This window comes from Onishia taeanensis, from assembly GCF_003268885.1.
GTDB lineage: Bacteria > Pseudomonadota > Gammaproteobacteria > Pseudomonadales > Halomonadaceae > Onishia > Onishia taeanensis_A.
Genome location: NZ_QLSX01000007.1, coordinates 55,805 through 111,765, shown reverse-complemented (window position 1 = coordinate 111,765; position 55,961 = coordinate 55,805). Strand labels below are relative to the sequence as shown.

Here is a 55,961-nt window from a genome sequence, read left to right as displayed (position 1 = left end):
GACTACCGGTACCGGCTAATATGACAAGCTTGAGTATCGAGAGGTTCCCATTCCGACGACCGGTCCGGGCAAAGTATTGATCAAGGTGCTGACGGCAGGCACCAACAATACCGACATCAACACCCGCCTGGGCTGGAGCAGGATTGAGGCTTAAAGTGCCCGCTCCCGATTGGAACCAGTGCCAGCAGCCGGCAATCAGGGATTGGCACGCCGCCCGATGCCCCGATAGACCAAGCCGCGACCTGCCACGAAGTCAGGATCGAAGATATTGCGTCCGTCGAGGATCAAACGTTCGCCCAAGAGGCTGCCGAGCAGGCGCCAGTCCGGGTTCCAGTAGCATTTCCACTCGGTAACCAGCATCAGCGCGTCGGCCCCCTGGCAGGCCGCATAAGGGTCACCTTCACACAGCGTGAGCAGCGGATGCTCGCCGACACGGTCTCGCAGAGCATGAAGAGCGGCCGGGTCGTGTAAGCGTACCTTGACGCCCTGGGCCCACAGCGCCTCGAGCAAGGGCAACACCGGTGCATGGTCGATGCGTGCCGTGCCTGGCTTGAAGGCTGCCCCCCAGATGGCCACGGTGCGACCCTCAAGTTGGCCCTGGAAGTAGGCCCACAGTTTGCGGAAGAGGGTCTCCTTCTTGTGCTCGTTGATATCGAGCACCTGGCTTAGCAGCGCGGAGCCCCGGCCGCTGGCCGACTGCACGTCTGCCAGACGCATCAGGTCCCGTGAGAAGTTTGGGCCACCGAAGCCGCAGCCCGGATAGAGATACTCATAGCCGATGCGGGTATCCGCGCCCATACCCTGACGGACATGCTCGACATCGACCCCCAGGGTGTCGGCCAGACCGGCAATATCGTTCATGTAGCTGATGCGGGTGGCCAGCATGCCGTTGATGGCTAGTTTGGTCAGCTCGGCGGCACGTCGCGGCATGCACTGGAAGACTTCGCTGCGGCGGTTGAAGGCCCGCAGCAGTTCACGCACCTGATCCGTGGCGCGCGTATCCTCGCTGCCCAGCAGCCAGCGCACCGGGCGGGTAAAGACCTGCCAGGCACGTCCCTCCTCGAGCATGTCCGGCAACGCCACGGCGACCTGGCCGGCATGGCCCATCAGCGCTTCGAGCCGTTCGGTCTCGCCGACCGGGAAAGTCGAGTTGTTGATCACGACAAGCGGCGCCGACTGGCGGGCGGCGAGCTGCTCGACGGCTGCCTGCGCCGCATCGCGCTGATCCGGGGCCAGGGCCAGCCAAAGTATATCGATCTCGGTGAGCTCAGCTGCCGACTCGGCCTTGGTGTCGCCGATCGTGAGGGCCCCGTCGCGACAGGCCGCCTCCAACTGGGCGATCAGCTCCGGCTCACGAGTCAGCCAATCGGCCTGTTCCAGCTCGACCCAGGGCTGGCCGGCGTGAGGTTGCCAGGTGACGCGATGACCCACGCTTGCCAATGCCGCCGCAGCCGTCGCGGCGGCAAGTTCACTTCCCTGTACGACAACGCGCATGGCTTATTCCTCGGCGACGTAGCGTTGCATCAGTTCCTGGAAACCGGCGCCGAACTTGGGATGACGCTTGGCAAAGGCCAGGATGGCCTCGAGATAGCCAAGCTGATGACCGCAGTCGTAGGTGGCTCCCTGCATGCGGAACGCCTGAACGCCCTCACGTGCAATCAGGGTATCGATGGCATCCGTCAGTTGGATTTCGCCACCGGCGCCGGGCTTGGTCTCGGCCAGCAGCGCGAAGATGGAGCCCGGCAGCAGATAGCGGCCGATCACGGCAAGGCTCGACGGCGCATCTTCAACGGCGGGCTTTTCGACCACGCTTGCCATCGGCGCGGAATGACCAGCCTCCGGGGTATCGCCTTCGAGGGCCACGATGCCGTACTTGTAGGTCAGCTCCTTGGGCACGTTCTCGACCATGATCTGTGACTGGCCGCTATGCTCGAAAGCCTGGATCATGCCGGCCAGATCGTTCTGATCAAGGCCCAGGCTGTCGACCAGCACATCGGGCAGCAAGACGGCAAAGGGCTCGTCATCGCCGATCACCGGACGAGCGCAGAGCACCGCGTGGCCTAGACCCAGCGGCTCGGGCTGGCGCACGCTGATGATCTTGACGTCATCGGGGATGATGTGACGCAGCTCATCGAGCAACTCGAGCTTGCCCTTGGCCTCAAGGGTCGTCTCCAGCTCGAAATGCTTGTCGAAATGGTTCTCGATGGCGCCCTTGCTCGAGTGGGTCACCAGCACAATTTCCTTGATGCCAGCGGCCACAGCCTCTTCGACCACGTACTGAATCACCGGTTTGTCGACGATGGTGATCATTTCCTTGGGAATGGCTTTGGAGGCCGGCAAGCAGCGAGTACCTAGACCAGCGACGGGCAACACAGCCTTGCGAATCATGGCAGTCCTTTTAGATATCAACTTTAAATATTAGCTTTTGCTGTAACCATCTGTTCGATGAGCGAATCCCTGCATTATGGCATAGCCAACTGTCAGGCGGAGCCTCCTCGGGAGGCCTCTCCCAACCAGGCCGCCAGGCTGGCCCGATTAGGCGATTCGATGACGCCCTTTTCGCTGACGATGGCATCGATCAGCCCGGCCGGGGTGACATCAAACACCGGATTGTAAATATCGATACCGTCGGGTGCCACGGCACGCTCGCCCTGGTGGGTCAGCTCGCGGGCGTCGCGGGTCTCGATGGGAATGTCTGCGCCGCTTTCCAGGCTCGCATCGAAGGTGCCGGTCGGTGCGACCACCATCACCTTGACGCCGAAATGGCGCGCCTGTACCGCCAGCGCCAAGGTGCCGATCTTGTTGGCCACATCGCCGTTGGCCGTTACCCGATCGGCGCCGACGATCAGCCAGCCAATGTCCCCGCGAGCCATCAGCAGCGAGGCTGCCGAATCCACGGCCAGGGTCACGGGGATGCGTTCCTCGGCAAGCTCCCAGGCTGTCAGGCGAGCGCCCTGCAGCCAGGGGCGCGTCTCATTGGCATGCACGTGGGTAATCAGCCCCCGGGCCCAGCCGCTGCGGATCACGCCGAGCGCCGTGCCATGGCCGCCGGTGGCCAGTGCCCCGGTATTGCAGTGGGTCATGACCGCCTTCGGCGCCTCGCGGGCGAGCAGGTCGGCACCGTATTCCCCCATCGCCAGGCAGTCGGCAAGATCCTGGCGTTGGATATCCCGGGCCGTCTCAAGCAGCGTCTCGACCGGCGGCGCGACAGCATGGCGGTGTGCCGTGACCACCGCCCGCATGCGCTCCAGCGCCCAGAACAGGTTGATCGCCGTGGGACGCGATGCCGCAAGCCTTGCCATTGCGGCGTCCAGCGTCGCCGGCCAGTCGGGTCCCGACGCCTGCCGCGCAGCCAGCACGACGCCATAGGCCGCGGTAATGCCGATCGCCGGCGCACCGCGCACCACCATGGCGGTGATCGCTTCGGCGGCCGCCTCGGCACTGTCGATTCGCAGCGTCTCGCGACGGCTTGGCAGCCAGCGCTGATCGAGCAGTTCGAGGCTGTCGTCATTGCACCAGCGAATCGGCGTCAGGTGGGCAGTCATGGTCTCTCCGGGGCAGGCAAGCATCAGCAGGAGCGGGTAGAATGGGCTCATCATACCGAAGGAGTGATGCGATGCCATCTAACGCACCGCGTGACGTAGAGCTCGTGATCGAGGCGCGCTGGATTCTGCCGATGAGTGATGGCCTGCCGACCCTCGAGGACCATGCCATTGCCATCGATGCCGGTCGCCTGCTCGGCCCTTGGCCGATCGGCGAGGTCGCGCAGTGCGTCCGTCCGGCGCGAACCCTGCGCCTCACGCATCATGCCCTGCTGCCGGGGCTGATCAACGCCCACAATCACGCCGGCATGAGCCTGATGCGCGGCTTCGCCGACGACCTGCCGCTGATGACCTGGCTCAACGAGCACATCTGGCCGGCAGAGGCCGCTCATGTAAATCCCGAGTTCGTGGCGGCGGGCACGCGGCTGGCCTGCGCCGAGATGCTCACCTCAGGCACCACGACCTTCGCCGACATGTACCTGGCGCCGGAGGCCGTTGTACCGGTGGTCGAAGAAGCAGGCATGCGCGCGCAGCTCTGCACGCCGCTGATTGACTTTCCCACGCCCTGGTCAAAAGACTTTGAGAGCGGCGTGCGCCAGACCGAGGCGCTGAAGGCCAGCCTGAGCGACCACTCCCTGATTTCACTGGCCTTCGGCCCCCATGCGCCCTACACGGTCGGCGATGCTAGCCTTGGCAGACTGTGCGAGGCTCGCAAGCAGCTCGGCCTGCCGATCCAGATGCACGTGCATGAGACGCGCGATGAAGTCGAACAGGGACTCGCCAAAGACGGCAAACGCCCGCTGCGCCGGCTGTTCGATTCAGGCCTGCTCGGCCCGCATTTTCAGGCCGTGCACATGACCCAGGTCGACGATGAAGACCTGGCGCTGCTGCGTGAGACCGACACCGCCGTCATCCACTGCCCCCAGTCTAACCTCAAGCTCGCTAGCGGCTTTTGCCCGGTGGCCAGGCTCCAGAAGGTCGGCATCACCGTCGGGCTCGGCACCGACGGCGCCGCCAGCAACAATGACCTGGACATGTTCGATGAGATGAAGACGGCAGCCCTGCTGGCCAAGGGCGTCAGCGGTGACGCCGCTGCCCTGCCGGCGATGGCGGCGCTGGCCATGGCCACCCGCGACAGCGCCAGGGCTCTTGGTATGGAAAAACGCCGGGGGCAGCTCCTCGAAGGCTTCGATGCCGACCTGATCGCCGTAGATCTTGAAGCCCTGAACAGCGTCCCCGTACACCACCCGGCTTCGGCGGCGGTCTATGCCGTACAAAGCCGTCAGGTCAGCCATGTCTGGGTCGCAGGCAGCGCTCGCCTGGATGCTGGGGAACTCGTGGGACTCGACCGAAAGGCACTGCTCCATGAGGCCCGTCAGTATGAGCGGACCATGCGTCCTGTTTAAGCCAGGACCTGAATGAGCCTTTGCCTAGCGTTGACTAACCTTTTTTTGCTGCGGCTAAACCCGGCACCGTCGAGGGAGCCACAGCCATGACACCGACTCTAGCCCACGCTATTGCACAGCGTGGCCAGCGATCATTTTGCGGGAGAAGCATCAGATGAGCAGTGAATCCCAGGCGTCACATCACGCCCCACAGCAAGGTTTAGGTCGAACCCCAGATCAAACCCCAGAGGAAACCTCACAGAAAGACCAAAGCGCCCGCCCCGGCACCGACTATCGAGATAATGTCGATGCCGCCGAAGTGGCCAAGTTCGAGGCCCTGGCCAGCCGCTGGTGGGACAAGGAAAGCGAGTTCAAGCCGCTGCATGAGATCAATCCGTTGCGCCTTGATTTCATCGACGCCCGGTCGGGCCTGGCGGGCAAGCGCGTCATCGACGTCGGCTGTGGCGGCGGGATCCTAGCCGAAGCCATGGCGCACCGTGGCGCTCGGGTAACCGGCATCGACATGGGTGAAGCGCCGCTGGCGGTGGCCCGGCTGCATCGCGAGGAGAGCGGCGTGGAGGTCGACTATCGCCAGGCCAGCGCCGAAGAAATGGCCGCCGAACAGCCTGAGGCCTATGACATTGTCACCTGCCTTGAGATGCTCGAGCACGTCCCGGACCCTGCGGCCGTGGTTCGCGCCTGTGCCACCCTGGTCAAGCCGGGGGGACAGGTGTTCTTTTCGACCATCAACCGCAACCCCAAGGCCTACGCCTTTGCGATCCTCGGCGCCGAGTACGTGCTGCGGCTCCTGCCCCGAGGCACCCATGACTACAAGAAGTTCATTCGTCCTGCCGAGCTCGCTGGCTGGGCGCGTGCCGCAGGTCTGCACCTCGGCGAGCAGACCGGACTGACCTACAACCCGCTGACCCGTCGCTATCGCCTGGATGCCTACGATGTCTCGGTGAACTACATGATCCAGACCCGGCGAGAGACGACATGAGCCTAGCGACGCCCCCTCGTGCCCTGCTCTTTGATCTGGATGGCACCCTGGTGGACACCGCTCCCGACCTGGCGCGGGCCACCAATGCCCTGCGCGCCTACCATGACCTGCCTGCCCTGCCCTACGAAACGATCCGGGCTCAGGTGTCCAATGGCGGCAGCGCGCTGGTCACTCTGGCACTGGGACTCGAGCGCGACCACGCCCAGCATGATGCAGCCCGAAGCTTTCTGCTCGACGCTTACGGACAGGATGTGGCCGCCGAGAGCCGACTATTCGAGGGGCTCGCACCGCTGATCACGGCCTGGGCCGTATCGCCACGGGCCTGGGGCATTGTCACCAACAAGCCCCGCGCCTATGCCGCTCCCCTGATCGAGGCCCTGGCTCTTACCCCGGGAGCTTTCCTCTGCGCCGATGATCTTCCGGTCAAGAAGCCCGATCCAGCGCCGCTGTGGGAAGCCGCGCGCCGGCTGGGCGTCACGGCCGAGGAATGCTGGTATATCGGTGATCATCGCCGAGATATCGAGGCCGCCCGCGCCGCCGGCATGACCGCCGTCGCTGTGGGCTATGGCTATCTGGACGAAGTTGAGGACATCCATGCCTGGTCGGCGGATCATGTCTTCGACACGCCCGCGGCACTGGCCAGAGCCCTCGGATACTGATCGAGGCCGGAAACAGGTGACACGACCCCAAACGACGATGGGCCTGGCTCGTGGAGCCAGGCCCATCGTCGTTTTGCCTTGGGATTGTGCCTTGGGGTTGTGCCTTGAGATGTTGCCTTGAAGAACCTCAGAGGAACCCGAGAAGAGCCCCTCTAAGCCTTACCGCTGAGCGCGTATTTCAACGCGATGGTCACTGATCAGTGTCCTGATATCAGGCCTTCGGCGGTTGAGCGTCGAAGCGCTCGCCGCTATGCCCCTGACTATCAGGGCCGATCAGCCACAGATAGGTCGGCATGATCTCGTCAGGAGTACGCAGCCGCTTAGGGTCCTCGGCGGGATAGGCCGTCTTGCGCATCTGCGTGCGTGTGGCACCCGGATTCAGGGTGTTGACGCGAATGTTGGAGACATTCTCCAGCTCATCGGCCAACAATTCGCTGAAATTCTCGGTCGCCGCCTTGGAAACCGCATAGGCGCCCCAGAACGCCCGCCCCTTGCGTCCCACGCTCGAGGAGGTGAAGACCACCGAGGCATCGTCAGAGGTTTTTAGCAGCGGCAAGAGCGCCTGTGTCATCCAGATCGGACCGTTGATATTGACCTGCATGACCTGCTCCCACAGCGCGGGGTTGTACTGCTCGAAGGGCGTCAACCGCCCCAGCAGACTCGCGTTGTGAAGGATACCGTCGAGGCGGCCGAACTCCTTGTCGAGCGTCTCGGCCATGTCGTGGTAGTCCTTGAGCGTGGCGCCTTCGAAATTCAGCGGAAAAATAGCCGGCTGAGGGCCACCCGCCGCCTCGATGGCATCATAGGTGGCCTCCAGCTTGGCGATCGTCCGACCGAGCAAAATCACCGTAGCGCCATGGCGAGCATAGCTCAGCGCGGCGGCATGGCCGATGCCGTCGCCGGCCCCGGTGACCAGGATCACCCGCCCCGCCAGTAGATCAGGACGCGCCTGATAATCGATCTTGCAGCTCATCGATGCTCCTTGAGGGGCCAATCGCGTCAGCCCGCAGACCGGTTGAGGAAATCGTTGGCCAGCCCCGCCGCACTGCTGTCAGGAAATTCCTTACGTACCCGCTCTAGCAAGGCACGGCTTTCCTCAGGCTTGCCTTGACGCGCTCTCAACAGCCCCTGCTTGTAGAGGGCATCCGGCATCTTGCTGCTCTGCGGGAAGTTCTGAATCACTCGCTCGAAGGCCGCCGATGCCTTGTCGAGTTCCGTCTGAGCCGAGTACAGCTCACCCAGCCAGTAGTGACCGTTGGCGGTCAGCCCGGTGTTGGGGTAATCGGCGACGAAACCTTCGAAGGCAGTGATGGCGGCAGGAAAGTCCCGCGCCTGCACCTTGGCAAAGGCGGCCTGATAGGCGGCTCGCGCTTCATTGCTGGTGGTTGGCTCGCTGCCGGCCGAAGACTCACTCGTCGCCGTCTTGGCGCCCTCTTCTTCACCGGTTGCCGCTGCCTGTTCAGCGGCCGCGGCTCGCTCGCCGGACTGAATGCGCTTCTCGAGCTCCAGATAGCGCTGCTGCGCCATCTGACGCTGCTGATCTAGCTGATAGCGCAGCTCTTCGATCTGGCCACGCAGCCGCTTGATTTCATCCTGGTTCTCCTGCACCTGGTTAAACAACACCAGGCTGCCTCCGGACTCCTCGCGCACTTCGGCGCGCTGATAGAAGCTACCGGAGCCTTGCGAGAGATCCTCGACCACCGGCGCGGCGCTCACCAGCGGCGGCAGCGCCAGGCAGAGCCCGGCGCCAAGGGTCGTCAACGTGAATCTCGACAGACCATCTTTCATGTATCACTCCATCGGCTGCAGGCGATCCGTAGCGACTCAGTAGTCGAAGACCACACGGCGGTTCTGGGCATAGCTGTCTTCGCTGCTGCCCCGCACGGCCGGGCGTTCTTCACCATAGCTGACCACCTCGAGCTGTGACGGAGACACGCCCTGTACCATCAGGAAGCGCTGGACAGCGTTGGCACGACGCTCGCCGAGGGCCAGGTTGTACTCGCGGGTGCCGCGCTCGTCAGTATGCCCCTGCAACACCACAGAGGCGTTGGGGTGAGTGCGCAGATACTCGGCATGAGCAGCCATGACCGACTCGAACTCACTGCGGATGGTGTCACGGTCATAATCGAAATAGATCGTGCGGACCTGAGGAATGCCGTCCTGCTGGCCATCCCGCATGCCCATGCTGCTGGACCCGACCTGCCCAGAGTTCATGCCCTGGCTGGAAGCGCCGCCGCTGGTGGCGCCTTCGCTGCCCGCCATGGACCCGTCCTGAGTGCCGCCGGTGCTGGAGCAACCGGCCATGACGACCAGCGAAAGGGCTGCGGCGAGATGCTTGGCATAGGGGGTAACGTGCATATTCGACTCCTTGAAAGATGCCAGTGACTGGCAGGGTATAAACGAAATGATCGTTTAATTCAGAAACGGTGACCAGGCGGGTTCGCGAACATCACCCTGAGCTGCGGGAAGCCGGAAAGACGCCTTGCCATCCGCCGAGACCGCCGAGAGCACCCCTTTTCCGCCCTGCTGGGTGGCGAAGATTACCATGGTGCCGTTGGGGGCAACACTGGGTGATTCATCGGCACGCGAGTCGGTCAAGGTGATCAAGCGGCCAGTCTCCATGTCCTGTTTAGCCACCTGGAAGCCCTGGCTGCCGCGATGGATCATGAACAGGGTCTCGCCATCAGGTGCAAAGCGCCCACGAGAATTATAGTTGCCGGTGAAGGTCAGGCGCTTGGCTTCGCCGCTGGCCATATCATAGCGATATAGCTGCGGGCCGCCGCTTCGGTCGGATGTGAACACCAGGCTTTGGCCGTCTGGCGCCCAACTAGGCTCGGTATCAATGGCGTCGCTGCGTGTCAGGCGCTGAAAGCTGCCGGCGCCGATGTCCATCACATAGATTTCCGGCTGGCCATCCTTGGAGAGCGACATGGCCAACTTGCGGCCGTCCGGGGACCAGGCCGGTGCCCCGTTGATGCCCTCGAAAGAGCTGGCTCGTACCCGCTGACTGGATGCCAGGTTCTGGATATAGATGGCCGGACGTCCAGTTTCAAACGACACATAGGCGAGCTTCTGACCATCCGGCGACCAGTCCGGTGACAGAATCGGCTCGTCAGAGGACAGGATCTGCTGGCTGTTGTAGCCGTCAGCGTCGGCCACTTGCAGGCCATACTGGATATTCTCGCCCACCCCTTGTGCGGTGACATAGGCGATCTGGGTCGAGAAGGCACCACGAATCCCGGTGATGGCCTCGAATATCTCGTCGCTTATACGGTGCGCCGCTGCTCGCGACTGATCGGGGCCGGCGAGATTGATGACCTTGCCGAGCATGCGCTCCTGGCCGTAGACGTCCATCAGTTCGTACTGAATGCTGCCATCGGTGCCGACCTTGCCCACCACCAGGTAATCGGCATCCACCGCCCGCCAGTCGCGATAGTTGACCTCGCTGCTGGCACTCGGCGTGGCGATAAGATTGTCTCGGGACAGGGGCTTGAACTGACCACTGCGCTCAAGATCGTTGGCGATCACGCTGGCAATATCCGTGGGCAGCTGAGCGCCCTGCTCGGCGAAAGGCACCACGGCAATCGGCGTGGCCCGATCACTGCCCTGGGTAATTTCGATGGTCAGATCAGCATGGGCAAGGCTGGCAATCATCATCAGCAGCATGCCGCACCACAGGCTCGAATAACGTTTCATCAGCGCACATCTCCCGGTTTGAATCTCAGGTTAAAGTCTCGAAAGCGGCGCTGGGCCGCAGGGGGCAGATCTTGCATCTCGCGGAAGGGCGCAGCGCGCTCTACTGCCTGAAGGACCGAGCGATCGAAGGCCGCATCGCCACTGCTCTGGACGAGCTGCGTATTGACCAGCTCGCCGGTAGGCAGCAGCGTCAGGCGCACCAGCGCTTGGACACCTGAACTCAGATTAGGCGGAACAATCCAGGCTTGCTCGACGGCGCTGCGCACCAGGTTCTGGAAGCTATTACTGGCCTGCTCCGCCTGACGAGCATTGGCGATGTCCTCTTCCTCGCCGGCAATGGCGCTGTCCAGGCTATTGCTGGCCGCTTCGGCCGCACGCTTGGCGGCTTCTTCCCGACGCTTGCGCTCAGCTTCGGCTTCGGCCTGCTGGCGAGCCTCTTCCTGGCGTTTGCGTTCGGCCTCGGCTTCAGCCTGCTTTCGCGCCTCTTGCTGACGCTTTGCTTCGGCTTCAGCTTCGGCCTGCTGGCGGGCTTCTTCCTGGCGCTTGGCCTCAGCCTGAGCCTGTGCCTTCTGACGGGCTTCCTCCTGGCGCTTGGCTTCTGCGTCGGCCTCCGCCTGGCGGCGGGCTTCCTCTTGACGCTGTTGCTCGGCTTCGGCCTGTGCCTGACGCTGTGCCTCAGCCTCCTGGCGCGCCTGCTCCTCTTGCTGTCGGCGGGCTTCGGCGGCGGCGGCTTCTTCGGCACGACGCTGGGCATCGGCCTCGGCCTCACTGCGTGCTTGTTCGGCGGCCTTGCGTGCCGCTGCCTGTTCGGCCGCTTGCTGAGCTTGCTGCTCGGCCGCTGCCTGTTCGGCTTCCTGCTGGCGTTGGCGCTCAGCAGCGGCGGCCTCTTCCTCTGCCTGACGCTTAGCGGCACGGGCTCTGGCGGCCTCGGCACGCTGCGCCTGGTCGGTTGCGGTTTCGGTGCTGACCAGCGTCGCCTTGACCACTGACGCCGAGCTCGGCTCCTCTTCAGAGGTCGGAAATTCCAGCACATTGATCACGACGACCCCGACGTGCAGGGCAAGCGCCAGGGCCACCGGCAGGCCGTAGCCCACGCGGGAGTCATGTCTGGCCATGCGTGCTCCTTAATTGTCGGCAGGCGGCGGTTCGGAAATCAGGCCGACATCGCTGACGCCGGCCACTTGCAGTGTGCTCATCAGGGTAATCACCTGACCATAGGGCACATTGCGATCCCCGCGAACCAGTACCGGCGTATTGGGGCGCCGATCAAGAATGGCAATCACCTTGTCGGAGATGGCCTCGAGGCTGGTGGCCGATTTGTCGTCGCCGACTGAGATGAAATAGCTGCCCTCGCGGTCAACGGAGACGATCACCGGCTCCTGATCCTGGATATCGGCAATCGGCTTGGAGGCGGTCTTGGGCAGTTCGACCTGGACGCCCTGCGTCATCATCGGCGCGGTGATCATGAAGATCACCAGCAGCACCAGCATCACGTCGATGAAGGGCACCACGTTGATCTCACCCATCGGCTTGCTGCGGCCACCACGGTGAAACGGACCATGCATCATGGCATTGCTCCCTCAGGCCGCATCCTGATCACCGCGCCCCTGGAGGTTGCGGTGCAGGATGGAATGAAACTCTTCGGCAAAGTCTTCGTACTTACCGAGCAGCTTGCTGGACGAGGCAGACAGGCGGTTATAGAAGATAACCGCCGGAATCGCCGCGAACAGCCCCATGGCGGTGGCGATCAGGGCCTCGGCGATCCAGGGAGCGACGGTGGCAAGCGTGGCCTGCTGCGTCATCGACAGGCTCTGGAAAGAGCCCATGATGCCCCAAACGGTGCCGAACAGACCGATATACGGGCTGGCGGAGGCGACGGTGGCGAGGAAGATCAGGTGCAGATTCAGGCGCTCTTCTTCGCGCGACCAGGCGACCCGCATCGAGCGCTGAACGCCCTCGAGTATCGCCTGGGGGTTACGCGTCTTGGGCAGCAGACGGTTGAACTCGCGAAAGCCGGAGCGGAAGACGTGTTCGGCACCCTGGGTTTCCTGTTCCGCGGGTGTCTCTCGGTACAACTCGTTGAGATCAATGCCTGACCAGAAGCGGTCCTCGAAGGCCTTGTGGGCCCGCTTGGCGCGACGCAGTACGAAGCTGCGCTGAAAGATCACCACCCAGGACAGCACCGAGGCGATGATCAGCAGCAGCATCACGAACTGCACCACGCCACTGGCGTTCAGGATCAGATGTGGTATGGACATGGAGTCGTTCACGGGAGTCCTCTTTTATCAAACGCGTTCGTCATACGAAAACCTCGAGCCGAACCTGCGACGTTAGCGCCCCAGGCCGGCGACTCATTTCTTCAGGCTGACAGCGCCTTGCCCAGGCTGGCTGGCCAGCGCCTGGGCCTCAGGCTGGTCGCATCCAGGCAGGCGATGTCGACCGTGGCATGGCACAGGGGTTCCCCGCGGTGCTGCACGACCTGATGAAAACTCAGCCGACAGGCACTGTGGGCCTTGACCTCGGCGCTGACGCTGAGTTCATCGTCAAGCCTGGCAGGCTTGGCATAGCGGCACTCCAGCCGATGCACCACCAGTTGGATGCCGTCCTCGAGCAGTGCGCGCTGGGTAATGCCCAGCTGCTTCAGCCACTCGCTGCGGGCCCGTTCCATATACTTGAGATAATTGACGTAGTAAACGATGCCACCCGCATCGGTATCTTCGATATAGACGGTGACCGGGTGCTGGAATTCGCTCATGCCCCGCCCTCTTGCGTATGCGTTGAGTCACTCGGTGGCAAGCCTTCATCCCGGCTGAGGCCGAAATGCAGATAGGCCTGACGCGTGACCACGCGGCCGCGAGCCGTGCGCATCATGAAACCTTGCTGAATCAGGTAGGGCTCGATGACATCTTCGATGGTGTCGCGCTCTTCGCTGATCGCCGCCGCCAGGCTATCGACGCCCACTGGTCCGCCTTCGAACTTCTCGATCATCGCCAGGAGTAGGCGTCGGTCCATGTGATCGAGGCCGTGGGAGTCGACGTTCAACAAGTTAAGCGCCTGGTCGGCGATATCGGCCTCCAGCGCACCGCTACCGCGTACCTCGCTGAAGTCCCGCACCCGTCGCAGCAGGCGGTTAGCGATACGCGGCGTGCCACGCGCTCGGCGAGCGATCTCGGCAGCACCTGCCTGGTCTGCCTCGACCCCAAGCAGCCTTGCGGAACGGGAAACGATCTCGGTGAGTTCGGAGAGGCTGTAGAATTCGAGCCGCTGAACGATACCGAAGCGATCACGCAGCGGCGATGTCAAAAGCCCCGCACGGGTGGTGGCACCGACCAGTGTGAAACGTGGCAGATCAAGCTTGATGGAGCGTGCCGCAGGCCCTTCACCGATCACGATATCGAGCTGGAAGTCTTCCATGGCCGGGTATAGGACTTCTTCTACCGCCGGGGACAGGCGGTGAATCTCGTCGATGAACAGCACATCGCCCGGCTGCAGGTTGGTCAGCATGGCGGCCAGATCCCCCGCCCGCTCAAGCACCGGCCCCGACGTGGACTTGATATCGACGTCCATCTCATGGGCGATGATGTTGGCCAGGGTAGTCTTGCCAAGCCCGGGGGGGCCGAAGACCAGCGTATGGTCGAGGCTCTCACCGCGACCACGGGCGGCGCTGATGAAGATATCGAGCTGCTCGCGCACCGCCGGCTGGCCGATATAGTCGGCCAGCCGCTGGGGACGAATGGCATGATCGATCGGCGCTTCCCCTTCGCGGGGCTGAGCGGCGATCAGCCGATCACTGTCGATCATAGGCCCTCCGTTGCCTGGAGGTGCTGTGCGGGAACTGCCTTGAGGCGCATGCGCTCACTTTTGCCATGGGTCATGAATCATCAACCCGCCAACTTGCGGGCCAGAGCGCCCTTGATCAGGGCCTCGGTCGACAGGCCCTCATCTTGAGCGGCGATCATCTTGGCGGCTTCGGTGGGCTTGTAGCCCAGCGCCACCAGCGCGGCTTCGGCATCGGCGCGGGAATCGCTTGCCGAGGCGCCTGTGCCGGCTGCCTGTTCGAGCCCGGCAAGAGCACCCTCGGTTGCCTGGGTCCAATGCGGGAATCGGTCGCGCATTTCGATCACCAGCCGCTCGGCGGTCTTCTTGCCGACGCCCGGTAGTCGGGTCAGGGCCTTGACGTCGTCATCCATTACACAACGAATGAACTGATCCTCGTCCATACCGGAGAGGATGGCCAGGGCCAGCTTAGGGCCTACCCCGTTGACCTTGATCAGGGCCCTGAACAGGGCACGTTCCTTTTCTCGGGCGAAGCCAAACAGCAGGTGCGCATCCTCGCGCACGGTCAGATGAGTGTGCAACTGTATCGTTTCACCGACACCGGGCAGGGCCAGCAGAGTCGTCATGGAGGCTTCGAGCTCATAGCCTACCCCGCCTACATCCACGACCAGCCAGGGCGGCTGCTTTTCCAGCAGAGTGCCACGCAGGCGTCCAATCATGCCGTCACGATCCTTGAGATATTTTTCGAGATAGCTCTTGAGATAGTTCTTGAGAGAGCTCTTGAGAGAGCTCTTGAGAGAGCGCGTGAGAGAGTGCTGAATCACTATACTGGTCGCCCCATGGGCTGACCAGTATATACAAACAGCGTTTGATAATATAAAAGCGCCGGTGCCTGGCCAAGGATAAGATGCTCGACGCTGCATACTCCTGAAGGTGGGGCATTATCGTGGCCGGAACGTCACTCAGGACGATAGTCCCGCCAGCCCTTGCCCCGACCCTGGCGACCGGTACGTCCGCCAAAGGCGCCCTTTTGCACCAGGCCGAGACGCGCATGGGCATGGGTCAGAGCGATGGCCAGGGCGTCGGCGGCATCCGCCTGGGGCGTTGCCGAAAGCCCCAATACGGCCGTCACCATATGCTGCACCTGACTCTTGTCGGCGGCCCCGGTGCCGGTGACCGCCTGCTTGATCTGGCGTGGTCCATATTCGCTGACCGGCAGCCCGTGATTAGCGGCACATACGATGGCGGCCCCACGTGCCTGGCCGAGTTTCAGCGCCGAGGCAGCGTTGTTGGACATGAACACCTGTTCGATGGCGAATTCTGACGGTCGATGCACAGCGATCAGTTCGCTGATGCCGGCGTAGCACTGGGCCAGGCGCTGGGCGAGATCATCGTCCTTAAGGCGAATACAGCCGCTGGCGACGTATACCGGCCGCGGCTGGCTGACATCGAGCACGCCATAGCCGGTGATGCGGGACCCCGGATCGATACCCAGTATCAGCATGGACAAGCCTCGTCGCCTGGTACCACGTTATTCGAGCTGATCAAGAACGGCCTCGTCGAAATCGGCATTGGAATAGACGTTCTGCACATCATCGAGATCCTCGAGCATGTCCACCAGCTTGATGACCTTCTGTGCCACCTCGACGTCGTCGACAAGCGAGTAGTTGTCGGGATACTTGCCAATCTCGCTGTGCGATGGCGTCAGGTCTGCCTCGAGCAGTGCGTCCTTGACCGTCCAGAAATCCCCCGGCTGGGTGACGACTTCGATGCTGCCATCGTCATGGCTGACCACGTCTTCGGCGCCGGCCTCCAGAGTGGCCTCCATCAGCGCTTCCTCGCTGGTGCCATCGGTAAACTGCAGCCGCCCCTGGTGATGGAACATGAAGGACACAGAACCGGTGGTGCCAAGGTTGCCACCATGCTTGGAGAAAGCATGGCGCACTTCCGAGACAGTGCGATTGCGGTTGTCGGTCATGCACTCGACCAGCACGGCGACACCATCCGGGCCATACCCCTCGTAGACGGTTTCCTCCATGGCGTCGCCATCTGTGTTACCCGCCCCGCGGTCGACGGCGCGCTGGATGGTGTCCTTGGTCATGTTGCTGCCAAGCGCCTTGTCGATGGCCGCTCGCAGACGCGGGTTGTCGTTTGGCTCACTGCCGCCCAGTCGCGCGGCCACCGTCAGTTCACGAATCAGCTTGGAGAAGATCTTGCCGCGCTTGGCGTCCTGTGCCGCCTTGCGATGCTTGATATTGGCCCATTTGCTATGTCCGGCCATGAAAAAAACCTCCTTTTCATGCTCCGCCGGCGCCCAAGGGCGCCGGCGGATCGGAATTGCGTGTATCAGGTGCTAGGTGTGGCTCAAGCGCCCTGCTCACCCTCGGGCTTGGCTTTCTGGCGCAGGCGGATATTGAGCTCTTTGAGCTGCGTCGGAGATACCACGCCCGGAGCGTCGGTCATCAGGCAAGCGGCGCTCTGGGTTTTCGGGAAGGCGATGACCTCACGGATAGTCTTGGCACCGGTCATCAGCATTACCAGGCGGTCGAGGCCGAAGGCCAGACCGCCATGGGGCGGTGCGCCATACTGCAGGGCGTCGAGCAGGAAGCCGAACTTCTCGTCGGCTTCTTCCTCGCCGATGCCCAGCACATCAAGGACCGCGCGCTGCATGCCATGATCGTGGATACGAATCGAGCCACCGCCCAGTTCGGTCCCGTTGAGCACCATGTCGTAGGCCTTGGACAGCGCCTCGGCCGGGCGGTCGCGCAGGGTGTCGACATCGCAGGACGGGGCGGTGAACGGGTGGTGAAGCGCCTGCATGCGGCCGTTGCCGTCTTCCTCGAACATCGGGAAGTCGACCACCCACAGCGGTGCCCATTCGCGGGTATAGAGCTCGAGGTCTTCACCCAGCTTGACGCGCAACGCGCCGATCGCCTCGTTGACGATGCGTGCGTTATCGGCGCCGAAGAAGATGATATCGCCGTCCTGAGCTTCGACGCGATCAAGCAAATCTTCGATGATGCCGTCCATGAACTTGACGATCGGCGACTGCAGACCTTCGATGCCCTTGGCACGTTCGTTGACCTTGATCCAGGCCAGACCGCGAGCGCCGTAGATGCCGACGAACTTGGTGTACTCGTCGATTTCCTTGCGCGACAGCTTGGCACCGCCCGGCACCTTGAGCGCCGCCACACGGCCATCGTCGGCCTGGGCCGGACCGGAGAAGACCTTGAAGTCGACGTCCTTCATCAGGTCGTCGACATCGGTGAGCTCCAGCGGGATGCGCAGGTCCGGCTTGTCAGAACCAAAGCGGCTCATGGCTTCGGCATACGGCATGCGCGGGAACAGCGGCAGCTCAACGTCGAGCACTTCCTGGAACAGCTGACGGATCATGGTCTCGGTGATGGCCATGACGTCGTCTTCGTCGACGAAGGATGCCTCGAGGTCGATCTGGGTGAATTCCGGCTGACGGTCGGCGCGCAGGTCCTCGTCACGGAAGCACTTGGCGATCTGATAATAGCGATCAACGCCGGACACCATCAGCAGCTGCTTGAAAAGCTGCGGCGACTGCGGGAGCGCGAAGAAACTGCCCGCGTGTGTGCGGCTCGGCACCAGGTAGTCGCGGGCGCCTTCCGGCGTGGCACGGGTCAGGATCGGCGTCTCGATATCGAGGAAGCCCTGCCCCTCGAGAAAGGCACGCACGCTGTGAGAGATGCGCGAGCGCAGGCGCAGCTTGTCGATCATCTCTGGGCGGCGCAGGTCGATATAGCGATGCTTGAGGCGCGTTTCCTCGCCGACCTTGCCATGTTCATCGAGCTGGAACGGTGGGGTGGCGGCGGTGTTGAGCACCTCGACGTCCTTGGCCAGCACCTCGATCATGCCAGTGGGCATGTTGGGGTTCTGGGTACCTTCGGGGCGCAGGCGCACCCGGCCGGTAATGCGCAGCACGAACTCGTTGCGTGCGCGGTCGGCGGTCGAGAAGGCTTCGGCGGTATCGGGATCCACCACCACCTGCGCCAGACCGTCACGGTCGCGCAGGTCGAGGAAGATTACCCCACCATGGTCACGGCGGCGGTGAACCCACCCGCACAAGGTGACCTGCTGGTCCACCAGAGTCTCGTTCAGCTGGCCGCAATAATGGCTGCGCATGTCAAATCCTGTTCTGTTGCGTTATCGAATAATAAAGGAGGACGGGACGCTTAGGCCGCCGTTCCGTCCTTGGCCGTCGTCTTGGTCGGGGCAGTCTTGTCAGCCCCACCCTCGCCGGCAAGATTCTTCTTGCTGCCGGACTTGAAATCGGTCTCGTACCAGCCGTTGCCGGCCAGCCGGAAGCCCGCTGCACTGATCAGCCGCTGGAGCTCTTCCTTGGCGCAGGCCGGGCATTCGGTCAGCGGGTCGGCGCTGATTTTCTGCAGCTTTTCCAGGCGATGGCCACAGGCCTTGCACTCATATTCATAGATGGGCATCGTTCAACTCTCCTGAGCACGACTACATAAGCACAATTGTTTACGTACCACTGCTAAGCATGCCACTAGGCACGCGTCGCTAGAGACCTAAGTCAGACACGAGAAACCTGGCGTAGCGTCCGCTATTGGCACACCGCATCGCAAAACAGCGGGGCCTGTGGCCACCTTGGCGCTCAAGCCTTGTACCAATGTCGGGGCGGCCGGCGCGCTTTCCAAGCCTGCTGCGAAAGCGCGACATTATAGCGTGTTGCGCCCCCTGACGGGCAAGGCGAGCAAGCGCGCATTATCATCATGCGTTGCAGCCAACCCTATACGATACCCCACAATACGATCAGGACGCTCCCATGAAAGCCGTGATCCTTGATGCCGCCAGCCTTGGCGACGATATCGACCTGAACCCGCTTCGCGCCGAAGTCGATACCCTGAAGGTCCATGACACCACTGCCCCGGAGGAATGCCTGGAGCGCCTGGACGGCACCAGTGTGGCCATCGTCAACAAGGTGCTATTGAATTCAGAGACCCTCGAGGCGCTGCCCAGCCTGAAGCTGATCTGCGTATTGGCGACCGGCACCAATAATATCGACATGCAGGCTGCCAAGCGGCTGGGCATAGAGGTGCGCAACGTTACCGCCTATGGCACGGCCAGCGTCGCCCAGCACACCCTGATGCTGATGCTGACCCTGGCCAATCGGCTTCCGCTCTACCAGCGCGAGGTTGCCGACGGTGCCTGGCAGCAGAGCGCCTTTTTCTGCCTGTTAAATCACCGCACCCTGCAGCTTTCGGGAAAGCACCTGGTGATCGTCGGCCAGGGTGAGCTTGGCTCGCGGGTGGCGGCGCTGGCGGAGGCGTTCGAGATGCGCGTCAGCTTCGCCGCCCGCCCCGGCAAGGCCGACGACCAACGCCCTAGCCTGCATGAACTGGCGCCCCAGGCGGACGTTGTGAGCCTGCACTGCCCTTTGACCGAGCAGACCCGCCATCTGGTCGATGCCGCCCTGCTGGAGCGCTTCAAGGAAGATGCGCTGCTGATCAATTGCGCACGAGGCGGTATCATAGACGAACAGGCGGCCCTAGAGGCGCTGCGTGAGGGGCGCTTGGGCGGTCTCGGGGTCGATTCGCTGCCGGCGGAACCCCCGCGGAACGGTCACGCCCTGATCGAGGCTCTCGACGAGCCACTTAACCTGATCGTCACCCCGCACAATGCCTGGATCACACCCGAGGCACGCGCCAATGTGGTCCGGCTGACCGTGGACAATATCCGCGCCTGGCAAGGAAACTCGGATGCCTGATACCCCTCGCCCACTTTACAACCTGGGCTCCATCAACATCGATCACGTCTATCGCGTACCCCACTTGGTTCGCCCCGGCGAGACGCTGGCCAGTACCGGCTATCAGCAGGTACTCGGCGGCAAGGGCGCCAATCAGTCGCTCGCCATGGCCCTGGCCGGTGGCCGCGTCGAACACTGGGGGCGCCTCGGCCTCAGCGACGACTGGGCACTCAGGCAACTCACCGACGCCGGTGTCGGCGCCGAGGCAGTGGACCTCGTCGATGAACCCAGCGGTCATGCCCTGATCCAGGTCGATGACCAGGCCGAGAATGCCATCATTCTTTACCCGGGTGCCAACCACGGCTTTGCAAATGCCGACATCGACACGCGCATCGACAATGCCGATCCCAGCGGCTGGCTGCTGCTGCAGAACGAAACCAACGGCCTGGCTCGCGCCATGGAGCAGGCCCATGCCAGAGGGCTGTCAATCGCCTTCAATCCAGCGCCGATGCACGCCGCCGTGAACGAGCTGCCGCTGTCGGCCTGCCAGCTGCTGTTCGTCAATCGCGGCGAGGCGGCCGCGCTGGTCAACTTGTCAGAAGACAGCGATGCCGATGCCCTGCTCATGGCACTCGGTGAACGCTTGCCTGGCGTTGAGCTGGTGCTGACCCTGGGAGGTGACGGTGTCTGCTATCAGCACGGCGACACCCGGCTCGTACTGCCCGCTTACCGGGTCGAGGCCAGGGACACCACCGCTGCCGGCGACACCTTCATCGGCCACTTCATGGCCGCCAGGCTTGCTGGGAGTGACGTCGAGACCTGCCTGCGTCGGGCAAGTGCTGCCTCGGCGATTTGCGTGCAGCGCGAAGGCGCCGCACCGAGTATCCCCGATGCCCATGCCGTCGATAAAGCACTTGCAGAATGGCCGGCGCTGTCGCTCACGCGTCACTGACCTTTCTGGCAAGCCACCTAACGAGCCACCTCTAACGAGGCGGCCCGGCATAGACAGTCTCTACACTGATGCGCGGGCCGCCGCCCGCGTCGACAAGGAAGCCCCATGAGCCAACCGATCATCTTTGACACCGACCCGGGCGTTGACGATGCCCAGGCCATCGCCATTGCCCTCGCCCACCCTGAGATCGAGCTACTGGGCATGACCACCACCTATGGCAACGTCGATATCGACACCGCCACCCATAACGCCCTGCTGCTTGCCGAGCTGGCGGGGCAGAAAATCCCAGTCGCCCAAGGCGCCGCCGCACCGCTGGTCAAGCCCAAGCATCCGGCGCCTGCGCATATCCATGGTGCCAACGGCCTTGGCAACATCGACCTGCCCGATATAGAAGGCAAGGCGCTTTCAGTCAGCGCCCCCCAGTTTATCGTCGACACCATCAACGCTCGCCCAGGCGAGGTAAGCCTGGTGGCCGTTGGGCCGCTTGGCAACCTGGCGGCCGCGCTGCAGCTCGACCCGAGCATTACCGAGAAGGTCAAGCAGGTCATCGTAATGGGAGGGTCAATCAAGGAAGGCGGCAATGTCACCCCGGTAGCAGAAGCCAATATCTTCAATGATCCGCATGCCGCTGCCCGGGTACTGACCGCAGGCTGGCCGCTGACGCTGGTGGGACTGGATGCCACCCACCGCTGCGTCCTGGCCCCCAAGGACATGGACACCATCGCCGCCGGCCAGGGCAAGCTTGGCCAGGTGCTGGCCGAGAGCTATGCCTTCTACCGGGCCTTCTATCAGCAGGCGCTTGGCATTGACGGTTGCTGCCCCCACGACAGCTGCGCGCTGGCCTATCTCATCCAGCCCGAGCTTTTCACAACCGCCAAGGGCCATCTTAACGTGGTCACCGAAGGCGTCGCCGAAGGGCAGACAGTGTTTGCTCCTGATGGCCGCGTGTTCCTGGCACCGCGCTGGTCTCAGACGCCGATGATCACCGCCTGCCTAAGCGCAGACGGTCCCGCGGTGATTGACTGGATTGTCGATACGCTGAAGTAGCTTTCGGCCAGCAAGAGCCTTGGCGCTATACACCCAGGCTTGGAAATAGCGGCCTAAAGCGTGATGAAGGCGTAGTGATCCTGCCAATCGACGCCTTCGATGGCGACATGAGTGACCCGGGCGTTCGGTGGTCCTTCCCACAGCCACCGGGCGACCGCATCCACGTTGCTCGACTCACCGCATAGCAATACCTCGACACGTCCATCCGCCAAGTTACGGGCGTGTCCTGCTACCCCTGCCTTTAACGCCTGCTCCTGAGTCGCTTTGCGATACCAGACGCCCTGCACCTTTCCAGTGACCAGCGCCTTCAGGCAGCACTTGCTCATTCATGGCCTCCTTGATGTCCAAAACAACCAGGGCATGTTGCCTCAGCCTGGAGTTGTACATGCGGTATACTGATATAACTTCTATATACAATTAGTGTGGATCGGGCTACATTCAAGTTACAATCACAAGCCACAAGACGGATGTTTTCATGTTTGCTCTGACATTTCTGCTGCTGGCTGCCACGTGCCTATCACTTGCCGCTCTGGGGGTCGCTATCAAAGCGGCGACGGTAGAGATGCAATTCGGGCTGGTTCGACTGCCCGACACGTCAACCCAAATCGAGAGTGGTCGACATCGGCTGACAAGCAAACCGGCAACTCGGTATTGATCATCTCAGTCGGTTTGCACCTCATGCTTGACCAGCACCGCTGAATTTCGCGGCACGATATGTTTTCCCCGGGCCAGCAGGTGGCACTTGGTAAACGCCGCCCCGAACAACAGGATCAACGACGAGTAATAGACCCAAAGCAGAATCAACACCACCGAACCGGCGGCGCCATAGGTTGATGCCGTGGCCGTATAGGTCAGATAAATGGCGATGCCGTATCGACCAATCGAAAACAGTACCGCCGTCACGCACGCCCCTACCATCACGTCCTTCCAGCGCAACACCACATCCGGCAATACCTTGAAGATCGTAGCGAACAGCAAGGCGATCATGGCCAGGGAAATCAGGAACTCCAGCCCGCCGACCATGAAACCGATGCCGGGCCAGAGGTCATTGGCCGCATGCAACACCGCGCGCACGACCACTCCGAGAATCAGTGACACCAATAACAGAAAGCCAATGGACAGCACCACTGCCAGCGACAGCACTCGACTCTTGATGAATTTCAACATGCTGTTGCTACTGGGGTGAGGCATCACGCCCCAGATGGTGTTAAGCGAAAACTGCATCTGCGCGAATACCGTTGTGGCACCGATCAGCAAGGCACCAAAGCCAAGCATACTAGGCAGCAGGCCAGACTCCTGGATGCGCGACTGGGCGACGGCATTCTGGATGGCCTCAGCGGCCCCAAGGCCCATGGTGCCCTGTAACTGAGAGACGATTTGCCCCTGTGCAGCCTCCTCGCCAAGCACCAAACCAATGACCATGACCGCAATAATGATGGTCGGTGCCAGCGAGAACAGCGTATAGAAGGCCAGTGAGCCGGCGTAGCTGAAGGCATTGCGTTCCAGCCACAGCTTCACTGCATGGCGGACCACATCCCACCAGAAAATAATCCAGGTTCGTAACATGCAAGCTCCCTGCAACAGTGTCATCGACTGCACCCAGCATACCCGAGCCCTTGGCTCTCTGCTTCGCCAGCCGCCAACGCCAGATTGCAGGCGAGACGGCGAGCGTCGATAATGCGCCCCCTAGCGCACCCCGGTCATCAGCCACGGAGCCCGCATGGCGCATACCCAGCTAACCAACGATTGCCATAAGGATTTCGACTGTCTGGTCTTCATTGGCCGTTTTCAGCCTCCACATCTGGGGCATAGAGCGGTCATCCACGAGGCATTGAAACGTGCCCATCAGGTAATCGTACTTGTCGGCTCGGCCTGGCAGGCTCGCTCGCTGCGCAACCCCTGGCGCTTCGAGGAGCGCCACGACATGCTGAGAAGCTGTTTCGACGAGACCGACAATGCCCGGCTGGAAATCGAGCCCTTGCTTGATGCTCTCTACAATGATGACGTCTGGGTTCGCGACGTTCAGCGAAAGGTGCGCGACATCGCCTCGCCAAGCCAGGGGCGCCTGCCCCGTATCGGGCTGATTGGGGCCAGCCGTGGCCAATCGAGCTACTACCTCACCCTGTTCCCGCAGTGGGAATCGGTTAGCGTGCCGCTGGTCGAGGGCATCTCCGCCAGCGGGATTCGCGAACGGCTTTTCCGCTCGCCGGCTGCCGCCAGTGATTACGCCTCTACCGGCGCCGCCCACGACCTGCCCCCCGGCGTACTCGACACGCTTCAGGCCTTCACTCGCAGCCAGCACTATCAGCATCTGTTAGAGGAGCAGCAGCTGCTTCAGCAGTATCGACGCGCCTGGGCAGATGCGCCCTACCCGCCCATTTTCGTGACGGTCAATGCGGTGGTGGTGCAATCGGGGCACGTGTTGATGGTCAAGCGCAGCGCGGCGCCCGGCAAGGGCCTGCTGGCGCTGCCAGGAGGGTTCATCAACCCCCACGAGCGGCTGCTGGATGCCTGCCTTAGGGAGCTACGGGAGCGGGTGCGCTTGAAGGTGCCGACACCGGTACTCAAGGGCTCGCTGCGCGGGCAACGCCTGTTCGACGAACCGCATCGCAGCTGGCGCGGTCGGACTCTGGCCGAGGCCTTCTATTTCGCGCTGCGCCCGGAGCAGCAGCTACCCCAACTCAAGCACGCCAAGGGCGGCGAGCGGGCTCGCTGGGTGGCGCTTGCGGATCTGGAGCCGGAGGAACTGTTCGAAGATCACTTTTTCATCATTCAGACCTTCCTGGGCCTGCCCGCCAGCTTCGGCACCCCTTAGCGGGCGCCATTCCCAGAACGCTGCTGAGAAAACCGGGGCTTACGAATCGGATCAGGCTTCCAGAAAGTCCCTGGGCAGCTTCATCATCTGGCGCCAGAGCTTCTCGACGCCCGGCTTGTGGACCAGCGAGCAGCGATACAGGCGAATCTCCAGCGGCACGTCCCAGCCCTCGCCTCCGGCGCGGACCAGACGCCCGCTGGAGAGCTCCTCGCGGATGCAGAAGTCAGGTATCCAGGCCATGCCAACTCCTTGCATCACCATGCCCTTGAGGCCCTCTGCCATGGCCGTCTCGTAGACGGTTCGCAGCCGCAGGCGCAGCGGATCATTCTTGAGCAGCATACGCACGCTGCGACCCAGAAAGGCACCCTGGGTGTAGGAGAGGAAGGGAATCTGCCCTTCGCCGGACAGCGGAAAGCGCGGCGCGCCGTCGGCATCGGGCAAGCAGACGGGGATCATCTTGACCTGGCCGACCGAGAAGGACGGAAAGACTTCGGCATCGAGCTGCATGCTGGCGTAGGGATCGTAATAGCCGAGCATCAGGTCACAGTTGCCCTCACGCAGCACATGAATGGCCTCACCAACGTTCATCGCCACCAGGCGTGTCGGCAGCTCCCCCAATCCCTGCTGCAGCCGTGAGATCCACTGCGGATAAAAGGCCAGAGCCAGCGAGTGCGCGGCGACGATATCCAGCGCCTCGGTATCCATGGCCACGCCGCGCAGATGACCCAGGCACTCATTCAACTGCTCTACCAGGTTACGCGCCGTGACCAGGAACAGCTGGCCTTCGGGTGTCAGCCCGACAGGAGTGGTCGAGCGATCTACCAGGGTCACTCCCACCGCCTGTTCAAGCGATCGAATACGACGACTGAAGGCCGGCTGGGTGACATGGCGCTGTCGCGCCGAGGCCGAAAAACTGCGGGTATTGGACAGGGCGACGAAGTCTTCCAGCCACTTGGTCTCGAGGTTCACCGCGACTCCGATGGAATGTCATAACTGGGCGGGGGTCCGAACTGCCCGAACCCGCGAAGCCTGCTACTCTAGCCGCTCACCCGCTGACTGCCAATCGGCAGGGTCGGCCTGATGCAAGTTGTTGTCTCTTCTAGGGGGAAAACCAGGCCTGTCACTGGATGGGCGATAACAGATACGCCGCCCGGGAGACCAGCTTGCGCCACAGGGGGCGCTGCTGAAGCTCTTCATAGTTGACCTGGCGGCAATTGGCGAAATCCGCCTCCAGCATGGTCTCGACCTCCGCGGCAAAACGCGTGTCCGGCACGAAGGCCGTGATCTCGAAGTTGAGCCGGAAAGAGCGGTTATCGAGATTAACGGTGCCCACGCTGGCGGCGCTGTCGTCGATCAATATGACCTTCTGATGCATGAAGCCAGGCTGGTAGCGATACACCTTGATGCCGGCACGCAGCATGTCCGGGAGGAACGCGAAGGCCGACAGGAACACCAGCAGGTGGTCGGGACGCTCGGGAATCATGATGCGCACATCAACGCCACGCATCGCCGCCAGACGCAGTGCATCCAGTACGCTGTGGTCAGGCACGAAATAGGGGCTGGTGACCCACAGGCGACGCTCGGCGCTATGAATGGCGTGCTGGACCAGCAGGCTCGCCGTTTCCTGGCGATCTGCCGGTCCCGAGGGTACCACCACCACGTTCTGGCCATTGTCACAGGCCCCCTGGGGCTCCCAGGAAATGCTTAACACCTCGCCTGTAGCCCAGTGCCAGTCTTCCCAGAAAGCTTCCTGAAGACCCAGCACGCTGGGCCCCGTCAGCTTAAGATGGGTATCGCGCCAGTGCCCATGTCGCGGATCCTGCCCCAGATACTCGACGCCAACATTGAAGCCCCCGAGCCAGCCTTCCCGGCCGTCTACCACCAGTATCTTGCGGTGGTTGCGGAAGTTGAGCTGGAAGCGGTGCCGCCAACCCCGGGAGGAATGGAAGGCGCTGACCTCGACACCCGCCTCGCAAAGGTCTCGAATGTAGCCTTCCTTGAGCTTACGGCTGCCGATCTCGTCATACAGGAAGTACACGCGCACGCCGCGTTCCGCGGCCTTCTGCAGGTGCCGCTTGAGGCTTACGCCGAGGGCGTCATGGCGCACGATGAAGAATTGGATGAGCACGTAGTCTTCGGCGGCATCAATGCCGGCGAAGAGGCTCTCGAAGGTGGTTTCTCCATCGATCAGCAACTGGGTGCGGTTGCCGCGGGTCATCGGCATCAGTGCCAGCTGTTCAACGGCGCGCAGATCCCCCTGACTGTTGCCGGCAAGGAAGGGGTCGACCTGTGAGCGATAGCGTTCGAGCACGCGGCGAAGCACCGTATCTCGCTCGCCCCGTGCCGACACATAGCCATAGAAACGCGGCCGACCAAAGATCCAGAAGGCCGGCAGTGCCAGATAGGGAAGCGACACCAGCGAAATGATCCAGGCGATCGCGCCCTGCGATGTCCGGCTGGACATCAGCGCAATCACAGCCGATAACAGGCCTGACACATGGATCAGGAAGATGGCCGTTCCCAGCAGCCAGGAGGTCATGGTCGCATCCTTTCGACAGTCATCATCCCGTATCGGCCTCCGCGACAAGGGTGCAGGGGCCGCCCAGCGGTTACGCTGGCATGGTAGGAATTCACGCGCGCTGGGCGATGATTTCCTTCCACTTCGCCGGACCGCTCTGGTGAACCGACTCACCTTGGCTGTCGACCGCCACGGTCACGGGCATGTCTTCGACCTCGAATTCGTAGATGGCTTCCATGCCCAAGTCTTCAAAGCCGACCACTCGTGACTTCTTGATGGCCTGAGCCACCAGATAGGCGGCGCCGCCAACAGCCATCAGGTAAGTCGCCTGGTTGTCACGAATCGCTTCGATGGCCATCGGGCCACGTTCGGCCTTGCCGACCATGCCCAGCAGGCCGGTTTCCTCGAGCATCGTGCGAGTAAACTTGTCCATGCGGGTCGCGGTGGTCGGGCCAGCCGGGCCCACGACTTCGTCGCGCACAGGGTCGACCGGGCCCACGTAATAGATGAAGCGCCCTTTCATGTCGACCGGCAGCGGTTCGCCCTTGGCCAGCATCTCGGTCATGCGTTTGTGAGCAGCGTCACGACCGGTCAACAGCTTGCCGTTGAGCAGCAGAGTGTCGCCCGGCTGCCAGCTCTTCACCTCTTCCGGCGTCACGGTATCGAGATTGACGCGTTTGACGTTTTCGCCGATTTCACGGGTAATTTCCGGCCAGTCCTCGAGCTTCGGCGCCGGCAGTTCGGCGGCACCGCTGCCGTCGAGGCTGAAGTGCACATGACGAGTCGCCGCACAGTTGGGAATGATCGCCACCGGCTTGTTGGCGGCGTGGGTCGGGTAATCCGTGACCTTGATATCGAGCACCGTGGTCAAGCCACCCAGCCCCTGAGCGCCGATGCCGCTCTGGTTAACCTTGTCGTAGAGCTCCAGACGCAGTTCCTCGGCGCGATTGCTTGCACCACGCGCCTGCAGCTCCTGGATGTCGATGGGATCGAGCAATGATTCCTTGGCGATCTCCATGGCCTTTTCGGCGGTACCGCCAATGCCGATGCCCAGCATGCCCGGCGGACACCAGCCAGCGCCCATCTTGGGAAGCTGCTCCAGCACCCAGTCGACTACCGAGTCGGACGGGTTCAACATCGCGAACTTGGACTTGGCTTCGCTGCCGCCGCCCTTTGCGGCCACATGCACCTCGACCTTGTCGCCGGGCACAAGCTTGTGATGAATGATTGCCGGGGTATTGTCCTTGGTGTTCTGTCGCTTGCCGTCCGGATCGGCGAGCACTGAGGCGCGTAGGACGTTGTCAGGCAATTTGTAGGCGCGGCGCACGCCTTCATTGACCATGTCATCGAGGCTCATTTCGGCGTCCCACTGTACGTTCATACCGACGTGCACGAAGACAGTGACGATGCCGGTGTCCTGACAGATCGGACGATGACCCAGGGCACACATGCGAGAATTGATCAGGATCTGGGCGATGGCATCCTTGGCGGCGGGGTTTTCTTCCCGCTCGTAGGCGCCGTGCATGGCGTCGATGAAATCCTTGGGATGATAGTAGGAGATGTATTGCAGCGCGTCGGCGACACTCTGGATCAGATCATCCTGGCGGATCACGGTCATATCGAAACGACTCCCTAGCGTTGTCATCGGGTCCACCGCGGTCAGGTCACGGCGAACGAAATGCGGGCATTGTACCCCATCGCCCCCGTCCGCTGAATCGCTTAGGCCACTTCCACGGATCCGGAGACTCAAAGCAGGTAAGATAACGGTATAATTTCCACTAAAGAAAGCAGGTATCAACCCGACTGGCAGCTCGCACAATAATACAGCCGCCGAGATGTCACCATGCGCCGTGACACCTGGTCGCCGCAGGCATGGCAGGCCTGGCCGTCACGATCAAAAACGGCAAAGCGCCAACGCCCACGAGTTGCCCCTGCGCGTTTTTCGCGCTCGACCCAGGCCGGGTGATTCGTGACGCCGGCCTCACGATAGGCTTGCTGAATCACGTGACGCATCACGCTCGCAAGCCTCAAGCGCTGAGTGGGTCCAAGATCCATCGGGCGTCGCTGTGGCGCCAAGCCCGCAAAGAACAGCATTTCCGAGCGTAGATAGTTACCAATTCCTGCATAAAAGCCCTGGTCGAGCAGCAAGCCACCCAGCGCACGTTGCCGGAATCTGGGCGCAGTGAGCCGCTCTTCGATATCGTCGGCCGAGACGCCATGACTCAGCAGGTCCGGACCAAGACGCGACAGAAAAGGATGCTGCCCTATTTGGTCCGGCGGCCATAGCGAGACATCCGAAGCGCTGTAGAGGCTGGCCGCATGGCCACTGGCCTGAAGACGTACCCTGAGTGATCGGCGCGTCGAGGGTGGTTGGCCGGCACGATGGAGTTCCATACCCCGTAGAGCTGATTGTGGGAATACATCACCCGGTCATCATCGAAATGGGTCAACAGTGCCTTGCCCCAGCTCTCTACGGCCATCACACGGCGGCCTTCAAGGTTGGCACCCTCACCCTTGAGCTCCGGAAAAGCGAACCACACAGACTCCAGCGGCTTGTCGACCAGCTGACGGCCTAGGCGATCGGCCACGCGGCGGATTTCAGGACCTTCCGGCATCGGCTATCCCAGAGCCAACTGGCGTTCCTTAAGAGTGTGCAGCCGATCACGAAGGCGGGCCGCTTCCTCGAACTCGAGGTTCTGAGCCGCCTCGTGCATGGCATCTTCAAGCTTCGACACCTGGCGCCGCACTTCATCGGGGGAAAGCGTTGCCAACTGCTCGGTGCTGTACTCGCCCACCGGCTCGGCTACCTTGCGTTCTCCCCGCTGGCGACTGCGCTTGCTGCCCGGCGCCTGAGCGCCTTCCATGATGTCTTGTACCGACTTGGTAATCGTCACCGGCGAAATACCGTGTGCCTCGTTGAAGGCCAGCTGTTTTTCCCTGCGCCGGTCGGTCTCGTCCATCGACTTGCGCATCGAGTCGGTCACCCGATCGCCATAGAGGATCGCCTTGCCATGGGCGTTGCGCGCGGCCCGGCCGATGGTCTGAATCAAGGAGCGCTCGTTGCGCAGGAACCCTTCCTTGTCGGCGTCGAGAATCGCCACGAGCGAGACCTCGGGGATATCCAGGCCTTCCCGCAGCAGGTTGATCCCTACCAGCACATCGAACTTGCCCAAGCGCAGATCGCGAATGATCTCGACGCGCTCCACGGTATCGATGTCGGAATGCAGGTAACGCACCCGTACGTCGTGCTCGTCGAGGTACTCGGTCAGATCCTCGGCCATGCGCTTGGTCAGGGTGGTCACCAGTACCCGCTCGCCAACGTCGGTACGCAGCTTGATTTCGGACAGCAGGTCATCGACCTGAGTGGAGGCCGGCCGCACTTCGATTTCCGGGTCCACCAGGCCGGTGGGACGCACCACCTGTTCGACCACCTGACCCGCATGTTCCGCTTCATAGGGTCCGGGCGTTGCCGAGACGAAGATCGTCTGAGGGCTGATTCGCTCCCATTCCTCGAACTTCATCGGGCGGTTATCCAGCGCCGATGGTAGACGGAAGCCGTACTCGACCAGGGTCTCCTTGCGCGACCGGTCCCCTTTGTACATGCCACCGACCTGGGGCACGCTGACGTGAGACTCGTCGATCACCAGCAGCGAATCGGCGGGCAGATAATCGAAGAAGGTGGGCGGCGGCTCGCCCGGAGCGCGGCCGGAGAGATAACGGGAGTAGTTCTCGATGCCGTTGCAGTAGCCAAGCTCATGCATCATCTCGATGTCATAGAGAGTGCGCTGTTCAAGACGCTGCGCCTCGACCAGCTTGTCGTGCTTGCGCAGGAAGTCCAGGCGCTCGGTCATCTCGCCCTTGATGCGCTCGGCCGCCTCGAGGATGGTGTCCCGCGGTGTGACGTAGTGACTCTTCGGATAGATGGTCATGCGCGGGACCTTGCCGCGAATCTCGCCGGTCAGCGGATCAAACAGACTGATGCCGTCGATCTCGTCATCGAACAGTTCGACCCGCACGGCCTCGTCTTCGGCATCGGCGGGGAATATATCGATGACGTCGCCACGCACCCGATAGGTACCGCGACGGAAGTCCATGTCGTTGCGCGTGTATTGCAGCTCCGCCAAACGCCGCAGCATCTTGCGCTGGTCGATCTGCTCACCCCGAGTGAAGTGCAGGCGCATCTTCAGGTACTGATCGGGGTCACCCAGGCCATAGATTGCCGACACCGACACCACGATCAGCGCATCGCGACGTTCAAGCAACGCCTTGGTCGCCGACAGGCGCATCTGCTCGATGTGATCGTTCACCGAGGCGTCTTTCTCGATGAAGGTATCCGAGGACGGTACATAGGCCTCGGGCTGATAGTAGTCGTAATAGGAGACGAAGTACTCGACGGCATTGTCGGGAAAGAAGGCCTTGAACTCGCCGTAGAGCTGCGCCGCCAGGGTCTTGTTGGGCGCCATGACGATTGTCGGTCGCTGTACCCGCTCGACCACATTGGCCATGGTGAAGGTCTTGCCCGAGCCGGTCACCCCCAGCAACGTTTGATGGGCCAGGCCCGAATCCAGGCCCTTTATCAAGCTATCAATAGCCGCCGGCTGGTCCCCTGCGGGCTTGAATTTGGACTGCAGACGAAAGGCTTTGCTCATGTTGCTTCCCGACAATGAATGATGGCTAACCTGATAAGAAAGATAACGGTATAAGTCAATCTTGATCAGGGGAAGCCTGACGAGTGGTAATGTCCACCGTCGATGTGGTCATCAAACGATGGATGGGGCATCGATCGGAAATCTCCGTCAGCCGGTCAAGCTGCTTGGCATCATCAATACCTTCGAAGCGCAGGCTGACGTCCAGCCGGTAGACCCCATGCCGCTCATCGCGTTCATCGCGCACGACCCACACCGTGACGCCGGTGAGCGGCCAGCCCTTGCGGTAGGCGTACATCTGCGCGGTAATCGCCTTACAGGCGGCCAGCGAAAGATCGAAATAGTCATGGGGATCGGGGGCGCTGTCATCACCGCCGGCCACGCTCGGGGCGTCGACATACAGGTCTTCGAAGCCTTCCAGCTCGACTTTTTGGCGCAGCCCGCCCTCGCCTTGACTGATCACGGTAATTGTCATGTCAGTGTACCTTTACGCCGAGTTTCTCGACCGCCTTGATCAGGGCATCGCGGCGCACGCGCCCTTCTACCTCGGCGCCATGGCGTCCCACTTCCGCGCTCTCGACGCCATCGAGCATCATCAAGGCGGTGGTGATGCGATTGACCAGTTCGGTACTTTCGACCCCTTTGAAGGCCAGTGAAATGCTCGCCATGGATCCTCTCCTGCAAGGGACGTGATTGAACGATGAGTTTAGCATGCCCTCGGCAGCGGCCGGCCAGCCTTGAATCGGCGCCGATTGCCCCCATAGCCAACCCACAGACCATGGAAACGCATCCACCAAATGCCGATTCCAACAGGGAGATTTGTATGACCGACTGGAGTGAGCGCATCGGCGCCACCACCGACGGCGAGGCCCGTGTCACCTTTGATACGCCGGCCCCGGCGCGCCAGGCATTGGATGGCACCGTCGTCACGCCACTGGTGCACCTGGGCATTCTCGAAGTGGCAGGCAGTGATGCCGAGCGCTTCCTGCAGGGACAGACCAGCGCCCAGATGTCTCTGGCCGATGGAGATTTTGCGCCGCTGACCTGCTTCTGCGCCACCAAGGGCCGCATGCTGGCCAATGCTCAAGTCCTCCGGGTAGCCCCGGAGTGTTATTGGCTGCTGATGGAACAGTCGCTGCTTGAGCCGCTTAAGGCCCACCTTGAGAAGTTCGCCGTTTTCTACAAGACCGAGATGCGCCTGCGCGACGACCTGGCAGCGATTGGCCTGATTGGCCATGATGCCCCCGCCTTGCTCGAGGCGCGCCTCGACGTAGAACCGCCGCATATCTGGCATCAGCACCAGCATGGTGATCAGCTGGTGGTTCGTCACCCCGGGCCACGTCCGCGCCTGATCGCCCTTATGCCGATCGCCGACCTCGAGGATAGCTGGCAGGCACTGACGCAACAGGCAACACCAGTCGGCAATGCCGTATGGTGCCTTCAGGACATCCAGGCCGGCCTCGGCTGGCTGAGCGCCAGCCAGCAGGACAGCTACCTGCCGCAAATGATTAACTGGGAGGCGCTTGGCGGTATCAGCTTCAAGAAAGGCTGTTATACCGGCCAGGAAGTCGTGGCCCGGGCTCACTTCCGCGGGCAGGTCAAGAAACGCCTGGTGAGACTGACCCTCGAGGGAAATGACGTGCCCACGGTCGGCAGCGAGCTATTGGACGCCGAGGGCAAACGGCAGGGGGAAGTCTTCGCCGCCGAACGCGACGCCTACGATCAGGTCGAGCTGCTGGCGGTCCTGACCACCAAGGAAGTCACCGAGCCGCTGACCGTGGACGGCGTGCGCTGCCAGCGCCAGCGTCTTCCCTACCCGCTTGAGCGCCTGGACCCGGAAGAACTGGCCACTCACAAGGGCTGATCACAAGGGCTCCTCACAAGGGCTGGCCCGGCGGAATCATATGGCATCCCTACCATCTGCCAGCCAGACCAACAGGATGCCAATCCCTCGCTAGCCGGCCAGCCTGAAGACTCGCACCGCGTTGGCCGTAGTGGCCTTTTCCAGCGTGGCGCGAGAGATATGACGCAGTGCGGCGACGTCAGCGGCGATTCGCGCAAGCCTTGCCGGCTCGTTACGCTCGCCCTTGAAGCCCGCCGGCGGCATGTCAGGGCTGTCGGTTTCCAGCACAAAGCCATCTTCTGGCAAAGCCGCCACGCAGCGCCTTAGGCGCTGTGCCCGCTCGTGGGTCACCGCCCCGCCAAGTCCCAGCACGAAACCCAGTGCCAGAAACCGCTGTGCCTGCTGCAGACTGCCGGCAAAGGCGTGGATCAGTCCGCCCGCCGGCAGACCGACTTCCTTGAGGCACTTGGCTACCTGGTCGTTGGCATGCACGCAGTGGATCACCACCGGCAAATGGCGTGCCTTGGCGATTCGAAGCTGCGCCTTGAATAGCACCCACTGGGCGCCCAAGGTGTTCTCGAAGCGGGCATCGATGCCACACTCCCCCACCGCCACGACCTCAGGATGTGCGTCGAGCGCCGCCTCCAGAGCAACCAGGTCGTCATCTCCATCCAACTGGCGGGCACCCAAGCGATGGGGGTCAAAGCGGCTAGCATTCACGCAGTGATCGTCGAGAAAATAGGGATGCAGCCCCAAACAAACACTCGTATCAACCCGCCTCCCCAGCGCCAGCACGGACGGCCACCGAGCCCGCGTCGTGCCCGGCACCACGAAATGCTCGACGCCCACCGCCCTGGCCCGCTCGAACACCGCCTCGCGGTCGACGTCGAAATCGGGGAAATCCAGGTGACAGTGGGCGTCAATGAGCATATTGAGGGCCGGCTTAGTGCTTAGGAATTAGGGCTTAGGCATTAGTGCTCGCGTGTCGCGCTGAAGCGGATATCCGGCCAGCGTTCCTGGGTCATCTGCAGGTTGACGCGGGTCGGCGCGATATAGGTCAAACAGCCGCCGCCATCATAGGCCAGGTTGGTGCTCGCCTTGCGTTTGAACTCGTCGAGCTTCTTGGGATCATCGCAATAGATCCAGCGAGCCGTCTGAACGTTGACCCCCTCATAGAGGCAATCGACCTTGTACTCTTCCTTGAGCCGGTGGGCGACCACGTCGAACTGCAGCGTACCCACAGCGCCGAGGATCAGGTCGTTGTTGTCCAGGGGCATGAAAACCTGAGTGGCACCTTCCTCGGAGAGCTGCTGAAGGCCCTTCTGCAGCGCCTTCATCTTCAGCGGGTCCTTGAGGCGTACGCGCTTGAACAGCTCCGGCGCAAAGTGCGGAATACCGGTGAAACGCATGTCCTCGCCGACCGTGAAGGTATCGCCGATCTGGATGGTGCCGTGGTTATGCAGGCCGATGATATCGCCGGGCCAGGCCTCTTCCACATGCGCACGATCCGAAGCCATGAAGGTCAAGGCGTCGGGCACTTTGACATCCTTGCCGATACGCACGTGACGCATCTTCATGTTGCGGTCGTACTTGCCGGAACAGACTCGCAGGAAGGCCACCCGGTCGCGGTGCTTGGGATCCATATTGGCCTGAATCTTGAACACGAAGCCGGTGAAACGCTCGTCGTTGGCATCCACCTCACGCGAATCGGTCTCACGGGGCTGTGGCGTCGGTGCATACTCGACGAAGCCATCCAGCATCTCACGGACGCCGAAATTGCCCATGGCGGTGCCGAAGTAGACGGGCGTCAGTTCGCCGCGACGATAGGCGTCAAGATCGAACTCATGGGAGGCGCCACGAACCAGCTCGACCTCCATCCGCAGTTCCTCGGCCTGGGACTCACCCAGGACCTCATCGACCTCGGCACTATCGAGTCCCTCGATGCGTACATCCTCGGGAATGCGGCTGCCCTGCCCCTGCTTGTAGAGGTGGATGACGTCGTTGTAGAGGTGATAAACCCCACGGAAATGACGCCCCATGCCGATCGGCCAGGTCATGGGCGCACACTGGATATTGAGCACCGTCTCGACTTCGTCCATCACCTCGATGGGGTCGCGAGTATCGCGGTCCATCTTGTTGATGAAGGTGAGGATCGGCGTGGTACGCAGGCGACAGACATCCATCAGCTTGATGGTACGGTCCTCGACGCCCTTGGCACCGTCGATGACCATCAGCGCCGAGTCCACTGCGGTCAGCGTGCGGTAGGTATCCTCGGAGAAGTCCTCGTGGCCCGGGGTATCGAGTAGATTGACGATACGTCCCTTGTAGGGGAACTGCATCACCGAGGTAGTCACCGAGATGCCGCGCTCCTGCTCCATCTTCATCCAGTCGGAAGTGGCATGGCGGTCATTGCGCTTGCTCTTCACGGAACCCGCCATCTGGATGGCGTTCCCGAACAGCAGCATTTTCTCGGTGATGGTGGTCTTGCCCGCGTCGGGGTGGGAGATGATCGCGAAGGTGCGTCGCAGATCGACTTGAGTCTCAAGCTCGCTCATGAAATCCGTCACTGCTAGAGGTGGCTGGCCACAGGGCCAAAAGATGGCGCTATCTTAACACTCCCAGCGCAACGGCCCAATTGGCCCATCTAGGGACGTTATTATCCTGGCCTTTTTTAATCCCACCCTACTCGACACCTTGCTCATGTACCTCGCTCATCCTGACGTTCGAACAAGGACTTCCTGCAGATCACCAGCCCATTCCCGAGCAGCGGTCGCAAGCGAGTAACCGGCTGTTCGGCGGCGTACTACTTCGAGGTCTATCCATTTAGCAGGCTGGCCAACAGACTAGTGAAGAGTAGGATTACAGATAGGGACGAATACGCCGATAGACATAGCGATGTACCCAAATTCATCCGCAACAGAAGGAACACTCTATGGATGCATCCATCAATGGCACGGTCGGCATGGCCATGGCGCTGCAGCAGTTCAACAGCAGTCAGCAGGCACAAGCCGAAATGTTCAGGGAAAACCTGGATACTCAGGCATCGCACATCAATCAGCTGATGGAGGCTGTCACACCGCCTGGCCAAGCGGTTGCCCCGCAAGGTGAATTGGCCCAATCAGGCACCATGGGTACGCAGGTCAACACCTACGCCTGATCGCCAACGCTGATGGGGGTGCCTTGCTCGGCACCCTTAATCAGCAATGCCGCAACCTTGCAGGGTTGCGGCATTTTTTTATGCAACACCGGCCCCCACCTTTCACGCCAACTGATGCAGCTATCAGGGTTTGCGGTATCATGCAGCCACCCTCGGACCGGAGCCATCATGCAAGCAGCTCAAGCCGCCCTGCCGCTACCCCTGTCGACCCCTAATCGCAACTTGGTGAGACTGACGATCGTCCGCGGTATCACCTGGACCGGTTTTCTGGGGGCCATCATCTTCGGCATTGAAGTGCTGGGCTTTCAGCTACGCGTGCTGCCGATCATTAGCGTGATCGTGGCCATGGGGCTCATGAACGTTGCTACCTGGTGGCGGCTAGGCCGGCCGCGGGCCGTCACCGACACTGAATACCTGCTGCACCTGATGGTCGATGTCACTGGCCTCACCCTGCTTTTCTACTTCACCGGCGGCTCCACCAACCCCTTCATCAGTTACTACCTGGTACCGGTGACCATTGCCGCCGCGACCCTGCCCTGGATATACGCCTGGATCATCGCTAGCGGCGCCATGGCGGGTTACACCTTCCTGATGCTGTTTTTCGATCAGGTCCCCCAGCTCAGCAACGGCGTGATCGCCAGCAACATCAGCCTCCATGTGCTGGGAATGTGGATCAACTTCGGGCTGTCGGCAGGCCTGGTGACCTTCTTTATTTTCAAGATGGCGCATGCCCTCAGGCGCCGCGAGAAGACCCTGTCTCGCACACGCGAGGCTGCGCTGCGCAACGAACAGGTACTGGCGGTGGCCACCCAGGCCGCCGGCACTGCCCATGAGCTGGGCTCACCGTTATCCACCATGGCGGTGCTACTCAAGGAGATGCGCCAAGATGCCGGCGACCGTCCTCAGTTGATCGAGGATATCGATCTGCTGAGAACGCAGGTCGACACCTGCAAGACACGGCTTCAGCAACTGGTCGCCAATGCCGATCGGCGGCGTCTAGGCGAGCCCGAGAGTCGCGTGGCCGAGGAATGGCTTTCAAGCGTGGTACAGCGCTGGCTGGTAGTGCGTCCCGACGTCAGTCATAAGCTGGAAATAGCAGAGCGCCGCGGCAAACCGGAGCTCGCAGTCGATGCGACCCTGGAGCAGGCGCTGATGAACCTGCTCAACAACGCCGCAGACGCTAACCCCGAGAACATCGTCATCAGCCTGAACTGGGATGCCAACGAGGTGATCTTCGACATTCGTGACCATGGCCCCGGGGTCAGCCTGTCGATTGCCGACCAGCTCGGTGAAACCTTCATATCGACCAAGTCCAAGGGCATGGGAATCGGCCTGGTACTCACCCATGCCACGATCAACCGGTTTGGTGGCAATGTCAGCCTGTACAATCATGAAGAAGGTGGCACCCTGACGGAGGTCAAGCTGCCCAGACGGGATACGGGCCAGGCCTGAACAAGAGTTTGTGAACAGAGGATTGTGAACAAGGGGCTTGGACAGAGGGCTGAAAACGAGGCTGGGCACACACCCGCCTCGCCGTGAAGATGTCACCACACCGACCATGCCAAGCACGACCCGGCACGCAGTAAGACCAGAGAGACGAGGACAACATGTCAGAGACGCCACAACGCCTGCTGATCATCGACGACGACGAGATGTTCTGCCATGTCATGCAGCGGGCCATGAGCCGTCGCGGTTTCGATGTCATGGTGGCCCACGATGCCGAACAGGCCCTGACACATGCCCGGCAGTCACCGCCCGAGATCGCCACCCTGGACCTGAAGCTCGAACAGAGCTCAGGGCTGAAGCTTCTGCCGGAGCTGCTCGAGCTGGCTCCGGCCTGCCGAGTGGTGGTGCTGACCGGCTATTCGAGCATCGCCACCGCCGTGGAGGCGATCAAACTCGGCGCAGCAAACTATCTGTGCAAGCCTGCCGACGCCGACGAGATCCTGGCGGCCCTGGAGCATCAGGATGGCAACCCGGATGCCGAGGTTGCCGACAACCCCCCTTCGATCAACCGCGTGACCTGGGAGCACATCCAGAAGGTGCTTCAGGAACATGACGGCAACATCTCGGCGACGGCTCGGGCGCTGGGCATGCACCGTCGCACCCTGCAGCGCAAGCTGCAGAAACACCCGGTAAGACGCTAGACCTGGCCCGGCGTCTTACCGGAAAGCCAGGCCGCCACCGTTATTGGGCGGTCCAGCCCAGGTCGATGTTCCAGCTCGCCCCGGTGACAGCGCCAGCAAGATCCGAGGCCAGGTAGGCGACCAGTGATGCCACTTCGCCCGGCTCGATCAGGCGTTTGACCGCGGCATTCTTGAGCATGATCTGTTCGATGACCTGCTGCTCATCCATGTCATTGAGCTTGGCCTGGTCGGCAATCTGATTATCGACCAGCGGCGTCTTCACATAGGCCGGGCAGATAGCGTTGGCAGTGATGCCCTGACTGCCCCCCTCCAGCGCCGCGGTCTTGGTCAGGCCAATCATGCCGTGTTTGGCACTGATGTAGGCGGCTTTGCCGGGTGAAGCGACTTGAGCGTGCACCGAAGCGATGTTGATGATGCGCCCCCATCCACCCTCGCGCATCGACGGCCAGGCCGCCTGCGTCAGCAGGAAGGGCGCGGTCAGCATCAGGTCGATGATCTGGCGCCACTTGGCCTCCGGAAACTCTTCGATGCTGGACACATGCTGGATACCGGCATTGTTGACCAAGATATCCAGGCGCCCGAAGCGACGCAGCGTCTCAGCCACCGCCGCACGGCACGCATTCCCATCGGTCAGATCCGCCTGAAAGAAGACCGCGCCAGCCGCTTCAGCCACTGCCTGACCATCAGGGTTGAAATCCACCGCCAGTACCTGATGGCCTTGGCGGCAGAATTCCTCGACCACTGCTGCCCCGATACCGCTGGTGGTCCCGGTGACCAAGGCAACGCGCGGAGATGCCTCCTGTGACGTGGTACTCATCGCTAACTCCTGTAAAAGGCATGACACTCCGCAAGGCGGAGATCCTAAGTCAGCATACGATGAGGCTTGCGGAAAACACCAGTGCGGCGCTGCAACATATACGGGTGTTCAGACGAAAGACCTAGGCCGTGCGGGCAAGCACTGCAGTGAATAACGCGTGGGCTAAAACAGGGCAAGCTACGTTAATAGCGATATAGAGATGGACAGGGATATGCGGCAAGCGGAGACGCCATAAGAGCCACGTAATGCTAGAATGCGAACTTCCGACAATACGAATTTTCCCTCACCGCTGCGGAGCCGCCATGCAGACTGCCCAACGCCTCGAGATCGCCATCGACATCGCCAGACAGGCCGGCCAGGCCATCATCGACGCCCGTCAGTCACAGGACTTCTCCCAGCGCTACAAAGCCGGGAACGAGCTGGTGACGGATACCGATGTCGCCGTCGACACCCTGATCGGGCGCGCCCTCGAAGAGCACTTCCCCGGCGAAGCGCGACTGACCGAAGAGCTGTCGCCGGATCGCGGCGCCATTGAGCAGTCGGGCGCACTCTGGGTGGTGGACCCCATTGATGGCACCGTCAATTTCGCGCATGGCCTTGCCCACGTGGCGGTGTCCATCGCCTGGGTCAAGGATGGCCGCACCGAGATCGGCGTCGTCCATGCCCCCTTCCTCGGCGAAACCTTTACCGCAGTGCGCGGCCAGGGCTCATGGCGCAATGACGAGAGAATTCGCGTCAGCCGCGCTTCGCAGCTGACCAACAGCCTGGTGGCCACCGGCTTTCCCTATCGTCGCGACAGTCGACCGCCGCTGATCCGTCGCCTGGCCGCCGTACTCGAGTACTGTCAGGATGTGCGCCGTAACGGCGCCGCCGCCCTCGACCTGTGCAATGTGGCTTGCGGCCGCCTCGATGCCTACTACGAAAGCGTCTCTCCCTGGGACTTTGCCGCTGGCGTCCTGATTGCTCGCGAGGCTGGCGCTCGCACCGGCCATCTCTATGCCTGCCCGTCGAGCATCCCAGAAGACCTCTACGGAGAAAACCTGCTGGTCAGTGCCCCAGATATCCACGGCGACTTGGCCAAGCTGCTGGTGCGCGCCGATGAAGACCGACACGAGACCGGCTAAGCCGGGAGCCTGTCGGCTCCGCTATAGCAGCCTGTAATAGTTGGCGTAGCCAGACTCTATTGGCATCCCCCGGCGCATTGGTGAACAATGTGCCAATATTCAAATCGAACCAGTCGTTTATCACGCTTATTCAAGGAGCCCTACATGTTTGTTGTTATCTTCGGTCGCCCCGGTTGCCCCTTCTGCGTTCGCGCCAAAGAACTCGCCGAAAAGCTGAGCGATGCCAGCGCCATCAGCGGCTATCGCTATATCGACATCCATGAAGAAGGCATCAGCAAGGCCGATATGGAAAAGACCATCGGCAAGCCGGTCGAAACCGTACCGCAGATTTTCGTTGATCAGACCCACGTGGGTGGCTTCACCGAGTTCAACCAATACGTTAGCGACAACGCCCTGATGCCGGAAGGCGCAGAGCAGTAAGAGGCTAGACCCCTTCAGACGAACTCTTGAGAAAGAACACGTACTTACTACATAGGTACAAACTTCATGGGTACTGACAGCATAGGTACCTTCTTCTTAGAGAGACCACTGAGAGTTCGCAAATAGCTTGGCAATCGGTCAATCATACAGATGCCGACTGCCTGCCATACAGCCGCCTCCGGGCGGCTGTTTTCGTTTGAGGCCAAAGGACAATAGCCGCACCCGGTCGGTTGCATCTCGCTCGCGTTGAAAGCCTAGAGGCCCGCTGCACCTATACTCAGTGGAATACCCTAAGGCTCGACGTCAGGGAGAGAGCGTCCGATGCAACGCCAAGAATTTCTCCAGCAGTTGTGGCTGGACTACATCCATCTGCACCCGGAGATCGGTGGCCTTCGGCTGTGGCCGGTGGGCAGCGAACCCGAGTTCCTCGCCTTGCTGACCCTGAATCATGGGCCCTTTGCCGCCGCCAAGCTGCTGCCCACACTCAACCAGTTCGGCTATCGCGCGACAGAGCGACATGCCATGGCAGATCGAGGCCTGCTGGTATCACTCTATGCGCCCCCCGATGATGGCCCCTGGCTGGTACTCGGTGAACTTCAGCTGGGCACCCTGACGCGAGAGCCCCGAGAGATTCTTCAGGCACTGGTCGCCCAGGCACTTCAGGAAGACACGCGAGGCCAGAACCTACTGGCAAGAGGTCGCCCCTGGCCAATGCCGGACTGGGACACCTTCTGCCTGTTACAGCGCGCTCATCCGCTGGCGGCCTGGCTTGCCGTGATGGGGCCACGGCTTCATCACGCCGGCTTCGACTGCGAGCGCCTGGGCAGTGACATCAACACTCTGGATGCCGAGTTGGAACAGGCGGGCATGGACAGTAGCAGCGACCGCCATCACGGCGTCTTTCCGGTATCGGCACTGCTCAACTACCGCTTCTATCCGACCTGTTCACAGCGGCTCGCCTTCGCCGGCGGTGACGAGCACCGCATTACCCTCGGTGGCCTGGCGCTGATCCAGCCTTGCCTGCCGGGCAAGCATGATCGCTCAGCCGAACTGCTGCTCCCCCAGCACACTCGCTGTGAGATCGCCTGATCCCTCCAGGACGGTTTCATGGAGCTCCTCAAGGCTGTCTTCCGGGTCACAGTCTCATCTGCGGCGGCAGGGCTACGGTTACCACTGCCACATGGACATGACGAACGCATGTAAAAATGAGCTTGCGAACTAAATTCCCGAGGCGCTAAGGTGGGTGCACTGGCGCCGGACGACGTTTGTGCAAACACCCGGCATTCATTACGCGATGCTAAAGGAGAGAGATACATGGCCAACCTGGCAGCGGTTACCGACAGCAACTACACGCAGGATGTAATCGAGAGTAAAACACCGGTACTCGTGAAGTTCTGGGCGCCCTGGTGCGGCCCCTGCAAGATGCTCGACCCTGTCGTCGAGTCCATCGCCGAGGAGCGAGGCGACGCCCTCAAGGTCGTCACCATCAACGTCGATGATGCGCCCGATCTTGCCGCCAAGAACGGCGTGCGAGGCCTTCCGACCATCGCCTTGTTCAAGGACGGTGGCAAGGTAGAAGCGCTGACCGGCGTACAGCCGAAAGAAAGCTTCGATGAAATGATTGCTCGCCACGCCTGAGCGCGGCCACTTATCGTCATGCAACGCCCAGGTCCGCTCTGACGGAACTGGGCGTTTTACTGATGCCTTCTCACGCCGCCGTGGTGGTGGGTTCTAGTTCTGGGTCTTCTTCCTCTCGCGTATAGCGGTTTTCGTCCGACAGCGATTCGCCCTGCAGGTCCAGCTCGAACTGCACGGGTTCGCGACGCGGATCGAGTTCATTCAGGTAATGCTGGGTCTCCAGCACCGGCATAGCCACAAAAGGCTCCTGCTCCACATCTTCCCTCGCAATGCCACGACGGATCAGCAGCCGCAGACTAATGAAGCCGGCAAGCGTCAGCGCCACTGCGCCAAGAAAGAACCACAGGCCATCAGGACCAATCACCTGCATTACCAGGGAAGCGCCGAAGGGACCGACGATCGAGCCGACGCCATAGGTCATCATCAGCTTGCCGTTGGCCGCCACGATCTCTTCAGGCTCAAGCCAATCATTGGTATGCGCAAGGCTCAAGGAGTAGAGCGTATGCAGCATGGCGGTATGGAAGCTCGCCACCAGCAGCAGCATCAGGTAGTCGACCCTTGCGGCTACCGAGATAAAGGCCCCGGAGACCGCCATGATCGCCGCCATGGCAAGGATCACCTTGCGGCGGTCGATACGGTCGGACAGCCGCCCCAGTCCCCACTGAGCAAACAACGCCACCAAGGTGGTAATCGCCATGAACTGGGCAGTCTGACCGGTCGACAGACCAATTTCCTGACCGTAATAGGGGGTCATGGCAAAGAAGGCCTGCACCATCAGGCCTGCCGTGAAGGCACCCACCAGTCCCACCGGTGCACGCCGGAACAGTTCACGGAGCTTGATCTTCTGAGGCTTGAGCTCCTGGGCCGCCCGCGGGCCATGAATACGGTGGATCGACAGCGGTACCAGCGACATGGCGAACAGCATGCCCGCGACCGAAAACAGCACCATCGTGGCGGGATCGGCGCTGTTCAATAGCCATTGACCACCCGCCAGCGACAGCGTCGAGATGACCAGATACCAGCCCAGCACCTTGCCGCGGTTATCGTTGCTGGACTCACCGGAAACCCACGACTCCATCACCATCAGCAGGCCCGCCGTGGCACCGCCGCCGAAGACCCGCCAGACCAACCAAGCCCAGGGGTTGACCCAGAGTCCGTGCAGCATGGCGGTGACCGCGAGTGTCGCCGCACAGGCGGCGAAGACGCGGATGTGTCCCACGGCGCGGATGCGCTTTTCGAGCCAGTAGCTACCGATCACGAAGCCAAACGAAAAGCTCGACATCAGAAGGCCCGCCATCTGCGAGGGGAACCCCTCCAACGACATACGCACGCCAAGCAGGGTCATGATCAAGCCATGGCCGAGCAGGAAGCTGATTTCACAGACGAACAGGATCGGCAGGGTTGCCGGCAGACTACGCACCAAACGCTCTCCCCAACGGTAACGAAAGTGGTCATGCATCAGGACGATGGCAATGACGATAACGATCAAACGTGACGATCTATAGCCGAGCCTCAAGGATCGACACAATAGCTAATAGCCAACCTGCATACAGGCTCGAAAGGCCTGAGTCAGGGAGGCTAGGTAGGACGGGGCGCATTCTACCCGCTTCACGAGGACTTTCCAGCCCAGTCGGAACTTATGCACAGATTCTGTGGATAACGCTGTGAAAATTCATGGGAGAGCGGCTATCGCGACGGGACACTGACCCGCCATTCTTATCATGATCAGATTTTCACCAGCCCAGGTCCCAGTCTACAGAGCCTTTTCAAAGAGCCATTTCTAAGGGCTATTCCTAAGAACTATTCCCAAGGGCTATTTCACAGCGCTGGCCCACGGCCGCCGTTTGCAAGGTGGCGCTCTTACGTCTCCAGTCCATGGTCTACTGACGGGGCAGTGTCACTAACCCAGTGGCTTGCACAATGACTTGCCAATAAAAAGCCCGGGACCGATGGCGGTTCCCAGGCTCGTTGCGAGATATTCCCCTCAGCCGGATCGCGGCTCTCCTCAGGCCTCGAAGGTCATTTCAGGCACATGGTCGGGCACCACGAGCTTGCCGGCCGTCTTCTCGACGATTTCCTCGACGCTAACGCCGGGAGCGCGCTCCACCAGGTGGAAGGCACCGTCCTTGATCTCAAGATATGCCAGGTCGGTCAGCACGCGATTGATGCAGCCCGCGCCGGTCAGCGGCAGGTTGCACTGCTCGAGCAGCTTGGACTCGCCGTGCTTGGAGGCGTGGGTCATGGTGCAAATGATATTTTCGGCGCCAGCCACCAGATCCATGGCGCCGCCCATGCCCTTGATCAGCTTGCCGGGGATCATCCAGGACGCGATGTTGCCATTCTGATCGACCTCGAAGGCGCCCAACACCGTCAGGTCGACATGGCCGCCGCGAATCATCGCGAAAGATTCCGCCGAGGAGAAGATGGCCGCGCCATCACGGGCCGTCACGGTCTGCTTGCCGGCGTTGATCATGTCCGGGTCGACTTCCGCCTCGGTGGGGAAGCGTCCCATGCCCAGCAGGCCGTTCTCGGACTGCAGCATTACATCGATGCCCTCAGGCACATAGTTGGCCACCAGGGTCGGAATGCCGATTCCAAGGTTGACGTAGAAACCGTCTTCGAGTTCGCGCGCCACACGCTGCGCCATCTGTTCACGAGTCAATGCCATGATGTTGCCTCTTTTCTTTCTTGTCTGGGGTGGAGAAGCACCGGTCACACACCGGCGGAGCTGAAAAGGCGTGGCTCAACCTTCACGCACGGTGCGCTTCTCGATGCGCTTCTCGAAGCTGCCCTTGATGACGCGATCCACATAGATACCCGGCGTATGGATCTGGTCGGGCTTGAGCTCACCCGGCTCGACGATTTCCTCAACCTCGACCACGGTGATCTTGCCCGCGGTCGCCGCCAGCGGATTGAAGTTCTGTGCCGTGTCGCGATATACGACGTTGCCATAACGGTCGGCCTTCCAGCCTTTGACGATGGCGAAGTCGCCGACCACCGATTCCTCGAGAATGTAATGGCGGCCGTTGAACTCGCGAACTTCCTTGCCGTCGCCGATCGGGGTGCCATAGCCAGTAGCGGTATAGAACGCCGGGATACCCGCGCCGCCTGCGCGCATCTTCTCGGCCAGCGTGCCCTGCGGTGTCAGCACGACCTCGATTTCCTCGTTCAGCATCTGCTGCTCGAAGAGCGCGTTCTCACCCACGTAGGACGCATAGATGCGGCTGATCTGACGGTCCTCCAGCAACAACCCCAGGCCGAAGCCATCGACACCGCAGTTGTTGGAATAGATGGTCAGATCCTTAACGCCGCGGCGCTTGATCTCACCGATCAGGTTCTCGGGAATCCCGCAAAGCCCGAAGCCGCCCGCGATCACGGTCATGCCGCTCTCGAGCCCGTCCATCGCTTCCTCATAAGAACCCACACGCTTGTCGAATCCGGCCATATCGCTGCCTCGATGGTTGAAGTGTGATTGTTGTCGAGTCATTGCCAGTGTCGTGGCAAGACGATCTATTTGTTAAGTTTGTTTTATTTATTGATTAATATCATTCGCCAATAAGTCCAACATGCCCTTTCGCGGATGACCTCATGACCGTCAAGCAACTTCGCGCCTTTCTTGCCGTGGCCCAGACCCTGAGCTTCACCCGGGCCTGTGATCGCCTGCATCTCTCCCAACCGGCTCTGAGTCTCACCATCAAGGGACTCGAGGATAGCCTGGGTGGACCTCTGCTGATTCGCAGCACCCGTCGCGTCAGCCTCACGCCCGAAGGCGAAGCCCTGGTCCCGCTGGCCAAACGCCTGATTGCCGACTGGGACAATACCGAGGAGCGCCTGCGCCAGCATTTCACGCTGGAACTGGGCCGTGTCGCCATCGCCGCGATGCCATCCTTTGCCTGTAACCTGCTACCCGATGCGCTGATGGCTTTTCGCCACCGTTTCCCACGTATCAATGTAACCGTTCACGACGTTATTAACGAAGAGGTCATTGAAATGGTGCGTCGAGAACGGGTCGAGCTGGGTATCGCCTTCGCGCCTGAAGCGACGGATGACCTCGCCTTCACGCCCTTGTTTACCGACCGCTTCGTCGCCGTGGTGCCCCCGGCCTCTGCGCTTGCCAGTGAAGCGTCGCTTTCCTGGTCGGCACTGCTTGGCGAGGACCTGATCGCCCTGCAGCGCCCCTCCATGGTGCGCCGCCTGCTGGAGCAGGCGCTGGCCTCCCGGGGCATTGCCCTGACGGTGGCCTTCGAGAGTCACCAGCTGGCGACGGTCGGGCGCATGGTCGCCAGCGGCCTGGGCGTCAGTGCCGTCCCCTCGCTGTGCACGCCTCAGATGCAGGCGCTGGGAGCACGCTGCCTGCCGCTCCATGATCCGGCGATCGTCCACGACGTCGGGCTACTGTCGCATCAGGATCGCAAGCTATCAGTAGCCGCCCAAGCACTTGCCGAGGTACTCCAGACCACCGTCGCGGCACCGGTCTCGGGCGCCTAGCGCCATGTCCATCAGATACTTTGGGGGGAGAAACTTCTGCCACCAGCAGCAGGTTTGCTGCCCGGGCGTTGATCGTACCGCTGGGCAGCCCCCGGGACTTGCAGTAGCATTGGCACCCTGCGCCAAGTCGTTGAAGGAGAACGCATGTCGACCCTAAAGGGGCTCGTCAGTCTGCTGCTGCTGGTGATCAACACCTTGATCTGGTCAATACCGCTGCTCACCCTGATCCTGCTCAAAGTTGTGACACCCGGACGTCCGCTGCGCCGCGAGCTGCTCAAGGTACTGAACGCCATCGCCCTGCAGTGGATCGGCTTCAACCTGTGGTGGATGCGTCACTGGCTCAGGCCCGACCTGCATATCGACACCCCTGAGGGGCTCAGCCCCGATCGCTGGTGGCTGGTGGTGGCCAATCACCAGAGCTGGACCGACATCTTCATGCTGCAGATGGCGCTGCATCGGCGTATCCCGATCCCTCGCTTCTTCATCAAACGCGAGCTGATCTGGATTCCGGTCATCGGGCTCGCCTGGTGGGCGCTGGAGTTTCCCTTCATGCGCCGCTACTCCCGCGAGGCACTCGAGAAGAACCCCAAACTGGCCCGTCGTGATCGCGAGGCCACACAGCAGATGTGCGAACGCGCTCAGGACATGCCGACCGCGATCTACAACTTCGTCGAGGGCACCCGGTTCACACCGGCCAAGCAGGCGGCCCAGCAAAGCCCCTACCGTCATCTTCTGCGGCCCAAGGCCGGCGGCACCGCCCAGGTGGTAGGCTTGCTGGGGCACCGGCTCAGCGGCATTCTCGACGTGGCCATCGCCTATGCACGCCCTCAGCCGACGTTTTGGCGCTTCCTCTGCGGACGCGAGGGAGCCATTCGGGTCAACGTGCGACGACTCGATGTCCCGGCCTGGATGCCGGGCGGCGACTACCATCAAGACCCGGATTACAAGGAACGCTTCCAGACATGGATCAACGAGCTGTGGCAGGACAAGGATCGTACCCTCGACGCCAGCGTCTGAACCTCGCCGTTCTGCTTCTGATCGCCCTGCTGATGGCCGGCTGTGCGAGTCATGGCGGCTGGAACCAGTCGGTCACTCCCGGCAACTGGGTCAGCGTAAAGCGCGGCGATACCCTGGGCGAATTGGCCAATCAGGCCGGTGTGCCCCTGAAGCGCCTGCAGCGTTTCAACCCAGGCGTCCAGGCCCGTTCCCTGGCCATCGGCCAGCGCCTGCTGATTCCCACCCACCAGGAACGGGCTCCCTACGGCGGTCCTTACCGTTACCAGGTGCGCCCTGGCGATACCTACACGGCCATTGCCCGGCACTTCGGCACCCGCGCCAGCCGCTTGAGCGCCGGCAACCCCGGCACTTCCGCCTCCTCGCTACGTGTCGGCCAACTGATCAAGGTGCCACTCAATGGTGGCAGCGCATCATCGAGCGTCGCCTCCCGGTCATCGGGCTCGTCTTCATCGTCCTCAACGCGTCGTCCAGCACTCAGTGGCCCTCTGCCCTCCTCGGCCGGCAGCTGGCCCTGGCCGCTCGAGAAACACCGGGTCGCACGGGAGTATGGCAAGGACTCACGCGGCACCCTGCAGCCCATGCTGCTGACCAGCGCCAGCTCCGATAAAGCACTCGCCGTTGCCGACGGCGAAGTCCGCTTCGCCGGCAGCATGCGCCAGCTGGGCCGCGTGGTAATCGTGCACCACGCCGATAACCTGCAGAGTGTCTATGCGCTCTGCCAGTCACTGTCGGTCGACGTTGGCGAGCGCGTGAGCCGCGGCGACGCAGTGTGCCGAACAAGCTCTGGCGACCGCGGCAATGAATTGCTCTTCGACATGCGTCGTGGTGGCAAGCCCATCGACCCCCGCCGGGTACTTCGCTAGGCCTGGGCTGCGAGGATAAAGCCGCTCGCCAACGCTGTGAGAACTCATGGGAAGCGCAGGCCAACGCCTTATGCGACAACATTTGGCACCGAGTGTCATCCAGGCTTCACCAATTCGTCCCTGTCCTGTCATGCGCCACCGTGATCCTGAATTCACGACTCATGAACGGGACACACGAGCCTTATGCGCATCTGCTTCGTCAGCGAAACCTGGTCGCCGGATATCAACGGTGTGGCCCATACCCTGGGTCACCTGAGCCGCGAACTCGATGCACGAAACATCACCCTGCAGCTGGTGCGCCCGAAGCCTGACAACGGTTGCCGTGCAGAAGGGATCGAGGACGAACTACAGGTAAGCGGGTTTCACCTTCCCGGCTATAAAGCCGTCAAGCTAGGCCTTCCCGCCGGACGAGCCCTGGCGCGGTTATGGCGAGATCGTCGCCCCGATGCGGTCTATATCGCCACCGAGGGCCCCCTGGGCTGGTCGGCGCTGCGACAGGCCCGGCGCCTGGGGCTGCCAGTGGCCAGCGGCTTTCATACCAACTTCGATCACTACGCCGGCGACTATGGCTTCGCCTGGCTGAAAAGGCCGGTATCGGCGGTGCTGCGTCATTTTCACAACCGCACCGGGGCGACCCTGGTGCCTACCGCCACACAGGTGCGGGCACTCAGCGCCCAGGGCTTTGACAACGTCCAGGTGATGAGCCGAGGCATCGATGCCCAACACTTCTCACCGGAAAAACGCGACCCAGAGCTGCGCCAGACCTGGGGCGTCGGTGAGAATCAGCCGGTCGCCCTGCACGTGGGGCGGCTGGCCAGTGAGAAAAACCTGGACCTGCTGGTGGAAAGCGTGCAGGCGATGCAGGAGGTTCAGCCAGACCTGGTCACTGTAATGGTCGGCGATGGCCCGCTACGAGCAAGCCTGCAACAGCGCCTGCCCGACGCCATTTTTACCGGTTTCATCAATCGTGAATCGCTTGCCAGGCATTACGCCAGCGCCGACATCTTCATCTTCCCCTCCTGCTCGGAGACCTATGGCAATGTCGTCGCCGAAGCCATGGCCAGCAGCCTTGGCGTGGTGGCCTTCGATCATGCCGCCGCCAGTGAGCTGATCACGTCTGGCCAGCAAGGCCTGACGGCACAGGTGGGTGATGAAAAGGGCTTCATCGACCATGCGGTCTCGCTGTGCCAGCACCCGGCCAGTTACGGCCAGTTGGGCCGCCAGGCCAGACAGCGCGTGGCATCGAACGGCTGGGACCGGATCGCCGACGACTTCCTGCGCATCCTGCTTTCATTACAGGAGACTTCAGATGACGCCTCGCACGCCTACCGTCTTTGAACGCCTCGACTCGCTCGAGTGGCGGCTGTGCCATCGCTTCGCCCTGGCCAGCAATACACGACTGCTGCCGCTGGCGACGCTGCGAATCGCCAGCAAAGTCGGCGACTGGCCCGCCTGGGTCGTTCTGATACTGGCGCAACCCTTGCTCGACCCAAGCCTGGGTTGGCAACGTCTGCTGCAGTTCAGCCTCACCGCCATCGCAGCGCTGCTGGTGTATCGGCTTCTGAAGACGCGTCTATGTCGCGAACGCCCTTCCATCACCTTCGAGTGCATTCCCTGCACCGAACCACCCAGGGACCGCTACAGCTTTCCCAGCGGCCACACCATGCACGCAGTGATGTTCACGGTGCTGACGGCTACCTCCACGCCCTGGCTGCTGGTGATCGTAGCCCCCCTTGCCGTCGTGATCGCGGTGTCCCGAGTCGGCCTGGGGCTGCACTACATCAGCGATGTGATCGGCGGCGGACTGATCGGTGTGATGTTTGCCCTGGCAAGCCTTGAGCTCTTGCCGCTAGCGGCTTGACCCCGCGACAGACGCTGCCGGGGCTGGCAAGCTAGGCCCATGAATGACGTAACCCTCGGGCCGCCGCACTGGCAGGCCCTTCTCGACTCGCCGCCGTTGTCGCTGGGACTTGGCCTTTTTGGCCTCACGCGTGCTAACGAGCTGCTGCTGCAACTGGATCAGCAGCTGCACTGGCAGCGGCCAACCCTCACTCTTTACGGCCGCCAACACTTCATTCCCCGCCGCCAGATCTGGATGGGCGATCCGGACGCCGCCTATCGCTATTCCGGCGAGGCGTTTACTCCCACGCCCTGGCACCCGGCGGTTGAGGAGATCAGGCTCGCCGTTGAACGGGCCCTGGAAGCCACAGGACAGCCCGCAAGCTTCAACAGCGTGCTACTCAATCGCTACGCCGATGGCGAGGATCGCATGGGCTGGCACTGCGATGACGAGACGGAGCTCGGCAAGGACCCGCTGATCGCCGCGGTGAGTCTCGGTACCGAACGACCGCTGCGCTTTCGCTGGCAGGACCGCCGCGCGGCTGCCTTCAATGTCTGGTTGCCACATGACAGCCTGCTGGTGATGGGAGCAGGCACCCAGCGCCAGCTGCAACATGCCCTGCTGCCACGAAAACTGCCCGGCATGCGGATCAGCCTGACCTTCCGTCGCGTCTATCCGCGCTAGCGCCGAGAAAAAACGATCTAGCGCACCGCTGCCAGGGTCGCCTTGAATCGCACCTGCGCGAATGCCAGGAAGGCCATGCCGATCGCCGCCGTCGCCAGCAGTTGCGGCCACACGATGCCAATCCCCGCACCGCGATACAGCACCGCCTGGGCAAACTGAATGAAATGCGTCGAAGGCAGCACCTGCACCGCCTTCTGCAGCGCTGGCGGCATGCTCTCCAGCGGGGTAATGCCCCCGGACAGCAGGTTCATCACCACGAACACCGGAATCGACAGCAAACCGAACTGCGGCATGGTTGTCGCCACGGTGGAAAGCGTGATGCCCATGGCGGTCACGGCAAACAGGTAGACGGCCGCGCCCAGCGCAAAGAGGGTCACCGACCCGCTAATGGGAATGCCAAGCAGGCCCTGCACCACGACCTGCAGCGAGAGTATCGCCGCGATCACGATCACTAGGCCGTTGGCCCAGATCTTGGCGAGCATGATCTCGCTGACGGTTACCGGCATCACCAACAGGTGCTCGAGGGTGCCATGCTCACGCTCGCGAATCACCGCAGCCCCGCCCAGTACGATGGCCAGGATGGTCAGATTGTTGATGATCTGCATCACCGCCATGAACCAGCTCGAATCGAGATTGGGATTGAATTTCGCACGCACCCGCAGATCGACCGGCAGCGCAGCGTCTCCACTTGAGCGACTGACGTACTTGAGAAGCTCGGTGTTGATGATGCTGGCGATGTAGTGGCTGCCATTGCCGGCGATCGCCATCGCCGTGGCATCGACATTGAGCTGGATCGCGGGATATCGCCCTGCCAGCACGTCCGCCTCGAATCGTGGCGGAATATCCAGCACGAAGGTGTAGCGCCCCGTGTCCATCCCCGGATCGACCTCGGACAGTTCGATGACCTCCGGCGCTTTGAAATACGGCGGCAAAAATGCAGCGGTGAGCTGTGAGGAGAGGACCGAGCGATCCTCATCCACGATGGCGATCGAGGCATTATTGAGCTCGGTCTTCACCCCGTTGGCGACGGTATAGATGGCTAAGGTGAAGGTATAGAGGATCAGCCCCATCAGCACGGGATCGCGCAGGAGGCTATAGATTTCCTTGATGCCCAGCCGATAGATGTTGGTGATCCAGCGCATGTCAGAGCTCCTGCTTGCGCAGCAAGGCGCTGGCCACGATCCAGCACAGCGCGCAGAACCCACCAAGGACTAGGTGATTGGGATACAGCACCCGGAGGTCGAGCCCCTTGTTGAAGACGCCGGCACTGATCTGCTGAAAATACAGCGCCGGGAAGGCCTTGCCGAGGAGGGCCGCACCGCCCTCAAGAGTCGACACCGGATACATCATCCCGGAGAAATTGACCGTCGGAATCATGACGATGATCGCCGTGGCGAAAATCGCCGCGATCTGTGAACTCACGAAGGTCGAGACGACCAGGCCGAAGGCAGTGGCGGCAGTGGTAAACAGCAGCGCACCGCTCACCAGCGCCGGGAGGCTACCCGGCATGCCAAGCCCGAACAGCGCCATCATCAGCGCTACGAGGCTTACGAAGCTGACCATGGCAACACCGATATACGGCAGCTGCTTGCCGAGCAGGAACTCGATTTTGTGCACCGGAGCCGCATAGAGATTGAGGATCGAGCCCATCTCCTTCTCGCGCACCACGCTGAGGGCGGTGAGCATGGCGGGAATCATGATCAGCAGCATCATCAGCACACCGGGCGGGATCGCGTGCTGGGATAGAAAGGCCTGATTGTAGCGCAGCCGGGGCTCGACGCTCGCCGGGTAGATATCCACGACGTCCCGGCCCTCGCGCAGCGCGAGATCGGCGAGGTGCGTAGTTAGCACGCCTTGCACATAGCCACGCCCGGTCTCCGCGCGAGTGGTGTTCGAGCCGTCGAGCCAGGCACCGATCTGCGGGACTCGTCCCGACAGCAGATCACGGCCATAGTCGGGCGGAATCACCACGGCAAGGGAGATATCCCCGGCCTTCATGCGTCGATCCAGCTCGTCGAAATCGGCAAGCGCTGGCTGCTCGTCGAAATAGCGTGAACTCGTCATGGCCTCGAGAAACATCCGGCTTTCCCGCGACTGATCCTGATCGAGTGCCGCGTAGGACAGGTTCTCGACATCGAAGGTGATGCCGTAGCCCATCGCCACCATCAGCACGATCGGGCCGAACAGCGCAAACACCAGGCGAATCGGATCGCGCAGGATCTCCATCGCCTCGCGCCTCGCGAAGGCCCAGGTTCGCAAGAAAGAAAACCAGCCCATACGATGCTCAGGTCGATTCCCGCCCGTGCCGACGTCTGACGACACCGGTGCTGCCGCATCTTCCGCACCGGCGTCCTGTAGATAGCTGATGAAGGCGTCTTCGAGGCTTTCCGCGTCCCGCTGACGACGCAGTTCGTCCGGCTCGCCCTGGGCCAGGACTTTGCCCGCGTGCATCAACGAGATGCGGTCGCAGCGCTCGGCTTCGTTCATGAAGTGGGTGGAGATGAAGATCGTCACCCCGTCCTTGCGTGACAGCTCGATCAGCAGCGCCCAGAAGGCGTCGCGCGCGATCGGATCGACGCCAGAGGTCGGCTCATCGAGGATCAGCAGCTCGGGAGCATGCAGTACCGCGACAGCGAGTTGGAGACGCTGGCGCACCCCCAGCGGCAGACTTTCCGGGGTCGACTCCGCTACCGCGCCCAGATCGAAGCGCTCGATCAGCTCCGCGACCCGTGGCCCACGACGTGCCTTGGGCAGATGGAACAGATCGGCATGCAGCACCAGGTTGCGCCGCACCGAGAGTTCGGAATAAAGCGAAAATGATTGCGACATATAGCCTACGCGGCGCCGCGTGGCCATGGCATCGGTCCCCAGAGGCTTGCCCATCAACCGGGCACTGCCTTCGCTGGCGGTCAGCAGCCCGGTGAGCATCTTCATGGTGGTGGTCTTGCCGCAGCCGTTCGAGCCGAGAAAACCGAAGATCTCCCCGGACTCGATGCAAAAGCTGACATGATCGACGGCAGTGAAGTCACCGAACCGCATGGTCAGCCCTTCCGCCTCGATGGCCGGCGGCCCCGCCTGAACCACACGCGGCGGCAACGAAACGGGCTGATGGCCCTGCCGATCCTTTTCCGGCAGTAGCGCGATGAAGGCCGCTTCCAGGGTCTCGGTAGCGGTTTGTGACTTCAAGGCCTCCGGTGTCCCCTCCGCCAGGACCCCCCCGGCATTCATGGCGATCAGCTGATCGAAACGCTCTGCCTCAGACATGTAGGCGGTGGCGGTGATGACGCTCATCGTGGGGCGGCGTTCACGGATGTGCTCGATCAACTGCCAGAACTGCTGGCGGGACAGGGGATCAACGCCGGTGGTTGGCTCGTCGAGGATCAACAGGTCCGGATCATGTATTAGCGCACAGCACAGGCCGAGCTTCTGCTTCATGCCACCGGAGAGCTTGCCCGCCGGCCGGTCGGCAAAGGCCTCGAGACCGGTACTCTTCAGCAGCACATCGATGCGCGTCGAGCGCTCGGTCATCGACTGGCCATAGAGACGACCGAAGAAATCGATATTCTCACGCACCGACAGCGTCTGATAGAGATTGCGTCCCAGGCCCTGGGGCATGTACGCGATGCGAGCATAAGTAGCGGCGCGATGTTTTGCGTCATCCATCGCGCCTCCCAGGGCCGTGACCTGCCCGACCTGCAAGCGGCGCACTCCCGCAATCAGGCCCAGCAAGGTGGACTTGCCCACCCCGTCCGGCCCGATCACCCCCACCATCCGGGCAGAAGGAATCTCCAGCGAGACGTTATCGAGAGCGATGATCGACTTATAGCGATGACTGACACCGTCAAGCGTCGCGACCACATCGTTGAGGTCCGTCATCAGGGCAGCTTCACCGCAAGGGCCTCGGGCCACTCGGCTTCCGGTGACACACGGACATAGGCCACGCCCGGCACCCCGGTTTTCACGACCTCCTGATAGCGGCTCAGGATATCGGCAGGAATCTGCAGCTTGACGCGAAACATCAGCTTTTCGCGCTCGCTCTTGGTTTCCACGTATTTGGGGGTGAACTGCGCTTCCGAGGCCACGAAATCGACGGCCGCCGGAATCACATACTGCGGAGCAGCATCGAGAATCAGCCGCGCCTCACTGCCATAGCGC

Annotated in this window: 57 protein-coding genes (1 of these 57 cut by a window edge); 21 read left to right on the top strand and 36 right to left on the bottom strand. The window is 61.9% G+C overall.

What is annotated here, in order from left to right; genetic code table 11:
- Positions 1-195: 195 nt before the first annotated feature.
- From BCL93_RS10840 to mtnA, 3 genes are all read right to left on the bottom strand, one after another.
- Positions 196-1,494 (bottom strand): nucleotide sugar dehydrogenase, encoded by a 1,299-nt coding sequence (locus tag BCL93_RS10840; RefSeq protein WP_112055294.1) that lies wholly within the window; start codon positions 1,492-1,494, stop codon positions 196-198.
- Positions 1,495-1,497: 3 nt separating this feature from the next.
- A complete protein-coding gene (gene galU, locus BCL93_RS10835) occupies positions 1,498-2,388 on the bottom strand; it encodes a UTP--glucose-1-phosphate uridylyltransferase GalU (RefSeq protein WP_112055293.1) in 891 nt (296 codons plus the stop codon).
- 92 nt (positions 2,389-2,480) lie between these two features.
- Entirely contained in the window at positions 2,481-3,545 is a 1,065-nt protein-coding gene (mtnA, locus tag BCL93_RS10830; protein ID WP_181463083.1) for an S-methyl-5-thioribose-1-phosphate isomerase, read from the bottom strand.
- A gap of 71 nt (positions 3,546-3,616) precedes the next feature.
- On the opposite strand from mtnA, the gene BCL93_RS10825 reads away from it, so the two are divergent.
- The 3 genes from BCL93_RS10825 (at position 3,617) to BCL93_RS10815 (ending at position 6,586) form a co-directional block, all read left to right on the top strand.
- Positions 3,617-4,948: a TRZ/ATZ family hydrolase gene (locus BCL93_RS10825; protein WP_112055292.1), complete on the top strand. Its 1,332-nt coding sequence runs from the start codon at positions 3,617-3,619 to the stop codon at positions 4,946-4,948.
- Positions 4,949-5,102: 154 nt separating this feature from the next.
- Entirely contained in the window at positions 5,103-5,927 is an 825-nt protein-coding gene (gene ubiG / locus BCL93_RS10820) for a bifunctional 2-polyprenyl-6-hydroxyphenol methylase/3-demethylubiquinol 3-O-methyltransferase UbiG (protein ID WP_112055291.1), read from the top strand.
- Positions 5,924-6,586, top strand: a complete 663-nt coding sequence (locus BCL93_RS10815) for an HAD-IA family hydrolase (protein WP_112055290.1) — start codon at positions 5,924-5,926, stop codon at positions 6,584-6,586. The genes ubiG and BCL93_RS10815 overlap by 4 nt, the downstream gene beginning before the upstream one ends.
- 211 nt (positions 6,587-6,797) lie before the next feature.
- Here BCL93_RS10815 and BCL93_RS10810 read toward each other — a convergent pair whose 3' ends face one another.
- The 14 genes from BCL93_RS10810 to BCL93_RS10745 all read right to left on the bottom strand — a co-directional run bounded on the left by BCL93_RS10810 (position 6,798) and on the right by BCL93_RS10745 (position 18,525).
- Positions 6,798-7,559, bottom strand: a complete 762-nt coding sequence (locus BCL93_RS10810; RefSeq protein WP_112055289.1) for a YciK family oxidoreductase — start codon at positions 7,557-7,559, stop codon at positions 6,798-6,800.
- Between the two features lie 26 nt (positions 7,560-7,585).
- On the bottom strand, positions 7,586-8,374 hold the full coding sequence (ybgF, locus tag BCL93_RS10805) for a tol-pal system protein YbgF (RefSeq protein WP_112055288.1): 789 nt from the start codon (positions 8,372-8,374) through the stop codon (positions 7,586-7,588).
- Positions 8,375-8,410: 36 nt separating this feature from the next.
- Positions 8,411-8,944, bottom strand: coding sequence for a peptidoglycan-associated lipoprotein Pal (gene pal / locus BCL93_RS10800; protein WP_112055287.1), 534 nt, complete (start codon positions 8,942-8,944; stop codon positions 8,411-8,413).
- 54 nt (positions 8,945-8,998) lie between these two features.
- On the bottom strand, positions 8,999-10,282 hold the full coding sequence (tolB, locus tag BCL93_RS10795; RefSeq protein WP_112055286.1) for a Tol-Pal system beta propeller repeat protein TolB: 1,284 nt from the start codon (positions 10,280-10,282) through the stop codon (positions 8,999-9,001).
- On the bottom strand, positions 10,282-11,397 hold the full coding sequence (tolA, locus tag BCL93_RS10790; protein WP_112055285.1) for a cell envelope integrity protein TolA: 1,116 nt from the start codon (positions 11,395-11,397) through the stop codon (positions 10,282-10,284). The genes tolB and tolA overlap by 1 nt, the downstream gene beginning before the upstream one ends.
- A gap of 9 nt (positions 11,398-11,406) precedes the next feature.
- Positions 11,407-11,847: a protein TolR gene (tolR, locus tag BCL93_RS10785; RefSeq protein ID WP_112055411.1), complete on the bottom strand. Its 441-nt coding sequence runs from the start codon at positions 11,845-11,847 to the stop codon at positions 11,407-11,409.
- Between the two features lie 15 nt (positions 11,848-11,862).
- Complete coding sequence (gene tolQ / locus BCL93_RS10780) at positions 11,863-12,540, bottom strand: protein TolQ (protein ID WP_181463082.1); 678 nt, start codon at positions 12,538-12,540, stop codon at positions 11,863-11,865.
- Positions 12,541-12,641: 101 nt separating this feature from the next.
- Positions 12,642-13,037 carry a tol-pal system-associated acyl-CoA thioesterase gene (gene ybgC, locus BCL93_RS10775; RefSeq protein WP_112055283.1) on the bottom strand — a complete coding sequence of 132 codons (396 nt, stop codon included), beginning with the start codon at positions 13,035-13,037 and terminating at the stop codon, positions 12,642-12,644.
- Positions 13,034-14,083: a Holliday junction branch migration DNA helicase RuvB gene (gene ruvB, locus BCL93_RS10770; protein WP_112055282.1), complete on the bottom strand. Its 1,050-nt coding sequence runs from the start codon at positions 14,081-14,083 to the stop codon at positions 13,034-13,036. Before ruvB ends, ybgC begins: the two co-directional genes overlap by 4 nt.
- An 80-nt stretch (positions 14,084-14,163) precedes the next feature.
- A complete protein-coding gene (ruvA, locus tag BCL93_RS10765) occupies positions 14,164-14,778 on the bottom strand; it encodes a Holliday junction branch migration protein RuvA (protein ID WP_112055281.1) in 615 nt (204 codons plus the stop codon).
- Positions 14,779-15,017: 239 nt separating this feature from the next.
- Positions 15,018-15,563: a crossover junction endodeoxyribonuclease RuvC gene (gene ruvC, locus BCL93_RS10760; RefSeq protein ID WP_112055280.1), complete on the bottom strand. Its 546-nt coding sequence runs from the start codon at positions 15,561-15,563 to the stop codon at positions 15,018-15,020.
- 27 nt (positions 15,564-15,590) lie between these two features.
- Entirely contained in the window at positions 15,591-16,340 is a 750-nt protein-coding gene (locus BCL93_RS10755; RefSeq protein WP_112055279.1) for a YebC/PmpR family DNA-binding transcriptional regulator, read from the bottom strand.
- Positions 16,341-16,423: 83 nt separating this feature from the next.
- Positions 16,424-18,208 carry an aspartate--tRNA ligase gene (gene aspS, locus BCL93_RS10750; protein ID WP_112055278.1) on the bottom strand — a complete coding sequence of 595 codons (1,785 nt, stop codon included), beginning with the start codon at positions 18,206-18,208 and terminating at the stop codon, positions 16,424-16,426.
- A 50-nt stretch (positions 18,209-18,258) separates the two neighbouring features.
- On the bottom strand, positions 18,259-18,525 hold the full coding sequence (locus tag BCL93_RS10745; RefSeq protein WP_112055277.1) for an FmdB family zinc ribbon protein: 267 nt from the start codon (positions 18,523-18,525) through the stop codon (positions 18,259-18,261).
- 344 nt (positions 18,526-18,869) lie between these two features.
- On the opposite strand from BCL93_RS10745, the gene BCL93_RS10740 reads away from it, so the two are divergent.
- The 3 genes from BCL93_RS10740 (at position 18,870) to BCL93_RS10730 (ending at position 21,789) form a co-directional block, all read left to right on the top strand.
- Positions 18,870-19,811 (top strand): D-2-hydroxyacid dehydrogenase, encoded by a 942-nt coding sequence (locus BCL93_RS10740; RefSeq protein WP_112055276.1) that lies wholly within the window; start codon positions 18,870-18,872, stop codon positions 19,809-19,811.
- Positions 19,804-20,742: a ribokinase gene (locus BCL93_RS10735; protein WP_112055275.1), complete on the top strand. Its 939-nt coding sequence runs from the start codon at positions 19,804-19,806 to the stop codon at positions 20,740-20,742. The genes BCL93_RS10740 and BCL93_RS10735 overlap by 8 nt, the downstream gene beginning before the upstream one ends.
- A 105-nt stretch (positions 20,743-20,847) precedes the next feature.
- Entirely contained in the window at positions 20,848-21,789 is a 942-nt protein-coding gene (locus BCL93_RS10730) for a nucleoside hydrolase (protein WP_112055274.1), read from the top strand.
- A gap of 53 nt (positions 21,790-21,842) precedes the next feature.
- Here BCL93_RS10730 and BCL93_RS10725 read toward each other — a convergent pair whose 3' ends face one another.
- Positions 21,843-22,115 (bottom strand): acylphosphatase, encoded by a 273-nt coding sequence (locus BCL93_RS10725; RefSeq protein ID WP_112055273.1) that lies wholly within the window; start codon positions 22,113-22,115, stop codon positions 21,843-21,845.
- A 334-nt stretch (positions 22,116-22,449) separates the two neighbouring features.
- Positions 22,450-23,355, bottom strand: coding sequence for a YihY/virulence factor BrkB family protein (locus BCL93_RS10720; protein WP_112055272.1), 906 nt, complete (start codon positions 23,353-23,355; stop codon positions 22,450-22,452).
- A 154-nt stretch (positions 23,356-23,509) separates the two neighbouring features.
- Between BCL93_RS10720 and BCL93_RS10715 the strand changes: the two genes are divergently transcribed.
- Positions 23,510-24,604, top strand: a complete 1,095-nt coding sequence (locus BCL93_RS10715) for a bifunctional nicotinamide-nucleotide adenylyltransferase/Nudix hydroxylase (protein ID WP_112055271.1) — start codon at positions 23,510-23,512, stop codon at positions 24,602-24,604.
- A 51-nt stretch (positions 24,605-24,655) separates the two neighbouring features.
- On the opposite strand, the gene BCL93_RS10710 is transcribed toward BCL93_RS10715, so the two are convergent.
- The 8 genes from BCL93_RS10710 to BCL93_RS10680 form a co-directional block, all read right to left on the bottom strand.
- Positions 24,656-25,573: a LysR substrate-binding domain-containing protein gene (locus tag BCL93_RS10710; RefSeq protein ID WP_092524051.1), complete on the bottom strand. Its 918-nt coding sequence runs from the start codon at positions 25,571-25,573 to the stop codon at positions 24,656-24,658.
- Between the two features lie 151 nt (positions 25,574-25,724).
- The gene (gene cls, locus BCL93_RS10705; RefSeq protein WP_112055270.1) at positions 25,725-27,143 is read right to left on the bottom strand and encodes a cardiolipin synthase; all 1,419 of its coding nucleotides are present in this window, start codon (positions 27,141-27,143) and stop codon (positions 25,725-25,727) included.
- Positions 27,144-27,234: 91 nt separating this feature from the next.
- Positions 27,235-28,740: a fumarate hydratase gene (locus tag BCL93_RS10700; protein WP_112055269.1), complete on the bottom strand. Its 1,506-nt coding sequence runs from the start codon at positions 28,738-28,740 to the stop codon at positions 27,235-27,237.
- Between the two features lie 176 nt (positions 28,741-28,916).
- A complete protein-coding gene (locus BCL93_RS17640; RefSeq protein WP_309251229.1) occupies positions 28,917-29,321 on the bottom strand; it encodes a hypothetical protein in 405 nt (134 codons plus the stop codon).
- A gap of 65 nt (positions 29,322-29,386) precedes the next feature.
- Positions 29,387-29,737 (bottom strand): DNA-formamidopyrimidine glycosylase family protein, encoded by a 351-nt coding sequence (locus tag BCL93_RS17635; RefSeq protein ID WP_309251227.1) that lies wholly within the window; start codon positions 29,735-29,737, stop codon positions 29,387-29,389.
- 3 nt (positions 29,738-29,740) lie between these two features.
- Positions 29,741-31,771 (bottom strand): excinuclease ABC subunit UvrB, encoded by a 2,031-nt coding sequence (gene uvrB, locus BCL93_RS10690; RefSeq protein ID WP_112055268.1) that lies wholly within the window; start codon positions 31,769-31,771, stop codon positions 29,741-29,743.
- Between the two features lie 55 nt (positions 31,772-31,826).
- Positions 31,827-32,243 (bottom strand): OsmC family protein, encoded by a 417-nt coding sequence (locus BCL93_RS10685; RefSeq protein WP_112055267.1) that lies wholly within the window; start codon positions 32,241-32,243, stop codon positions 31,827-31,829.
- Between the two features lies 1 nt (position 32,244).
- Positions 32,245-32,436, bottom strand: coding sequence for a hypothetical protein (locus tag BCL93_RS10680; protein WP_112055266.1), 192 nt, complete (start codon positions 32,434-32,436; stop codon positions 32,245-32,247).
- A gap of 155 nt (positions 32,437-32,591) precedes the next feature.
- Between BCL93_RS10680 and BCL93_RS10675 the strand changes: the two genes are divergently transcribed.
- Entirely contained in the window at positions 32,592-33,632 is a 1,041-nt protein-coding gene (locus BCL93_RS10675; RefSeq protein WP_112055265.1) for a YgfZ/GcvT domain-containing protein, read from the top strand.
- Positions 33,633-33,722: 90 nt separating this feature from the next.
- On the opposite strand, the gene BCL93_RS10670 is transcribed toward BCL93_RS10675, so the two are convergent.
- Together BCL93_RS10670 and BCL93_RS10665 are read right to left on the bottom strand one after the other, a co-directional pair.
- Positions 33,723-34,541, bottom strand: a complete 819-nt coding sequence (locus BCL93_RS10670; RefSeq protein WP_112055264.1) for a TatD family hydrolase — start codon at positions 34,539-34,541, stop codon at positions 33,723-33,725.
- 41 nt (positions 34,542-34,582) lie between these two features.
- Positions 34,583-36,166: a peptide chain release factor 3 gene (locus BCL93_RS10665; RefSeq protein WP_181463081.1), complete on the bottom strand. Its 1,584-nt coding sequence runs from the start codon at positions 36,164-36,166 to the stop codon at positions 34,583-34,585.
- A gap of 377 nt (positions 36,167-36,543) precedes the next feature.
- Here BCL93_RS10665 and BCL93_RS10660 point away from each other — a divergent pair, with 377 nt between their 5' ends.
- The 3 genes from BCL93_RS10660 (at position 36,544) to BCL93_RS10650 (ending at position 38,915) form a co-directional block, all read left to right on the top strand.
- Positions 36,544-36,768, top strand: a complete 225-nt coding sequence (locus tag BCL93_RS10660) for a putative motility protein (protein ID WP_092524071.1) — start codon at positions 36,544-36,546, stop codon at positions 36,766-36,768.
- A gap of 168 nt (positions 36,769-36,936) precedes the next feature.
- Positions 36,937-38,220 (top strand): ATP-binding protein, encoded by a 1,284-nt coding sequence (locus tag BCL93_RS10655; RefSeq protein ID WP_112055262.1) that lies wholly within the window; start codon positions 36,937-36,939, stop codon positions 38,218-38,220.
- A gap of 155 nt (positions 38,221-38,375) precedes the next feature.
- Positions 38,376-38,915 (top strand): response regulator transcription factor, encoded by a 540-nt coding sequence (locus tag BCL93_RS10650; protein WP_112055261.1) that lies wholly within the window; start codon positions 38,376-38,378, stop codon positions 38,913-38,915.
- A gap of 40 nt (positions 38,916-38,955) precedes the next feature.
- On the opposite strand, the gene BCL93_RS10645 is transcribed toward BCL93_RS10650, so the two are convergent.
- Positions 38,956-39,732 (bottom strand): 3-hydroxybutyrate dehydrogenase, encoded by a 777-nt coding sequence (locus BCL93_RS10645; protein ID WP_112055260.1) that lies wholly within the window; start codon positions 39,730-39,732, stop codon positions 38,956-38,958.
- 302 nt (positions 39,733-40,034) lie between these two features.
- On the opposite strand from BCL93_RS10645, the gene BCL93_RS10640 reads away from it, so the two are divergent.
- From BCL93_RS10640 to trxA, 4 genes are all read left to right on the top strand, one after another.
- Entirely contained in the window at positions 40,035-40,856 is an 822-nt protein-coding gene (locus tag BCL93_RS10640) for an inositol monophosphatase family protein (protein ID WP_112055259.1), read from the top strand.
- A 144-nt stretch (positions 40,857-41,000) separates the two neighbouring features.
- Complete coding sequence (locus BCL93_RS10635; RefSeq protein ID WP_112055258.1) at positions 41,001-41,276, top strand: GrxA family glutaredoxin; 276 nt, start codon at positions 41,001-41,003, stop codon at positions 41,274-41,276.
- A 321-nt stretch (positions 41,277-41,597) separates the two neighbouring features.
- A complete protein-coding gene (locus BCL93_RS10630) occupies positions 41,598-42,365 on the top strand; it encodes a DUF1338 family protein (protein ID WP_112055257.1) in 768 nt (255 codons plus the stop codon).
- A 225-nt stretch (positions 42,366-42,590) separates the two neighbouring features.
- Positions 42,591-42,914 (top strand): thioredoxin, encoded by a 324-nt coding sequence (gene trxA, locus BCL93_RS10625; RefSeq protein ID WP_112055256.1) that lies wholly within the window; start codon positions 42,591-42,593, stop codon positions 42,912-42,914.
- Between the two features lie 70 nt (positions 42,915-42,984).
- Here the strand turns inward: trxA and BCL93_RS10620 are convergent, their stop codons facing one another.
- From BCL93_RS10620 to BCL93_RS10610, 3 genes are all read right to left on the bottom strand, one after another.
- Positions 42,985-44,334, bottom strand: a complete 1,350-nt coding sequence (locus BCL93_RS10620) for an MFS transporter (protein ID WP_112055410.1) — start codon at positions 44,332-44,334, stop codon at positions 42,985-42,987.
- Positions 44,335-44,919: 585 nt separating this feature from the next.
- On the bottom strand, positions 44,920-45,582 hold the full coding sequence (locus BCL93_RS10615; protein ID WP_112055255.1) for a CoA transferase subunit B: 663 nt from the start codon (positions 45,580-45,582) through the stop codon (positions 44,920-44,922).
- A 75-nt stretch (positions 45,583-45,657) separates the two neighbouring features.
- Positions 45,658-46,359 (bottom strand): CoA transferase subunit A, encoded by a 702-nt coding sequence (locus BCL93_RS10610; RefSeq protein WP_112055254.1) that lies wholly within the window; start codon positions 46,357-46,359, stop codon positions 45,658-45,660.
- 143 nt (positions 46,360-46,502) lie between these two features.
- Here BCL93_RS10610 and BCL93_RS10605 point away from each other — a divergent pair, with 143 nt between their 5' ends.
- From BCL93_RS10605 to BCL93_RS10580, 6 genes are all read left to right on the top strand, one after another.
- Positions 46,503-47,402 (top strand): LysR family transcriptional regulator, encoded by a 900-nt coding sequence (locus BCL93_RS10605; RefSeq protein ID WP_112055253.1) that lies wholly within the window; start codon positions 46,503-46,505, stop codon positions 47,400-47,402.
- 144 nt (positions 47,403-47,546) lie between these two features.
- Complete coding sequence (locus BCL93_RS10600) at positions 47,547-48,419, top strand: acyltransferase (protein WP_112055252.1); 873 nt, start codon at positions 47,547-47,549, stop codon at positions 48,417-48,419.
- A complete protein-coding gene (locus BCL93_RS10595) occupies positions 48,365-49,282 on the top strand; it encodes a M23 family metallopeptidase (protein ID WP_112055251.1) in 918 nt (305 codons plus the stop codon). The genes BCL93_RS10600 and BCL93_RS10595 overlap by 55 nt, the downstream gene beginning before the upstream one ends.
- Positions 49,283-49,465: 183 nt before the next feature.
- The gene (locus BCL93_RS10590) at positions 49,466-50,620 is read left to right on the top strand and encodes a glycosyltransferase family 4 protein (RefSeq protein ID WP_112055250.1); all 1,155 of its coding nucleotides are present in this window, start codon (positions 49,466-49,468) and stop codon (positions 50,618-50,620) included.
- Entirely contained in the window at positions 50,592-51,143 is a 552-nt protein-coding gene (locus tag BCL93_RS10585) for a phosphatase PAP2 family protein (RefSeq protein ID WP_112055249.1), read from the top strand. Before BCL93_RS10590 ends, BCL93_RS10585 begins: the two co-directional genes overlap by 29 nt.
- A gap of 39 nt (positions 51,144-51,182) precedes the next feature.
- A complete protein-coding gene (locus tag BCL93_RS10580; protein WP_112055248.1) occupies positions 51,183-51,806 on the top strand; it encodes an alpha-ketoglutarate-dependent dioxygenase AlkB family protein in 624 nt (207 codons plus the stop codon).
- 17 nt (positions 51,807-51,823) lie between these two features.
- Here the strand turns inward: BCL93_RS10580 and BCL93_RS10575 are convergent, their stop codons facing one another.
- The 3 genes in view from BCL93_RS10575 to BCL93_RS10565 are tightly spaced (at most 1 nt apart) and all read right to left on the bottom strand, a layout consistent with a single transcriptional unit that may run on beyond the window.
- Positions 51,824-52,948 carry an ABC transporter permease gene (locus BCL93_RS10575; protein WP_112055247.1) on the bottom strand — a complete coding sequence of 375 codons (1,125 nt, stop codon included), beginning with the start codon at positions 52,946-52,948 and terminating at the stop codon, positions 51,824-51,826.
- 1 nt (position 52,949) lies between these two features.
- Positions 52,950-55,682, bottom strand: coding sequence for a ribosome-associated ATPase/putative transporter RbbA (rbbA, locus tag BCL93_RS10570; protein ID WP_112055246.1), 2,733 nt, complete (start codon positions 55,680-55,682; stop codon positions 52,950-52,952).
- On the bottom strand, positions 55,682-55,961 hold the 3' portion of the coding sequence (locus tag BCL93_RS10565) for an HlyD family secretion protein (RefSeq protein ID WP_112055245.1). It continues 701 nt past the right edge of the window; only the last 280 of its 981 coding nucleotides appear in the window; the start codon falls outside the window, past its right edge — the gene reads right to left on this strand; its stop codon occupies positions 55,682-55,684. The genes rbbA and BCL93_RS10565 overlap by 1 nt, the downstream gene beginning before the upstream one ends.

Bases quoted from the DNA above. Each gene is read 5' to 3' on its own strand.
- BCL93_RS10840 (WP_112055294.1), bottom strand. From the start codon at position 1,494: ATGCGCGTTGTCGTACAGGGAAGTGAACTTGCCGCCGCGACGGCTGCG.
- galU (WP_112055293.1), bottom strand. From the start codon at position 2,388: ATGATTCGCAAGGCTGTGTTGCCCGTCGCTGGTCTAGGTACTCGCTGC.
- mtnA (WP_181463083.1), bottom strand. From the start codon at position 3,545: ATGACTGCCCACCTGACGCCGATTCGCTGGTGCAATGACGACAGCCTC.
- BCL93_RS10825 (WP_112055292.1), top strand. From the start codon at position 3,617: ATGCCATCTAACGCACCGCGTGACGTAGAGCTCGTGATCGAGGCGCGC.
- ubiG (WP_112055291.1), top strand. From the start codon at position 5,103: ATGAGCAGTGAATCCCAGGCGTCACATCACGCCCCACAGCAAGGTTTA.
- BCL93_RS10815 (WP_112055290.1), top strand. From the start codon at position 5,924: ATGAGCCTAGCGACGCCCCCTCGTGCCCTGCTCTTTGATCTGGATGGC.
- BCL93_RS10810 (WP_112055289.1), bottom strand. From the start codon at position 7,559: ATGAGCTGCAAGATCGATTATCAGGCGCGTCCTGATCTACTGGCGGGG.
- ybgF (WP_112055288.1), bottom strand. From the start codon at position 8,374: ATGAAAGATGGTCTGTCGAGATTCACGTTGACGACCCTTGGCGCCGGG.
- pal (WP_112055287.1), bottom strand. From the start codon at position 8,944: ATGCACGTTACCCCCTATGCCAAGCATCTCGCCGCAGCCCTTTCGCTG.
- tolB (WP_112055286.1), bottom strand. From the start codon at position 10,282: ATGAAACGTTATTCGAGCCTGTGGTGCGGCATGCTGCTGATGATGATT.
- tolA (WP_112055285.1), bottom strand. From the start codon at position 11,397: ATGGCCAGACATGACTCCCGCGTGGGCTACGGCCTGCCGGTGGCCCTG.
- tolR (WP_112055411.1), bottom strand. From the start codon at position 11,847: ATGCATGGTCCGTTTCACCGTGGTGGCCGCAGCAAGCCGATGGGTGAG.
- tolQ (WP_181463082.1), bottom strand. From the start codon at position 12,540: ATGTCCATACCACATCTGATCCTGAACGCCAGTGGCGTGGTGCAGTTC.
- ybgC (WP_112055283.1), bottom strand. From the start codon at position 13,037: ATGAGCGAATTCCAGCACCCGGTCACCGTCTATATCGAAGATACCGAT.
- ruvB (WP_112055282.1), bottom strand. From the start codon at position 14,083: ATGATCGACAGTGATCGGCTGATCGCCGCTCAGCCCCGCGAAGGGGAA.
- ruvA (WP_112055281.1), bottom strand. From the start codon at position 14,778: ATGATTGGACGCCTGCGTGGCACTCTGCTGGAAAAGCAGCCGCCCTGG.
- ruvC (WP_112055280.1), bottom strand. From the start codon at position 15,563: ATGCTGATACTGGGTATCGATCCGGGGTCCCGCATCACCGGCTATGGC.
- BCL93_RS10755 (WP_112055279.1), bottom strand. From the start codon at position 16,340: ATGGCCGGACATAGCAAATGGGCCAATATCAAGCATCGCAAGGCGGCA.
- aspS (WP_112055278.1), bottom strand. From the start codon at position 18,208: ATGCGCAGCCATTATTGCGGCCAGCTGAACGAGACTCTGGTGGACCAG.
- BCL93_RS10745 (WP_112055277.1), bottom strand. From the start codon at position 18,525: ATGCCCATCTATGAATATGAGTGCAAGGCCTGTGGCCATCGCCTGGAA.
- BCL93_RS10740 (WP_112055276.1), top strand. From the start codon at position 18,870: ATGAAAGCCGTGATCCTTGATGCCGCCAGCCTTGGCGACGATATCGAC.
- BCL93_RS10735 (WP_112055275.1), top strand. From the start codon at position 19,804: ATGCCTGATACCCCTCGCCCACTTTACAACCTGGGCTCCATCAACATC.
- BCL93_RS10730 (WP_112055274.1), top strand. From the start codon at position 20,848: ATGAGCCAACCGATCATCTTTGACACCGACCCGGGCGTTGACGATGCC.
- BCL93_RS10725 (WP_112055273.1), bottom strand. From the start codon at position 22,115: ATGAGCAAGTGCTGCCTGAAGGCGCTGGTCACTGGAAAGGTGCAGGGC.
- BCL93_RS10720 (WP_112055272.1), bottom strand. From the start codon at position 23,355: ATGTTACGAACCTGGATTATTTTCTGGTGGGATGTGGTCCGCCATGCA.
- BCL93_RS10715 (WP_112055271.1), top strand. From the start codon at position 23,510: ATGGCGCATACCCAGCTAACCAACGATTGCCATAAGGATTTCGACTGT.
- cls (WP_112055270.1), bottom strand. From the start codon at position 27,143: ATGACCTCCTGGCTGCTGGGAACGGCCATCTTCCTGATCCATGTGTCA.
- BCL93_RS10700 (WP_112055269.1), bottom strand. From the start codon at position 28,740: ATGACCGTGATCCGCCAGGATGATCTGATCCAGAGTGTCGCCGACGCG.
- BCL93_RS17635 (WP_309251227.1), bottom strand. From the start codon at position 29,737: ATGCCGGAAGGTCCTGAAATCCGCCGCGTGGCCGATCGCCTAGGCCGT.
- uvrB (WP_112055268.1), bottom strand. From the start codon at position 31,771: ATGAGCAAAGCCTTTCGTCTGCAGTCCAAATTCAAGCCCGCAGGGGAC.
- BCL93_RS10685 (WP_112055267.1), bottom strand. From the start codon at position 32,243: ATGACAATTACCGTGATCAGTCAAGGCGAGGGCGGGCTGCGCCAAAAA.
- BCL93_RS10680 (WP_112055266.1), bottom strand. From the start codon at position 32,436: ATGGCGAGCATTTCACTGGCCTTCAAAGGGGTCGAAAGTACCGAACTG.
- BCL93_RS10675 (WP_112055265.1), top strand. From the start codon at position 32,592: ATGACCGACTGGAGTGAGCGCATCGGCGCCACCACCGACGGCGAGGCC.
- BCL93_RS10670 (WP_112055264.1), bottom strand. From the start codon at position 34,541: ATGCTCATTGACGCCCACTGTCACCTGGATTTCCCCGATTTCGACGTC.
- BCL93_RS10665 (WP_181463081.1), bottom strand. From the start codon at position 36,166: ATGAGCGAGCTTGAGACTCAAGTCGATCTGCGACGCACCTTCGCGATC.
- BCL93_RS10660 (WP_092524071.1), top strand. From the start codon at position 36,544: ATGGATGCATCCATCAATGGCACGGTCGGCATGGCCATGGCGCTGCAG.
- BCL93_RS10655 (WP_112055262.1), top strand. From the start codon at position 36,937: ATGCAAGCAGCTCAAGCCGCCCTGCCGCTACCCCTGTCGACCCCTAAT.
- BCL93_RS10650 (WP_112055261.1), top strand. From the start codon at position 38,376: ATGTCAGAGACGCCACAACGCCTGCTGATCATCGACGACGACGAGATG.
- BCL93_RS10645 (WP_112055260.1), bottom strand. From the start codon at position 39,732: ATGAGTACCACGTCACAGGAGGCATCTCCGCGCGTTGCCTTGGTCACC.
- BCL93_RS10640 (WP_112055259.1), top strand. From the start codon at position 40,035: ATGCAGACTGCCCAACGCCTCGAGATCGCCATCGACATCGCCAGACAG.
- BCL93_RS10635 (WP_112055258.1), top strand. From the start codon at position 41,001: ATGTTTGTTGTTATCTTCGGTCGCCCCGGTTGCCCCTTCTGCGTTCGC.
- BCL93_RS10630 (WP_112055257.1), top strand. From the start codon at position 41,598: ATGCAACGCCAAGAATTTCTCCAGCAGTTGTGGCTGGACTACATCCAT.
- trxA (WP_112055256.1), top strand. From the start codon at position 42,591: ATGGCCAACCTGGCAGCGGTTACCGACAGCAACTACACGCAGGATGTA.
- BCL93_RS10615 (WP_112055255.1), bottom strand. From the start codon at position 45,582: ATGGCATTGACTCGTGAACAGATGGCGCAGCGTGTGGCGCGCGAACTC.
- BCL93_RS10610 (WP_112055254.1), bottom strand. From the start codon at position 46,359: ATGGCCGGATTCGACAAGCGTGTGGGTTCTTATGAGGAAGCGATGGAC.
- BCL93_RS10605 (WP_112055253.1), top strand. From the start codon at position 46,503: ATGACCGTCAAGCAACTTCGCGCCTTTCTTGCCGTGGCCCAGACCCTG.
- BCL93_RS10600 (WP_112055252.1), top strand. From the start codon at position 47,547: ATGTCGACCCTAAAGGGGCTCGTCAGTCTGCTGCTGCTGGTGATCAAC.
- BCL93_RS10595 (WP_112055251.1), top strand. From the start codon at position 48,365: ATGGATCAACGAGCTGTGGCAGGACAAGGATCGTACCCTCGACGCCAG.
- BCL93_RS10590 (WP_112055250.1), top strand. From the start codon at position 49,466: ATGCGCATCTGCTTCGTCAGCGAAACCTGGTCGCCGGATATCAACGGT.
- BCL93_RS10585 (WP_112055249.1), top strand. From the start codon at position 50,592: ATGACGCCTCGCACGCCTACCGTCTTTGAACGCCTCGACTCGCTCGAG.
- BCL93_RS10580 (WP_112055248.1), top strand. From the start codon at position 51,183: ATGAATGACGTAACCCTCGGGCCGCCGCACTGGCAGGCCCTTCTCGAC.
- BCL93_RS10575 (WP_112055247.1), bottom strand. From the start codon at position 52,948: ATGCGCTGGATCACCAACATCTATCGGCTGGGCATCAAGGAAATCTAT.
- rbbA (WP_112055246.1), bottom strand. From the start codon at position 55,682: ATGACGGACCTCAACGATGTGGTCGCGACGCTTGACGGTGTCAGTCAT.